The 57,671-nt window shown below is 37.5% G+C and carries 47 protein-coding genes and 1 pseudogene (1 of these 48 only partly in view); 31 read left to right on the top strand and 17 right to left on the bottom strand.

The genetic code is table 11. The features are described 5' to 3' along the window. Positions 1-221 precede the first annotated feature (221 nt). Entirely contained in the window at positions 222-893 is a 672-nt protein-coding gene (locus tag IPH66_00200) for a hypothetical protein (GenBank protein MBK7127772.1), read from the bottom strand. A gap of 170 nt (positions 894-1,063) precedes the next feature. Between IPH66_00200 and IPH66_00205 the strand changes: the two genes are divergently transcribed. Both IPH66_00205 and IPH66_00210 read left to right on the top strand, forming a co-directional pair. Next, positions 1,064-2,680 (top strand): hypothetical protein, encoded by a 1,617-nt coding sequence (locus IPH66_00205; protein ID MBK7127773.1) that lies wholly within the window; start codon positions 1,064-1,066, stop codon positions 2,678-2,680. Positions 2,681-2,769: 89 nt separating this feature from the next. Beyond that, the gene (locus tag IPH66_00210) at positions 2,770-4,395 is read left to right on the top strand and encodes a hypothetical protein (protein MBK7127774.1); all 1,626 of its coding nucleotides are present in this window, start codon (positions 2,770-2,772) and stop codon (positions 4,393-4,395) included. A 174-nt stretch (positions 4,396-4,569) separates the two neighbouring features. Here the strand turns inward: IPH66_00210 and IPH66_00215 are convergent, their stop codons facing one another. Continuing rightward, positions 4,570-5,148, bottom strand: coding sequence for a leucine-rich repeat domain-containing protein (locus tag IPH66_00215; GenBank protein MBK7127775.1), 579 nt, complete (start codon positions 5,146-5,148; stop codon positions 4,570-4,572). After that, positions 5,096-6,043 carry a bifunctional riboflavin kinase/FAD synthetase gene (locus tag IPH66_00220; GenBank protein MBK7127776.1) on the bottom strand — a complete coding sequence of 316 codons (948 nt, stop codon included), beginning with the start codon at positions 6,041-6,043 and terminating at the stop codon, positions 5,096-5,098. The genes IPH66_00215 and IPH66_00220 overlap by 53 nt, the downstream gene beginning before the upstream one ends. A 132-nt stretch (positions 6,044-6,175) precedes the next feature. Between IPH66_00220 and IPH66_00225 the strand changes: the two genes are divergently transcribed. The 6 genes from IPH66_00225 (at position 6,176) to IPH66_00250 (ending at position 13,433) form a co-directional block, all read left to right on the top strand. Then, positions 6,176-7,678, top strand: coding sequence for a F0F1 ATP synthase subunit beta (locus IPH66_00225; GenBank protein ID MBK7127777.1), 1,503 nt, complete (start codon positions 6,176-6,178; stop codon positions 7,676-7,678). Positions 7,679-7,688: 10 nt separating this feature from the next. Beyond that, complete coding sequence (locus IPH66_00230) at positions 7,689-7,982, top strand: hypothetical protein (protein ID MBK7127778.1); 294 nt, start codon at positions 7,689-7,691, stop codon at positions 7,980-7,982. A gap of 916 nt (positions 7,983-8,898) precedes the next feature. Beyond that, positions 8,899-9,639: an isoprenyl transferase gene (locus IPH66_00235; protein MBK7127779.1), complete on the top strand. Its 741-nt coding sequence runs from the start codon at positions 8,899-8,901 to the stop codon at positions 9,637-9,639. A 5-nt stretch (positions 9,640-9,644) separates the two neighbouring features. Beyond that, the gene (locus IPH66_00240) at positions 9,645-12,263 is read left to right on the top strand and encodes a BamA/TamA family outer membrane protein (GenBank protein MBK7127780.1); all 2,619 of its coding nucleotides are present in this window, start codon (positions 9,645-9,647) and stop codon (positions 12,261-12,263) included. A 32-nt stretch (positions 12,264-12,295) separates the two neighbouring features. Further along, positions 12,296-12,820, top strand: coding sequence for an OmpH family outer membrane protein (locus IPH66_00245; protein MBK7127781.1), 525 nt, complete (start codon positions 12,296-12,298; stop codon positions 12,818-12,820). A gap of 67 nt (positions 12,821-12,887) precedes the next feature. After that, complete coding sequence (locus IPH66_00250) at positions 12,888-13,433, top strand: OmpH family outer membrane protein (GenBank protein MBK7127782.1); 546 nt, start codon at positions 12,888-12,890, stop codon at positions 13,431-13,433. A 39-nt stretch (positions 13,434-13,472) separates the two neighbouring features. Here the strand turns inward: IPH66_00250 and IPH66_00255 are convergent, their stop codons facing one another. Then, complete coding sequence (locus tag IPH66_00255) at positions 13,473-15,644, bottom strand: S9 family peptidase (protein MBK7127783.1); 2,172 nt, start codon at positions 15,642-15,644, stop codon at positions 13,473-13,475. A gap of 211 nt (positions 15,645-15,855) precedes the next feature. On the opposite strand from IPH66_00255, the gene IPH66_00260 reads away from it, so the two are divergent. From IPH66_00260 to IPH66_00270, 3 genes are all read left to right on the top strand, one after another. After that, entirely contained in the window at positions 15,856-16,605 is a 750-nt protein-coding gene (locus tag IPH66_00260) for an NYN domain-containing protein (protein MBK7127784.1), read from the top strand. A gap of 170 nt (positions 16,606-16,775) precedes the next feature. Further along, the gene (locus tag IPH66_00265) at positions 16,776-17,240 is read left to right on the top strand and encodes a cold shock domain-containing protein (protein ID MBK7127785.1); all 465 of its coding nucleotides are present in this window, start codon (positions 16,776-16,778) and stop codon (positions 17,238-17,240) included. 89 nt (positions 17,241-17,329) lie between these two features. Continuing rightward, positions 17,330-17,716, top strand: a complete 387-nt coding sequence (locus IPH66_00270; GenBank protein ID MBK7127786.1) for an STAS/SEC14 domain-containing protein — start codon at positions 17,330-17,332, stop codon at positions 17,714-17,716. Positions 17,717-18,087: 371 nt separating this feature from the next. Here the strand turns inward: IPH66_00270 and IPH66_00275 are convergent, their stop codons facing one another. From IPH66_00275 to IPH66_00290, 4 genes are all read right to left on the bottom strand, one after another. Then, the gene (locus IPH66_00275; protein ID MBK7127787.1) at positions 18,088-21,078 is read right to left on the bottom strand and encodes a caspase family protein; all 2,991 of its coding nucleotides are present in this window, start codon (positions 21,076-21,078) and stop codon (positions 18,088-18,090) included. A 319-nt stretch (positions 21,079-21,397) separates the two neighbouring features. Next, positions 21,398-21,772: a hypothetical protein gene (locus IPH66_00280; GenBank protein ID MBK7127788.1), complete on the bottom strand. Its 375-nt coding sequence runs from the start codon at positions 21,770-21,772 to the stop codon at positions 21,398-21,400. A 10-nt stretch (positions 21,773-21,782) separates the two neighbouring features. Further along, positions 21,783-22,721 (bottom strand): hypothetical protein, encoded by a 939-nt coding sequence (locus IPH66_00285; GenBank protein MBK7127789.1) that lies wholly within the window; start codon positions 22,719-22,721, stop codon positions 21,783-21,785. 13 nt (positions 22,722-22,734) lie between these two features. Further along, complete coding sequence (locus IPH66_00290) at positions 22,735-23,775, bottom strand: PD40 domain-containing protein (GenBank protein MBK7127790.1); 1,041 nt, start codon at positions 23,773-23,775, stop codon at positions 22,735-22,737. Positions 23,776-24,012: 237 nt separating this feature from the next. Here IPH66_00290 and IPH66_00295 point away from each other — a divergent pair, with 237 nt between their 5' ends. Further along, a complete protein-coding gene (locus IPH66_00295; GenBank protein ID MBK7127791.1) occupies positions 24,013-24,279 on the top strand; it encodes an STAS/SEC14 domain-containing protein in 267 nt (88 codons plus the stop codon). Between the two features lie 309 nt (positions 24,280-24,588). On the opposite strand, the gene mfd is transcribed toward IPH66_00295, so the two are convergent. Continuing rightward, positions 24,589-27,933 (bottom strand): transcription-repair coupling factor, encoded by a 3,345-nt coding sequence (mfd, locus tag IPH66_00300; protein ID MBK7127792.1) that lies wholly within the window; start codon positions 27,931-27,933, stop codon positions 24,589-24,591. Between the two features lie 206 nt (positions 27,934-28,139). Between mfd and IPH66_00305 the strand changes: the two genes are divergently transcribed. The 14 genes and pseudogenes from IPH66_00305 to IPH66_00370 all read left to right on the top strand — a co-directional run bounded on the left by IPH66_00305 (position 28,140) and on the right by IPH66_00370 (position 42,831). After that, positions 28,140-30,593 carry a DEAD/DEAH box helicase family protein gene (locus IPH66_00305; GenBank protein MBK7127793.1) on the top strand — a complete coding sequence of 818 codons (2,454 nt, stop codon included), beginning with the start codon at positions 28,140-28,142 and terminating at the stop codon, positions 30,591-30,593. A 170-nt stretch (positions 30,594-30,763) separates the two neighbouring features. Then, positions 30,764-31,675, top strand: coding sequence for an Abi family protein (locus IPH66_00310; GenBank protein ID MBK7127794.1), 912 nt, complete (start codon positions 30,764-30,766; stop codon positions 31,673-31,675). Between the two features lie 166 nt (positions 31,676-31,841). Next, positions 31,842-33,278: an N-6 DNA methylase gene (locus tag IPH66_00315; GenBank protein ID MBK7127795.1), complete on the top strand. Its 1,437-nt coding sequence runs from the start codon at positions 31,842-31,844 to the stop codon at positions 33,276-33,278. Then, positions 33,275-34,360, top strand: coding sequence for a restriction endonuclease subunit S (locus IPH66_00320; protein MBK7127796.1), 1,086 nt, complete (start codon positions 33,275-33,277; stop codon positions 34,358-34,360). The genes IPH66_00315 and IPH66_00320 overlap by 4 nt, the downstream gene beginning before the upstream one ends. Beyond that, on the top strand, positions 34,320-34,703 hold the full coding sequence (locus tag IPH66_00325) for a restriction endonuclease subunit S (protein MBK7127797.1): 384 nt from the start codon (positions 34,320-34,322) through the stop codon (positions 34,701-34,703). Before IPH66_00320 ends, IPH66_00325 begins: the two co-directional genes overlap by 41 nt. After that, entirely contained in the window at positions 34,700-35,041 is a 342-nt protein-coding gene (locus tag IPH66_00330) for a hypothetical protein (protein MBK7127798.1), read from the top strand. The genes IPH66_00325 and IPH66_00330 overlap by 4 nt, the downstream gene beginning before the upstream one ends. Positions 35,042-35,224: 183 nt before the next feature. Next, entirely contained in the window at positions 35,225-36,067 is an 843-nt protein-coding gene (locus IPH66_00335) for a hypothetical protein (protein MBK7127799.1), read from the top strand. A gap of 143 nt (positions 36,068-36,210) precedes the next feature. Then, a pseudogene (locus tag IPH66_00340) lies at positions 36,211-37,014 on the top strand (KilA-N domain-containing protein). Between the two features lie 39 nt (positions 37,015-37,053). Further along, on the top strand, positions 37,054-37,581 hold the full coding sequence (locus IPH66_00345) for a virulence RhuM family protein (protein MBK7127800.1): 528 nt from the start codon (positions 37,054-37,056) through the stop codon (positions 37,579-37,581). Next, a complete protein-coding gene (locus tag IPH66_00350) occupies positions 37,554-37,853 on the top strand; it encodes a glycine zipper 2TM domain-containing protein (GenBank protein ID MBK7127801.1) in 300 nt (99 codons plus the stop codon). The genes IPH66_00345 and IPH66_00350 overlap by 28 nt, the downstream gene beginning before the upstream one ends. Positions 37,854-38,016: 163 nt before the next feature. Next, positions 38,017-38,604 (top strand): zeta toxin family protein, encoded by a 588-nt coding sequence (locus tag IPH66_00355; protein ID MBK7127802.1) that lies wholly within the window; start codon positions 38,017-38,019, stop codon positions 38,602-38,604. Between the two features lie 119 nt (positions 38,605-38,723). Further along, positions 38,724-39,974, top strand: coding sequence for a T9SS type A sorting domain-containing protein (locus IPH66_00360; GenBank protein MBK7127803.1), 1,251 nt, complete (start codon positions 38,724-38,726; stop codon positions 39,972-39,974). A 176-nt stretch (positions 39,975-40,150) separates the two neighbouring features. Next, positions 40,151-41,404, top strand: a complete 1,254-nt coding sequence (locus tag IPH66_00365) for a T9SS type A sorting domain-containing protein (protein ID MBK7127804.1) — start codon at positions 40,151-40,153, stop codon at positions 41,402-41,404. Positions 41,405-41,580: 176 nt separating this feature from the next. Continuing rightward, on the top strand, positions 41,581-42,831 hold the full coding sequence (locus IPH66_00370) for a T9SS type A sorting domain-containing protein (GenBank protein ID MBK7127805.1): 1,251 nt from the start codon (positions 41,581-41,583) through the stop codon (positions 42,829-42,831). Positions 42,832-42,975: 144 nt separating this feature from the next. On the opposite strand, the gene IPH66_00375 is transcribed toward IPH66_00370, so the two are convergent. Then, positions 42,976-44,118, bottom strand: a complete 1,143-nt coding sequence (locus IPH66_00375) for an ATP-binding protein (GenBank protein MBK7127806.1) — start codon at positions 44,116-44,118, stop codon at positions 42,976-42,978. Positions 44,119-44,395: 277 nt separating this feature from the next. Further along, on the bottom strand, positions 44,396-45,040 hold the full coding sequence (locus IPH66_00380) for an SET domain-containing protein (GenBank protein ID MBK7127807.1): 645 nt from the start codon (positions 45,038-45,040) through the stop codon (positions 44,396-44,398). A gap of 382 nt (positions 45,041-45,422) precedes the next feature. Between IPH66_00380 and IPH66_00385 the strand changes: the two genes are divergently transcribed. Together IPH66_00385 and IPH66_00390 are read left to right on the top strand one after the other, a co-directional pair. Further along, positions 45,423-45,812, top strand: a complete 390-nt coding sequence (locus tag IPH66_00385; protein ID MBK7127808.1) for a hypothetical protein — start codon at positions 45,423-45,425, stop codon at positions 45,810-45,812. A gap of 277 nt (positions 45,813-46,089) precedes the next feature. Continuing rightward, the gene (locus IPH66_00390; protein ID MBK7127809.1) at positions 46,090-47,493 is read left to right on the top strand and encodes a SpoIIE family protein phosphatase; all 1,404 of its coding nucleotides are present in this window, start codon (positions 46,090-46,092) and stop codon (positions 47,491-47,493) included. Positions 47,494-47,551: 58 nt separating this feature from the next. On the opposite strand, the gene IPH66_00395 is transcribed toward IPH66_00390, so the two are convergent. The 5 genes from IPH66_00395 to IPH66_00415 all read right to left on the bottom strand — a co-directional run bounded on the left by IPH66_00395 (position 47,552) and on the right by IPH66_00415 (position 54,711). Further along, positions 47,552-48,886, bottom strand: a complete 1,335-nt coding sequence (locus tag IPH66_00395) for a SulP family inorganic anion transporter (protein MBK7127810.1) — start codon at positions 48,884-48,886, stop codon at positions 47,552-47,554. Positions 48,887-48,899: 13 nt separating this feature from the next. Next, positions 48,900-50,768 (bottom strand): hypothetical protein, encoded by a 1,869-nt coding sequence (locus IPH66_00400; GenBank protein ID MBK7127811.1) that lies wholly within the window; start codon positions 50,766-50,768, stop codon positions 48,900-48,902. After that, positions 50,765-53,269 carry a DUF2309 domain-containing protein gene (locus IPH66_00405; GenBank protein MBK7127812.1) on the bottom strand — a complete coding sequence of 835 codons (2,505 nt, stop codon included), beginning with the start codon at positions 53,267-53,269 and terminating at the stop codon, positions 50,765-50,767. Before IPH66_00405 ends, IPH66_00400 begins: the two co-directional genes overlap by 4 nt. Before the next feature lie 130 nt (positions 53,270-53,399). Beyond that, positions 53,400-53,777, bottom strand: a complete 378-nt coding sequence (locus IPH66_00410) for a hypothetical protein (GenBank protein MBK7127813.1) — start codon at positions 53,775-53,777, stop codon at positions 53,400-53,402. 61 nt (positions 53,778-53,838) lie between these two features. Continuing rightward, complete coding sequence (locus IPH66_00415; GenBank protein ID MBK7127814.1) at positions 53,839-54,711, bottom strand: class I SAM-dependent methyltransferase; 873 nt, start codon at positions 54,709-54,711, stop codon at positions 53,839-53,841. Between the two features lie 292 nt (positions 54,712-55,003). On the opposite strand from IPH66_00415, the gene IPH66_00420 reads away from it, so the two are divergent. Next, positions 55,004-55,282 carry an SHOCT domain-containing protein gene (locus IPH66_00420; protein ID MBK7127815.1) on the top strand — a complete coding sequence of 93 codons (279 nt, stop codon included), beginning with the start codon at positions 55,004-55,006 and terminating at the stop codon, positions 55,280-55,282. 247 nt (positions 55,283-55,529) lie between these two features. After that, positions 55,530-56,159: a hypothetical protein gene (locus IPH66_00425; protein MBK7127816.1), complete on the top strand. Its 630-nt coding sequence runs from the start codon at positions 55,530-55,532 to the stop codon at positions 56,157-56,159. Between the two features lie 68 nt (positions 56,160-56,227). Here the strand turns inward: IPH66_00425 and IPH66_00430 are convergent, their stop codons facing one another. Further along, positions 56,228-56,638: a transcriptional repressor gene (locus IPH66_00430; protein ID MBK7127817.1), complete on the bottom strand. Its 411-nt coding sequence runs from the start codon at positions 56,636-56,638 to the stop codon at positions 56,228-56,230. Positions 56,639-56,677: 39 nt separating this feature from the next. Between IPH66_00430 and IPH66_00435 the strand changes: the two genes are divergently transcribed. After that, a protein-coding gene (locus IPH66_00435) for a TonB-dependent receptor (GenBank protein MBK7127818.1) crosses the window boundary here: on the top strand, positions 56,678-57,671 show its beginning. 1,271 nt of this gene lie beyond the right edge of the window; 994 of the gene's 2,265 nt are visible here — the first part of the coding sequence; it begins with the start codon at positions 56,678-56,680; its stop codon lies off the right edge, out of view.

Consider the following 57,671-nt stretch of genomic DNA (forward strand, 5'->3'; position numbering starts at 1 on the left):
TTGTAAGAAAAGATATTTGGGTGATTTTTTAAAATCGGCTTTAGTGATTGACAAAATAATCTTACCTGATAAGTTGAAGTACTTCTTAAAGCTATATAACCCCGGCCAAATCCAATATTAAACTCCTCATCCTTTTCCACCGACTGTGCGAATAAGTTGAAAGTCAATCCCACTCATATTAAACATAAAATGGTCTTTATGAATTGCCACTATCTCCCCTCTTAAAACGCTACTCCAATTTTTAACCCCATGTGAAAGCGCGGCGCTAATCTTGAATTTTCTTCTACAGTATATTCAAACTGACCGGTGACGCTGTTGTAATTTTCTTCCAATGATGCATCATTAATGCGTGAAATACCAAAACCGGCAGAATAATCAATAAAAATATTGTCATCAAAAAAATATACGTAACCAAAAGATACGCGTCCGGTAAATAAGGTGCGTGATTCTTCTACTTCCTGCTCTATACCACCAAAATCAGTGTACGTTTTAAGGTTGTGATAATAGCGATATTTGAATTCAGGGGCAAAATAAAATTCATCAGCCGCACGATATGGGTAGTATCTTCCACCGGCAAGAAAGCTAAAGCCCATCAAGGGTTGAACGGTTTCATCAGAGAAATCAAAATTATCAGACCACATCATAGAAAAATAATCAGACATGGTTACTCCTAATCCGCCTTCAACTGAAAAATTTTCATTCAAAATCCGCTCATAGTAGAAAGCAAAATCTCCTGAGAAAGCCTCAAAAACATTAAATTTTATCAGGTTGTGTTTTGACCAGTAATCAGGTTCTTTTGATGAAGAAGAATTGAATACTACCACGGTTGGGCCATCTTGCGCAATACCCATTACGCTGATGAAGATAAGACTGAGTAATATGATGCGGCTCATAAAATGATGTATTAATTTCTAATGCAAAGGTATGTGCTTTGTCTGTTCTAACGAATAAAATGACATAATAGTTTGAAAACAAAGTGATTTTGTTACATTTGGCAACGCAGCGCAAATTGAGCTTGCGCATGAGATAGAAGAACTTAGTTGAAAATTAAAAAGTAATGAAAATGAAAAAAAGAATTTTGAGTTTTCTGATTGCGGGGATGGCACTGACATCGCTCCCGGCTTTCAGTCAAACCATTGAAGTGCATAACGGAGCGCAATTTCAGGTAACCAGTCTTGAAAGTGTTGAAACAATCATTGATGTTTCTGAGCAAGGCACATCGTTTCTGACACGTGCAGGTTTTATTGCCAACAAATTTCGAGTACTCAATTTGGATGGACAATTGAATGAACTTTCAAAATTTGAAATTGAAGTGCCTGAAGTGAATGGAAAAAAACTTAAATATTTCTGGTCAGTTAAACTTGGAAACAGTGTGTATTTCATGTCACGTTATTTTGATCGTAAAGCTGATGAGTATACCCTTTATGCATCGCAGTTAGATCCAACAAACGGACAATTCAAACAACATTTTGAAGCCGTGAAAGTGGTAGACAAAAAATTTGGTTCGCTTTCCAATCCTTTTGCTGCCGTGCGCAGTGTAGATTCAACCAAAGTTTTATTCATTACAGAATATCCAACTTCAGGCAGTGAAAATGCAAGATATGGATTGAAAGTGGTGAAAGATGATATGTCAACCGTATGGGCTAAAGACATTGAATTCCCTCATCAAGACAAAGATTTTTCCGTGTTGGATTATGATGTTGACCGCAATGGAAATATTCACTTTACCGCTGCTATTCGCATGGATTGGGATGAAAAAAACGACAAAGATTCTCGTGGTAGATATTATATCACCATCTATTCTTATTTCCATGAAACAGGTGAATTGAAACAATATGAAATTGGATTCACGCAAGAAATCATTCGCTCAATTGACCTTGTGATCAACGAAAAAAATGAACTGGTTGGTACCGGTTTCTACAGCGAGAAAAAACTAGCTGATTCATATAAAGGATTTTTCTTTTTGAGAATTAATCCTGAAACAAAAGAAGTGGTTGCAAAAACGCTAACACCTTTCAGTCAGGAATTACTTGCTCAACTAATTGGTGAGCGCAAAGCAGAAAAAGGAAAAGAGTTGCCTGCGTATGAAATCAGACGTACCTTGCCTTTACCAAATGGAGGTATGGCAGTTGTTGCTGAGCACTACGTTTATCAAAGAACTGAATCAACAAATTCATCAGGTCAAACTACTACCTATGAAACTTGGTTGTTTGGTAATGTGGTTACCATGTTTATTGATGCAGATGGTAAAATGCAAACTGCCGGCGTATTAAAGAAAAAACAATTATGTACTGCTAAAAATGGTAATGCTACGCTGATGCAACAAATGGGTATAGGTATGTATCCGGGGGTTAACGAGCTTCCATATTATGGTATTGGTATTCTTGAGCACAATGGAAACATCATGATTCTGTACAATGAAAATCCAAAAAATGCTGAGCGTGTAGCTGCAGGAAAAAATCCTCTGTCAGTACGTCAAAAAACATCAGTAACCCAATTGGTAACTTTCACGCCGGATGGTAATGTATCATCTGATGTATTGTTTAAATCAAAAGATAAAGAAGCAGGTTACAGCATGCCATTAATGCCGCGTTCATCTATTCAATATGCATCTAACTCAATGGTGGTGTTTGGACGCAAAGGAAAAAACATGAGGGTATCACGTTTGACTGTGAATTAACATAATTAGTTTACTTAAAAAGAGCTGTTCCAATGATGGGGCGGCTCTTTTTTTATAGTTACTTTTGATAACATTCAACATTCACCGGTATGAATTATATCCAACGTCATGCTCTTTTTTTATTCTTGGCTCTTGCTACATTTTGTCGGGCACAAGATGTTGAAATATATAATGGGGCAGAATTTAAAATTGATTCCAAAACTCGCGTTGATGGCTTTGTTGAAAACAATGACAACATGCTGTCTTTTGTCACTTATTCGTATAAATTGTTTGATACTGATTTGAGTAGAACTGAGCTTTATGTGTTGGATGAACAATTGAATTATTACAATAGTTTTCCTATCATGCTGCCTGATTCAGATGAGGGCAAATTGTATTTCAGAGAAACAAAAAAATTTAAAAACAAATTGTATTTGGTCTCACGCATGAGTACGCGCACAGGGGGTGGTATGAAACTTTTTGCAAGTGAATTGGATGCCAGTACCGGAACATTGGGAATACACTTTGAACTTTTCGGAACTTCTAAAACAGAAGACAGGCTGGTTGAACGATATGATTTTGTCATGTCAGCTGATTCAAGTAAAATGGCATTGATGCTTGAATATGCAACAAAAAAAGATGAAAATGTGCGCACGGGTTTTAGGGTATTTAATGAAGATTTGAGCGTGTTATGGGAAAATGACATTGTCATACCGGGTGCTGATAAATACACTACCATTACTGATTATATGTTGGACAATAATGGCAATATGCACATTGTTGCTCGCATTGCACTTACCAAAACTGAGCGTGATGAGCAGGGCACCAATGTAAGATATCGTTACGCATTGTTCAGTTATTTTTATCAAGAGAATTTGATCAAAGAATATGATTTGTTTTTGAAAGACAATTACCTCAGCGGACTAACCTTATTGCAGGGTAAAAATAACACCATCATGGGTTCTGCATTTTATACAAATGACAATGCCTCTGCCGGCATTGTTGGCTTTTTAAATTTTAAACTAAATCTTGAAAATTATGCTATTGAAAATTCTCAAATGAATGATTTCAGTGATGAGTTTCTCAGCAATTTTTTAACTGAAAAACAAATTGATAAAGGCAAAGGTGTGCGCAATTTCAGAACAAGATATCTTTTTGCAACCAGTGATAACGGGTACGCATTTGTGGTAGAAGAATTTGACTACTCTATTCACACATCAACCTCATATAACCCGCAGACAAAAACGTATGAAACACGCACCAGTGAGCGATGGTTATTTGGAGATATTGTAATTTTTTATGTTGATGCTGAAGGCAAAACAAAAGAGATAAGCATTATCAATAAAAGACAATTGGCATCAGCAAGCAGTAGTGGTTATTCAAGTCATGGTCGTGATGGGTATGGAACTTATCACCCCGCACGTTATTGGGGAATTTCAGCTATGATGAAAAATGATATGATATATCTTGTGTATAATGAAAACAACAAGAATTTAACGCAGTCAGAAAAAGTGTATCCTGCAAACAATATAAAAAAATGTACTACCGTTCTTTGTACCGTTAGTCAAGGGCAATCATTCAGCAGAGCTGCACTCTTTGCATCGCGTGATAAATCTGCCAAATACAAATCAGCCATTATACCACGTTTCAATTATACATTCAGTGAATCAGAGCAAGTACTGGTTGGCGGGGCAGGACAATATGTGCGGTTTATGAAAATTAAAATCAAAGAATAATTGATTTGTCAGATGCGATTTCTGAATTAATACTATTCCTTTTCTTTCTTTTTAATTGATAATGTAGGCACAGGTCTCGATCTGAACCAACGAGAGAAATTTATTTTATAATCCAAAAAAACACCCGCGTGATTGTATTGCTTAATTTGAGTTAAATCAAATAATGAATGGTCTTTAGTTTGCGCAGTCACATGCAACATCAAATTCAATTTTAACCCAGGGTAAAAGAGTAGTCCATTTTTTTTGAAATTCTTTGTTGTAAGTAATTCCGCGTAAGTCAAGATATCGCAATTTTTTCATGGTGGTGAAGGCTTGTGGCAAATCAGCAATTGGATTAAACCAAATATCAAACTTTACCAATTCTTGCAAATTGCCAATGCATTCAGAAATATATTTCACTTCATTTCTTCCCATGTAGAGTTCACGTAATTGAGTGTTGAGACAAATTGCAGGGGGAAAAGTATCTAAATTATTTTTTTCAATTTTCAGAATTTCAAGATGAGGAAAAATAAAATTATCAGGCAAGGTGGTTAATTTGTTTTGAGATAAATCCAACTCACGCAAATTTTGAAATTGCATGAGCTCATCAGGCACCACTTCATATTTCATTTTGGTGAGAGATAATTTGAAAACAGAATCAACGGGAACTGTTATGGCTTCTTCAATAGAATAGAACACATGATTTTTCTGTGCAATCAACTCAGCGTTGAAAAACAGCAAACTGATCAAGAATATGGCGACAGTTGATTTCATCTTTTTCCAATTGGTTTTTTAAGGCGGCAAGAGATTCAAAATTTTTCTCTTCCCTCACGCTATCTATCAAATATACGACCAAATTCTGACCATAGAGTGAACGGTTAAAATCAAAAACATGTACCTCAACACGCTTTTCGCCGTCAGTGCTGACAGTGGGGCGTTGACCAATATTCATCATGCCTTTATACGCTGTGCCGTCAATTTCAATCTGCACCGCAAACACCCCGCTATCTGGCAATAATTGTAATGGATTGGTTTGGAGATTAGCAGTTGGAAAACCTATTTGTTGCCCCAATTGATCACCAGTTGTTACCGTACCGGTGAAATGGAAAATCTCACCCAACATGGCATTGGCATCCTTAACTTGTCCGGTTGAAATGGCTTCTCTGATTTTTGTTGAGCTCACCTGAATTTCATTTTCAAGATGTGCAGGAATTTCATCAACATGAAAACCAAAAGCGGGCGCAAGTTCACGCAGTAAATCAATATTGCCTTCGCGGTTACGTCCAAATTGATGATTATAACCAATCACCAGCGTATGTATATTTAATTTGCCTACCAGAATATTCCGCACAAAGTCTATAGCAGCAATGCGAGAAAATTCTTTGTCAAATGGACATAATATTAAGTGATCAATACCCAGTTGCTCCAGTTTTTTAATTCTATCCTCAATAGTTTGTATCAAGGCCAGTCCATGATCATGAGGATGAAGAGCAATACGCGGATGAGGATGAAAAGTGAACACCACGGATTCTCCACCAATCATTGCGGCTTTTTCTTTGAGTTTCTGTAATATAGACTGATGACCAAGATGCACGCCGTCAAAGGTTCCCGGGGTTAATACCGGTTTCCTGATTTTTGTCACTTCGTTCAGGGTGTGATATACTTTCAAAGCGCTGTTTTCAAGGGTTTACAACTGATTCCAAAAGTAATTAAAAATCTTTCACCAAAATAAACCAACCGATAAAAAAGCGTTACCTTTGCGCCGCGAAAAAAGATATACTAATTATAAATAGAATACAGCATGTCAGGAGTAAAAGGTAAAATATCACAGGTTATCGGGCCTGTTGTTGACGTAAGTTTTTCAAAAGGCTCATCTTTGCCAAACATCTTGGATGCGCTTGAAGTTGTAAAAGCTGATGGTACAAAAGTAATTCTTGAAGTACAACAACACATTGGAGATGATGCCGTGCGCAGCATTGCAATGGATACTTCAGATGGTTTTACCCGTGGAATGGAAGTGGTATCAACCGGTTTTCCTATTCGTATGCCTAAAGGTGAGGCAATCAAAGGACGCTTATTTAATGTAATTGGTGATGCAATTGACGGCATTGATAATGTGGATAAATCAAACGGATTGCCAATTCACCGCGAAGCTCCAAAATTTGAAGATCTTTCAACCTCAACTGAAGTTCTTTTCACCGGAATTAAAGTAATTGACCTGATTGAACCTTATGCAAAAGGTGGTAAAATTGGTTTGTTCGGTGGTGCAGGTGTTGGTAAAACTGTATTGATTCAGGAGTTGATTAATAATATCGCAAAAGCTTATTCTGGTCTATCTGTATTTGCCGGAGTGGGTGAGCGTACACGTGAAGGAAATGACTTGTTGCGTGAAATGCTTGAGTCAGGCATCATTACTTACGGTGATGATTTTATGCACGACATGGAGAAAGGCGGATGGGATCTTTCTAAAATTGATAAGTCAAAACTCAAAGAATCAAAAGCAACATTTGTTTTTGGTCAGATGAACGAGCCTCCGGGAGCACGTGCACGTGTGGCTTTATCAGGATTGACTTTGGCAGAATATTATCGTGATGGAGAAGGTGAAGGAAAAGGGAATGACATTCTTTTCTTCGTTGACAACATCTTCCGTTTTACACAAGCGGGTTCTGAGGTTTCGGCTCTTTTAGGTCGTATGCCTTCAGCGGTGGGTTACCAACCAACACTGGCAACAGAAATGGGTGCAATGCAAGAGCGCATCACCTCAACTAAAAACGGATCTATCACTTCAGTTCAGGCGGTATACGTACCTGCAGATGACTTGACTGACCCGGCGCCGGCTACAACATTCGCCCACTTGGATGCCACTACTGTATTGTCTCGTAAAATTGCTGAGTTGGGTATCTATCCTGCGGTTGACCCGTTAGATTCTACTTCTCGTATCTTAACTGCTGCAATCGTTGGACAAGAACATTATGATTGCGCTCAACGCGTAAAATTAACCTTGCAACGTTATAAAGAATTACAAGATATCATCGCCATTTTAGGGATGGATGAATTATCTGAGGAAGATAAACTAGTTGTGCACCGCGCACGTCGTGTTCAACGTTTCCTTTCACAACCTTTCCACGTAGCAGAACAGTTCACCGGTCTTAAAGGAGCGTTGGTTGACATTAAAGACACCATCAAAGGATTCAACATGATCATGGATGGTAAAGTAGATAAATATCCTGAGGCCGCCTTCAACTTGAAAGGTACTATTGAACAAGCTATGGAAGCAGGAGAAAAAATGCTTGCTGGAAATTAATTGACACACCATGTTACTTGAAGTAATCACACCAGACGAACTCCTCTATAAAGGAAATGTAAGTCATGTCGTTCTTCCCGGACTGGATGGACAATTTGGCGTACTGAATCTGCACGCACCCATGATTTCTGCCTTAGCTAAAGGATCTGTAAAGGTTGATCAAAAAGTGAGTGAAAACAATAACCCTGAACTTTACAATGGTAAACTAAATGCAAAACACAAAAGTGATGCAAGTTTTACCTTTGAAATCAACGGGGGTGTTATTGAAATCAAGGATAACAAAATCATGGTTTTGGCGGAGTGATTTGGGGTTTAGGGATTAGGACTTAGGGCAGAGGGGTTGCGCTCTCACACTGCGTCTGCGTAAGTGTGAATACTATTCGCCTCTACGGTTATAATCTCCGCTCTCACACTCAAACTCACACTGTGTCTGCGTAAGTGTGAATGCGATTAGCCCCTACGGTAATTATCTCCGCTCTCACACTCAAACTCACACTGTGTCTGCGTAAGTGTGAATACGATTCGCCCCTACGGTTATAATCTCCGCTCTCACACTCAAACTCACACTGCGTCTGCGTAAGTGAGAATACGATTCGCTCCTACGGTTATAATCTCCGCTCTCACACTCAAACTCACACTGCGTCTGCGTAAGTGCGAATGCGATTCGCCTCTACGGTTATAATCTCCGCTCTCACACTCACACTGCGTCTGCGTAAGTGTGAATACGATTCGCCCCTGCGGTAATAATCTCCGCTCTCACACTCAAACTCACACTGCGTTTGTGTAAGTGTGAATGCGATTAGCCCCTACGGTAATAATCTCCGCTCTCACACTGCGTCTGCGTAAATGTTAATACGATTCGCCCCTACGGTAATTATCTCCGCTCTCACACTCAAACTCACACTGCGTCTGCGTTAGTGCGAATGCGATTCGCCCCTGCGGTAATTATCTCCGCTCTCACACTCAAACTCACACTGCGTCTGTGTAAGTGTGAATACGATTAGCCCCTACGGTAATAATCTCCGCTCTCACACTCAAACTCACACTGCGTCTGCGTAAATGTTAATACGATTCGCCCCTACGGTAATTATCTCCGCTCTCACACTCAAACTCACACTGTCCTCTTCCTGTTAACCTTTGTTAAACCATCAATATCCGAAGATAAGTCTCGTTAGATTTACTGCAATGTCACAAAAAATGAGCAAATTTGCGGCTTCGCTATGAGCTATAAAGATCAGTTGGATATGAATCGCATTCCTCGCCATGTTGCAATCATCATGGATGGTAACGGGCGTTGGGCAAAAGAAAAGGGGCAGGCACGTTTGGTTGGTCATGCTACCGGCGTTGAGGCTGTGCGAGAATCTCTAACAGCTGCCAGCGAAATTAAAGTGGAGTTTCTCACGCTCTACGCTTTTTCAACTGAAAACTGGAATCGTCCCAAAGAGGAGGTTGAGGGGTTGATGGACTTGCTGGTACAAACCATTGCCAGTGAGCTTGAATCGCTTTGCAGTAATGATGTTCGCTTAGTATCTATCGGAAATATGGCAGAATTGCCAGAGCGGTGCCGCGAAGAATTGTTGTCTGCTATTGACAAAACAAAAAACAATAACGGAACTACTTTGGTGCTTGCGCTGAATTACAGTGCAAAAACTGAAATCATTGCCGCAATAAAAAATATCGCGCAGCGTTATAAGTCGGGTGAAATTGAATTGAATGATATTACAGCTGAATTAGTGAGCAATCATTTGTATACTGCCGGAATACCTGATCCGGAACTTATGATCAGAACAAGTGGAGAAATAAGAATCAGCAATTTTTTGTTGTGGCAGTTAGCGTATAGTGAGTTGCATTTCACACCTAAATTCTGGCCTGATTTTAAAAAGGAAGATTTTTTTCAGGCAATTTATGAATATCAGCACCGCGAAAGACGATTTGGAAAGGTTAGCGAACAAGTACAATAACTAGGATGAAACTACTCAGAATATTTTTTACAACAACAATTTTAGCACTTGTCTATCAAATGACTTGGGCACAATACGGCACTACCATTGGTGGTGATAATTCTTATCTCAATCCTGAAAAACATACCATTGCCGGTATTCGCGTTTCAGGGGTGCCTTATTATGATGAGTCGGCTATCATTTTAATTTCAGGACTTACCGTTGGAAAAGAAATCACCATTCCGGGAGAAGATATTACCAACGCAATTAAAAAATTGTGGGAGCAGGAATTATTCTCTGATGTTCAGATTTTACAAGATGGTCCGTTTATGCCAAATGGGGATGTTTTTCTGATTATTCAGGTTGAAGGTCGTCCTAAATTGGGATCATTCCGCTTTGCACAAAATGGTCAAGTTTCAAAATCAGAGTCTGATAAAATACGTGAAATCATAAACCTTTATTCAGGTAAAACAATTACTGAAACGCTTGTTAAAAATACGGAGAACATCATCCGTGGTTTCTACCAAGAAAAAGGATTTTTATATGCTAATGTGAAAATAACTCAAGAGAATGACACCACTAATTTTAATTCGCGGAATTTCATTATCACGGTAGAGAAGGGCGAGAAAATTAAAATTGGTCAAATCAATTTCTACGAAAATGAGTTGACGGTTTTTGAAGAAGAAGATTCAAAATTTGAACAATGGAAACAAAAAAATTCTGTCAGTGACAGAGGTTTGCGCGCCGGCATGAAAGACACCAAACAAACAGGTGTTATGCGCATTTTCAAGCGATCTAAGTTTAATAAAACGGCGTATGAACGAGACAAGGCATCCTTGATTGATCGGTACAACGCTATTGGTATGCGTGATGCAATTATTCTAAAAGATTCAGTGTACAAAATAGACGATAAACATATTGGAATTGACATCTATGTGAGTCAGGGTGAGAAATATTATTTTGGTGATATTGTATGGGTTGGTAATTCAAAATATCGCGGTGGTCAGCTAGATACTTTACTGGGAATTAAAAAAGGAGATGTCTATAATAAGCCATTGCTTGAGCAGCGCCTCTACATGAGTATGGACGGGCGTGATGTTACATCACTGTACATGGATCGCGGGTATCTTTTTTTCAATATCATGGCGGTTGAAATGAATATTGATTCAAACAACTACATCAATTATGAGTTGCGAATATCTGAAGGAAAAGAAGCGCGTGTAAAAAATATCATCATCAAAGGAAATACAAAAACAAATGATCACGTAATTCTGCGCGAAATACGCACCAAACCGGGTGATCTTTTTAGCCGAAATGACATCATCAGAACGCAGCGTGAGTTAGCAAATTTGGGTTATTTTGACCCTGAACAATTTCAGGTAAATCCTATACCTAACCCGGTAGATGGTACGGTTGATATTGAATACACCGTGGTAGAAAAATCATCAGATCAAGTTGAATTATCAGGTGGATACGGAGCCGGTAGATTGATTGGTACAGTAGGTTTATCGTTCACTAATTTTTCTACTAAAAACTTTTTCAAAAAAGATGCTTGGCAACCATTACCAACCGGTGACGGTCAGCGTTTGAGTATTCGTGGGCAAACGTATGGTAAAGGTTATCAGTCATACAATTTTTCTTTTTCTGAACCTTGGCTTGGCGGTAAAAAACCTATTTCATTTTCAATTTTCATGTCTCACTCGCTGTTGAGCAGCGGTGATAAAGAATCAACTACCTACAGTCAAACATCCATTACGTCTATTGGTTCGGGTATTGGCTCACGCTTAAAATGGCCTGATGATTATTTTCAGATTTATGCTGAGCTTGCTTATCAGTATTATGATTTGAGAAATTCGTCATACTTTGTTTTTTCTAATGGATATTCAAACAATATCTCAATGCAAACAGTAATTACACGTAATTCAGTTTCTGATCCTATTTATCCACGCAGTGGTTCAAAATTTACGCTGACCTTAAAATCTACCTTGCCATATTTTCTTTTTGAAGATTATTCGCCTGAAGAATATCTGGCGATGAATGATCAAGAACGCTATAAATATGTTGAGTACTATAAAATCAAATTCAGTGGAGAATGGTATGTGCCGTTGACGCAGAATAAAAAATTGGTACTGCGCCCTAAATTTGGATTTGGTGTAATGGGTGCTTATAACCCGTATAAAGGTGATTCGCCGTTTGAACGTTTTTACTTAGGAGGTAGTGGTATGAACGGAACCTGGCAGTTTGATGGTCGTGAAATTATAGCCTTGCGCGGGTATGACGGAACAAGTCCAATCTCACCAACAACTGGAGCAACAGTAATTACGAGATATTCATTAGAATTGCGTTATCCACTTTCACTAAATCCAAGCGCAACTATTTACGGTTTGGCATTTATTGAAGCAGGAAATACCTATACCAGCCTGCGTGATTTTAACCCGTTCAATGTGAAGCGTGCAGCAGGTGCCGGGGTGAGAATATTTTTACCTATGTTTGGTATGTTGGGGGTTGACTTTGCCTGGGGATTTGATCCGCTTGATCCCGGATCTAACGGCTTTAGCAGCCCATCTTCTAATCCGGGCTTGAATGAAAAAGGAATAGTGTTTGGTGTATTCCCAGTTATTGGTATGACTTTAGGAGATTTATAAACAGAATTTGAATTGAGATAAAAACAAAACGTATGAAAAAATCAGGATTGTTACTGGCTCTGTTTTTTGGTTTGATGTCTGTCACATACAGTCAGAAATATGGCTATGTAGATACGCAGTACATTTTAGAAAACGTACCTGAATACGCTGATGCACAAGCTGAGTTGAATAAACTTTCAGAGCAGTGGATGCAAGAAATTGAAGAAAAATTTATGCTGGTCGATAAAATGCAACGTGAGTTTGACTCCGAAGCTATTTTATTACCTGAAGAAATAAAAAAACAACGCCAGCAAGATATTGATAATGGGCGCACAGCTGCCATGGAATTACAAAAACGCAGATTTGGTGTTGGTGGTGATTTATTTATGAAGCGTGAAGAATTGATAAAACCCATTCAAGATCGTATCTTTACCGCCATTCAGGAAATTGCCATTGAAGGTAGCTACGCCTTTATTTTTGATAAAGCAAATCAGTCTAATCTGCTATACGCAGATCCTAAATTTGATTTGTCAGATAAGGTGCTCCGAAAAATGGGCATAACAATTGCAAAGAATTAAAAAAAATAATAACCCGGCTCAGAAAAAACCGTAAACAACCTGAGCCATCAAACGAAAACCTCGAATTATGAAATATCTTAAATCAACCGTGATTGCATTACTAAGCTTATTTGCTATTGGATTTTTTTCAAACTCAGCGCAATCACAAACACCAAAATTTGCTCATATTGATTATTTGAAAGTGGTAGACAGTATTCCATCTATGATGGCAGCAGACAAAGAAATACAAGGATTTTTGGATGCCGGTCAGAAAACTATTTTGGAAATGGAACAGGCACTGGATGATGAATACAATAAATACATGACAGAAAAACCAACCTTGTCACTTGTTATGCAAGAGTTGCGTGAAAAACAATTAATGGAGCAACAACAAATGCTTGAATACAAAAAACAATCCTTGCAACAAGATTTGGAAATTCTAAATCAACGTTTGTATGGCCCAATTGAAGAGAGCTTGAAAAAAGCCATTGAAATTGTTGCTGTGCGTTATAAAGTTACTTACGTGCTTGAAGTAACATCACTATTATACACTGACCCTGCAGGTGGTTTAGACCTTACTAAAGAAGTACGTGTAGAACTACTTCGTTTAGAGAAAGAGCGTACAGGTTTGTAGTTTAATAAGACTATAAGGACAGAAGGAGTTGGATTGAAATTATTCTGTGATGCCCTCAAGGTTTAGGAGAAAGGCGTATTCAAGTGCAACTTCACGATATTGTTCATAACGGCCTGAGGCGCCACCGTGTCCAACTTCCATATTGCAATGTAATAGCAACATGTTGTCATCTGTTTTTAAATCACGCAGTTTAGCAACCCATTTGGCAGGTTCCCAGTATTGAACCTGGCTATCCCAAAAACCGGTTGTTACCAGCATGTTTGGATATGCTTTTTCTTCCACATTATCATACGGAGAGTAACTGAGCATGTAGTCATAATACTCTTTTACTTTTGGGTTGCCCCATTCGTCAAATTCAAACGTGGTTAGTGGAATGGTTTCATCCCACATGGTAGAAATTACATCAACAAAAGGTACTCCGGCAATTACGCCGTTCCACAAATCAGGACGCATGTTTACAATAGCCCCCATCAGTAAACCGCCGGCACTTGCTCCATTGGCATAAAGGTGTGCAGGTGCTGTATATTTTTGCGCAACAAGATATTCAGCGCATGCAATAAAATCAGTAAACGTATTTTTCTTTTTCAGCAATTTTCCGTTTTCATACCAATCTCTGCCCATTTCTTGTCCGCCTCTCACGTGTGCGATTGCATAAACAAACCCGCGATCTAATAAACTAATTAATCCTCTGCTGAAATAAGGTTCTTCATTTGAGCCGTAAGAACCATAAGCGTATAACAGCAGCGGATTATTCCCATTTTTCTCCATTCCTTTTTTATATACTAATGATATGGGTATCAAGGTTCCGTCAGATGCCGTTGCATAAATTCGTTCAGCCGTATAGTTGCTTGTTTTGAAATTAGCATCCATGATTTTTTGTTGCCAAATGACGTTTTGCTTTTTTGTATTCATGTCATATTCATACGTGATTTGCGGGGTAGTTAATGAAGTATAAGAATAGCGCAAAACAGGTGTATTGTAATCATGGTTGTCATGATACGCTGCATAATAAGCTGGTTCAGTAAACTCAAGATAATAGTCAGCTTTATCAGCCCAGCGCCGAACTCGAATTTGTGTGAGTCCGTTTTTGCGTTCACCAAGCACTAAGTATTCCTGAAAAATTTCAAAAGATTCAAGCATCACATCATCTCGGTGTGGAATTACATCAACCCAATTTGATTTTGATGGATTGGTTATAGGAGTGCGCACTAACTTAAAATTTTTTGCATTCAAATTGGTGCGTATGTAAAAATCATTACCAAAATCCTCTACATGATATTCAAGACCACGTTCACGTGGCTGAACAACTTGCCATGCCCCGTCTGGTGTATTGGCGCTGAGATACCGGTGTTCAGTTGCCATGGTTTGGTATGAACCAATCATGATATATTGTTTAGATTTTGATTTATAGACCTCGCACGAAAACGTTTCATCTTTCTCTTCATATACCAATACATCTTGTTTTGCATCAGTACCCAGCACGTGTTTGTAGATATAACACTCACGCAAGGTTAGTTCATCACGTTTAGTATAAAAAATTGTTTTGTTGTCATTTGCCCACACTGCGTAACCTGTAGTATTGTCAATGCGATCAGCGAACGTGGTGCCTGTTGTGAGATCTTTAATATACAAGGTGTAATTGCGGCGTGAAACCGTATCAACACCATACACCATGAGTTGATTGTTGGGGCTCACTTCATAACTACCAATTTCAAAGTATGATTTATTTATTGCAAGTTCTGGTCCGTTCAAAATAATCTGCACAACAGAATCACCCGTTAATTTTCTGCAATAGGTTGGATAATCTTGTCCTTCATCATATTGTTCAAAGTACGAATAACCATTCTCAATAACCGGTGCTGACTGCTCATTGGGGTCTATGCGATCAATGATTTCCTGATAAATTTTGTCTTGCAAATTTTTTGTATGTGCCAGTTTTTTATCGGTGTATTCATTTTCTGCTTCCAGATAATCTAATACCGCTTTTGTTTGTTCATCAGGCACGTCTGCATTTTTTTGTTCATCTGTCAAACGCATCCAATAATAATTGTCAATGCGTTTATTGCCATGTTCATGGTGAATGTATTCTTCTTTTTTCACATCCGGCGCTGTGAGGGTATCAGCTGCGTTTGATTGGTTTGAATCACCTGAGCAAGATATTAAACCAATACAAAGAACATATACGGGCAGTGCAAAAATTTTTGAATACATAGATTAGGGTTTTAAGTCAGCAACGTGAACGAAGTTAATGTTTTTTTGAAAAGTTGTAATTGGTGGTGGGGGTAGGGAGTGGGTAAAAGAGCATTACTAAATTAATTTTGCGTATCTTAGTAAAATAATTCAGACCTATTTCTACATCTGAATTTCTATTGCCTGATTAAATAAGAATATCATCATGGCAATGACAAATCAAAAACAAATTATGGAAAAAGATAAAAACTTAGCCGTGCTGATTGACGGTGATAATATACCCTCAGGCAATGTGCGTGAGATGATGGAAGAGATTGCCAAATACGGTAATCCAACCATTAAAAGAATTTACGGAGATTGGACTAATCCACGTTTGTCAAAATGGAAAAGTATTCTGCTTGAAAACGCCATTGTACCTGTTCAGCAATATGGATATACTACCGGAAAAAATGCAACTGATTCGGCTATGATTATTGATGCCATGGATATTTTGTATTCAGATAAGGTTGATGGATTTTGTATTGTATCAAGTGACAGCGATTTTACCAAACTGGCAACGCGCTTGCGTGAAGCAGGTAAACACGTGATTGGTATTGGTGAGAAAAAAACACCGCAACCCTTCATTGTTGCTTGTGATAAATTCATCTATCTTGAAATTATTGGTGGAAAAACAGGCAAAGTAAAACCAGAAAAATCAGATCAGAAAAAGAAGACACAAAACGCCATTGAAGCACTTACGCCAAGGGTAATGGAATTACTTTTTGCCACGGTATCAGATGTTGCAGATGAAGATGGTTGGTCATTTTTGGGTGACGTTGGAAGTTTGATTTTAAAGAAACAACCCAATTTTGATTCGCGTAATTTCGGGTATGAAAAATTAAGTCAGTTGATGCGGGCAAGCGGAGTTTTTGATATGGAAGAGCGTGTAAACCAGAAATCCAGATTCAAATTAATCTTCGTACGACCGAAGACAAAAAAATAATCTCGGTTAAAATGCTTACCTTTGCAACAGATTGCTGATTTTTATTACCGGTGATCATGACAAACACCTGCATTTTTTATTGCACAATTCCTGGCGGAATTTTTTCAATAATCAGTAAAGGTCTGATCCTTGTCAACGGTTGATAAGGAAAATTAATTGAAAAAAAACGCATGAGCAAATCAAGAGAAACGTGGAATAAAAAAGAAATGGAAACCATCCGCAAGAAGAAGCGTGAGGAGAAAGAGAAGCGGAAATCAGAAAAAAAAGCAGATTCAAAATCATCAGGAAAGAGATCATTTGAAGAGATGATTGCTTATGTAGATGAGAACGGGCAGCTCACTACCATGGCTCCTGACAAAACAAAAAAGAAAGAAGAGATTGACGTTGATTCAATTCAAATCAGCATAAGTCGAAAAGAATTTTCAGACGAAGAAGATCCGGGATTCACCGGCGTTGTTGCCTTTTTCAATACCTCAAAAGGCTATGGTTTCATCAAAGATCCGGCAGCCAATAAAAGTTATTTTGTTCACATCAATGATTTACTAAGTCCTATCAAAGAAGGCGATAAAGTAACATTCAAAACTGCTGCCAGCCAGCGCGGATTGAAGGCAGTTGAGGTGAAGGTGATGGGTTAGTGCGGCTGCTTTTCCATATTTTTTATTCGGTAATCCAAATTTAATATTGGAGTAATTTCAGTTATGTACCTTGTTCTCAAACGAGGACTATGAAAGATTACATCAACCTAGAAAAAGTAAGCATCCAATTGCTTGACAAAGAAATTATCTGTACACATTACAAAAGTGGCTTTACCATTACGGTTGATGATGCGCGTGAAATTGACAACGCTCAGCATGTTATCTCAGGTGATCAAGAAGTGGCTATGCTGGTTGACATTTACAACGTTGACAATAAAATTCTAAAAGAGGCTAAGGAGTATTTTACCAAAAAAGGAAAGATGCTTGCACTCACACGCGCAGTGGCAATTGTTCAAAAATCAGGACAAGAAAATTTGCTCGGCGGATTTTTTTCAGGTCTGATCAAACCTATTTATCCGGTAAAAACTTTTGAGACAAGACAGGATGCTTTGTTGTGGTTGAAGGCTGTGAATTGAGCTTTCGGGAATTGGTTCAGTTGTGGTTGAAGATTATTAAATAATCCATTTGAAGTAGGCGCAGGTCGCGACCTGCGCCTACTTCAAATGAACGACCTGCACCTACTTGAAATGACCTGCGCCCAATTGAAACATACGGAGTTTCTAAACCACCAATGATTCAATCCTCCCCAAATTCTCCACCGCCTTAGATATGCTTTCACGTGACAAAAATAAGTGGTAATTATCCGTTGGGTTGGTTTTTTATCTAATATTTTGGCTAAATAGGCAGAACTTTAGGGCTTGGCACAAGAAACTGAGGTGCTGATATCATTTGTCGTTTTGATTTGTAAAAGGAGCTTCGCACATATCCTTATGCCGGATTAATCATGTTACCAAACTCTGAAATCCATGTTAAGGTTTTCAAATCTAGAGGTAGGTATTTGCATGCCATTTGATAATTCGTTCACCCTTTTTGTGAGATAATTCTTCAATTCTGAAAGCATAATATCTCCATCCTTGTTGATATCAGCACTTTTTGTTCTGATTCCGTCGAGAAGGCAGTATGTAAAGAGTCCGTTTTCCCAGTTATCGCCTTCCAGTGCATATTCAATTCCGCCCGCTGATGAAATGACTGTGGTTCCTGTTCCGGTAGAAATATCACTAAACATTTGTTTGAGTATCTCAATTGTTTTTTCAAGATTTTTTTTCTCTTGAAATATTACAGAGGAATCTATGTTTCTGAAATTCAGGGAATCATTGAATTTTGCTCCTTCATTGGTAAGCGCTTCAATTTCGTCTCTATAAATTTTACCACTGAGACACGTATCCATAATAAGTAATTTACGGATTGCCCTTATTCCATCGAATAGCGATTCGAGTTGTTCGTATGAAATTCCATTTTTATCGGGAAGGAGAAAGTCCATATCGTAGGTACAAAAAAAGTAGTCGAGGTTGTTGTCTCTGACCCCATGCCCCGCAATGAAAAACAGAACAACGTCATTTCGTTGGGCTTTCGCCAAAAATTCTTTGAGTTCTGATAATTTCTCTCTGGTCACCATGTCATTGGTGAGCAGTTTATTATACACATTGGTGTAAAAGTCAACACCAGAAAAAAGAGTATTAACATCTTCGGCGTCTTTGGCGGCGTATTCAAGATTATACGTTGAGTCTTCGTATTCAGAAACTCCAATACTTACTAAATAAAGATTGCTTTCGGTTTGGTGCTCATTATACAATACAACCTTTTCTTTGAGTGATTCAGCACCTACGGAATTCGTAACAGAAACCTCTATGTTATTTATGCCGGATATCAGCTCTAATTCAACTGTTCGTTCAAAATAATTCAAGCCCAAGTGCTCAATTGGAAGTCCATTTAGACCATAAATTGGTACTTCATTCAAGTAGATATTAACTGCTTTAATCGTAAAAAGGCTATCTGATGCCTCAATGGTAATTGTACCGGAATTTTGATTGGTACCGTAAGCTACAATATCAATGACCGGAACATTGATTACGTCGCTCAAAGCTGCCTCATCAAGTTGCATTCTTTTTAGTCGTTTCAAATAGGCAGCATGATAAAGTTCTACAATGGATTTATCAATGAAGTTTAAGTTTGCCAATACAATATCAGGTCGGTTATATTTGTAATCAAACTGTTCGAATGAATAGAACTTTGCTTCTCTGTTTCTGCCTTGATTTATATGAAAACCAACATAGGAAGCCCCTTTTTTAGAACTTGTATAGTAGCCTTCTTCAGTCCAAATTACCCATTCTTCATTTTGCGCAATGAAAAGTGAAACAACTGGGTAGATTGTTTCGTGCTTTCCAATGTCTTTGAGTTTCCATAATCGAATTGTTTGATCCCGTCCACTGGAAATAAGAAATTGTTTATCATCGGAAACTGATAGTCCGATTACATCACCCGTATGGCCAGTCATAGAGGTGAGTTTATTTCCCATTAAGTCGAAGGCATCAAGCCTGCCAAAACCGCCACCGGAAACCAAAAATTTTTCCAAAGCAAAAGTTACAGAAAAATGTGAAAAGCCGCTGTAAATATCTCTTTTGATAGATGAAATTATCTTATTACCTTTTTTTATGTACAGCGTAGAATTATTGTTCGAGATTTCCAATGAATAGTCGTTGAACTCATGAATCGGCTTTGGGAATGATTCTGTGCTATCATAACTTTGAACATTTCTCTCGTAGAAATCAAAAACAAAGTTGTACGGACTTAAGCCAAAGTTTTGGATGTTCGATTTTGTTCCGAGGGCTATTTTGTTATGCTTCATTCCAACGGAATACGGGATATTACCATAACCGATTAACTCATGAACGATTGGACCGTATTTCTTATGATCTTTGGCTCGCCAGACTACTATTTCATTTTGCAGACCTCCTGCAGTAACACAAACTGAATCATTAACAAATGCTGCACAAAGAACCGCATCCTTATGTTTCTTGTAGCTGGATATGACAGCCCAATCCCCGGTAATTTTTTCATAAACCTTCATGATTTGATTTTCAATAAAACCTGAACAGGCTGCTACTAAAAGTCTTTTGCCATCATTTGAGAAACTCAGTTTTGTAATTTTATGTTCAGGTTTACCATTGACGTATGCATTAATTTCTTTTAAATATTGATCGAGAATAATAACGAGATGTCCGCATGAAACGGCAATGTGCTCACCGGTTGGAGAAATGGCCAACTTGTTGGCAGGTACTTTATTCCGGTATAATCTTTTGTAGGAGTATATTGGTTTCATTGGTTGTTTTAAATTCCATTGGTTAACCATACCATTCCGGTGAGAGGTAACAATGCAGTCAGAAAATATTTTGAGATCATTGACGTCATTCCCGAATTGTTCCATTTCCTGATGGGTATTCTCTTTCAGGTCCCAGAAAAGTACTGATCCGAATTGATCAACTGAGTACATGCAATCGGAAGAAGGACTAAAAGCAATTTCTAGGGCAATATCGTAATGGCCTTTTAGTAATCGTATTAGTTTACCTGTTTTATATTCATATAGCCTGATGTCGGTCACATCTTTTATGTCGTAACCTTCATATCCGGGGTCATCGCCAAACCAGCCGCTTACCGCCAGATATTTATTATCAGGAGAGATGGCAAGACTGTAGATTATCCCTTCACATCCATCTCCAATCTGTCCGAGAATTTCTCTTTCAAGATAGCCTTGCTCGCTATTCCATACTTTTATTGTTTTGTCCAAACCAGCTGTGATTATTTTGCCTTCATTGTCAATGACCATTGCTCTGATCATTCCTGTATGACCTTCAGGTTTAATGGCGAGAAACTTATTCTGAGTTTGAGCTGCTGAAAAAGCTGTGACCGCTAAAGAAATATAAAGGAGAATAATACGCATCTACGAGACGGGAGGCTATCTTTCATGGATTACCTGCAATGTCAGAAGAAAATTGTTCTTTGCAAAGAAAAGCGTGAAAGATTTTCAATTAAAACGCTTGAATAGAATTCGCAGAAAGGTTGTACTATGTCAGTAAATTAATATAACTAAGAAGCTCTTTGTTGAATGCATTGTATCAACTATAAGTTGCATGTAATCCTACCTATTTCTCGATTGCTTTTGATATACTTGCGTGACCAAATACCAATCGCAGTTTTTTTACGAGCTATCTGTGTGTTTTGTAGTGTATTACAAATTAGCAATGCACAGCAACGAATTATTAGTATTTATCAATAGTATAATACCCATTATCAGTACAAGGACAAAAACTCAAGTCGCCCTCATCATAAGAACCATCATAAAATGCAACACTTGCACATCCTGCGTAGGTAAGTGAATAATATGCCGTTCCATAAGAAGGCACGTACGTTGTTCCGCCTCCAGGCCAGTAAAGAGTATAGTTGTATTGGTCGTTATTATAGATGGTGTAGTATAATGTACATGGTGTAGGGGTAGCATCATAATAATCATAGTAGTCAAAGTCACCAGTGCCATAAGCAGGGTTCCCCTGATTTTTTGGATTTACCGGAGTATATTTCTCGCATCCGCCAAGCAGAATTGAAAATAAAAACAAGAAAAAAATAGAATATTTCATATATCAAAGTTTAAAAAGCGAAGCCTAAATCAATGCTGATATTTGCAAGTTTCATATTGGTCGTAAAATCACGATACCATGTTCCTGAGAAATAACTGCCGTCATCATAACTGAAGTAAAGATTGTGGTAGGTTGAGCAGTCCTGATAAACCCAACCTCCCGTATTCATTGATGCTCCGAGGTAAAACATATTGTAATTAACACCAAACTTGAAAGTTGTGAATGAGGTAAAACCAGAATTCCCTTCTTCAAAGTACTCTGGGGTAACACTCATGCTGTACTCAAGGGAATTTGCTGGATCGTCGATTGCAATGGATTCTATGTCTGAACTTAAATCAGAAAAGAAAAATGAGGGAGTGGTGCTTACAGAAATTCTTACGTCCATCCCGTCAACCGGTGTGTGATACAACAAACCAAGACCAATATATCCGCCAAGAATTCCAATATAGCCTTTTGATTTTGTGAGTACATCTGTAAATAAATCCTTATCTAGATCATTATAAGTAGTGGGTATAGATGAACTCAAATCACTCCAGTTATATGGAATGATTGATAAAAAGAAACCACTTTCCAAACCAACTTCGATATCGGTGATGAGATTTTTATTGATGAAATTGATGCCAGAAAAATTACCATACGTGATATTGAATCCAGTTTTTGCTCCAATTTCACCAGTCTCTAGTGGACGAGACCAATTACCATTGCTTTCCCATGTTGTCCAAAAATCTGCGGGTAAACTTTTGCTTAATGAGTTTGGTAGCACTGGCCCAACTGTAAAATAGCCTAAGTTATAGCGTTCTATAGGTACCGGCACTTCTTCGTAAATTGTATCACGAATAACATGATACAACTCGTAATTCTTTTTTGATCCACCTTTAGTTCTCTGAGCATTCAGGGTGAATGACATGCTCAAAAGTATTAAAGCAAAAATGAGGTTTAATTTTTTCATCGCTGATATTTCATTATAAATTGTAATCAATCATCCAAACATTATATCCGCCATCCTCTGTTCCTCGTTGTGAAAGGAAATATATCTTGGATCCGTCCGGACTCCATTCTGGAGATACATCATGCCCGGGATGAAAGGTTAATTGTGTAAGTTGGGTTCCATCAATATTGACGATATACAAATCTAAATTCTCCATTCGCTCACGGGTTGCAAGTGTTGAACCTACGCAAAGGACTTTTTTTCCGTCAGGTGAAAGTCGAGGGGTAGAAAATCCCATCTCCTGATGACTTAATATGAGTGTTTCCTGACCGGTTGTTACATTGATTGTCCATATTTCTCCAAGTCCGGTTTCTTTATTATTTCTGTTAATTACAAGAAGGGAATTATCTTTTGAAATATCCGGACTGAAGCCTTCTGTATATTGTGTAGAAAGAGAAGATTTAATATTATAACTCCAAATATAATAACGGGTTGTTTGTTGCTCATACGAATATTCCCCCTTGCAATAGAATAATTCTGTGAAATCTGAATTGTAGACCGGTGCAGATTCAGCAGAAGTAGAACTGGTTATCTGCTGTATAGCTGCTCCTTGCTCTGATTTAATTTGGTAAATATTCAAATCACTATCCATGCTTTCAGTGAAGGCAATATATTCGCCATCTCGTGAAAAACAAAGTCCAATCACGTTATTGCGAAATGTTCTTTGAACAGTACTTTTCCCACCTTCAGTACTTTTGATATAGATATTAGTCTGGTCGTTTTTTGAACCTATGTAGGCCACTTTTTTACCGTCTGGGCTAATACTTAAAAATGGGGCTGCGTACCAATCAATAACACCCTCACTACTTTTGATATTAGGACCAATTACTACGTCTGTTTCATCAGTGAATTTTGTGAATTTTGTACCGCCCTCTTCTGGTACGGATAGATCACGGTAATTCACAACCCGTTCTTTGACAACAACCTTTGGAACTGTTTTAGTCGATGTACTTCGCTGGTAGCATGATTGAAAAACCAGTGCTGTCAGTAAAAATGGAATAATCTTTTTTCTCATTTATTATCAAATATTACTTTACCTCAAAGAAGCGAAATAGCCACAATATCTGATGAAAAAACATCATCGAATATTTTTTGCCTAATTCTTGCTCTAATGAAAAAAATTCTGTGCGAATGTACTGATTAGTTTTAAAATATACAATACCCACAAATGGGTAACACATTTAGTTAGATTTCTGATTGATGTAGAGTAACTGAACACATCGTTCAATTATCTGATTTAGATGTTTAACGTATGCAGCATGTTATCTCAGGTGATCAAGAAGTGGCTATGCTCGTTGACATTTACAACGTTGACAATAAAATTCTAAAAGAGGCTAAGGAGTATTTTACCAAAAAAGGGAAAATGCTTGCTCTGACCCGCGCCGTGGCAATTGTTCAAAAATCAGGACAAGAAAATTTGCTCGGCGGATTTTTTTCAGGTTTGATCAAACCTATTTATCCGGTAAAAACTTTTGAGACAAGACAGGATGCTTTGTTGTGGTTGAAGGCTGTGAATTGAGCTTTTGGGAATTGGTTGAGTTCCTTGTGTTTAAAAGTCGTCCCAGTGGGACGACTCCACACACTTTTGAGACAAGACAAGATGCTTTGTTGTGGTTGAAGATTGTGAATTGAGCTTTTGGGAATTGGTTCAGTTGTGGTTGAAGATTATTAAATAATCCATTTGAAGTAGGCGCAGGTCGCGACCTGCGCCTACTTCAAATGAACGACCTGCGCCTACTTCAAATGAACGACCTGCGCCTACTTCAAATGAACGACCTGCGCCTACTTGAAATGATCAACCTGCGCTCAATTGAAACATACGGAGCTTCTAAACCACCAATGATCCAATCCTCCCCAAATTCTCCACCGCTTTGGAAATGCTTTTCACATGATCAAAAACTAATCGCAGTTTTTCATTGCGCTCATTCATCACACAATCATTTGGGTTTGTTTGAATGAAGTTTAGTACACTGGTAAATGTGTTGGATTGGTAGTAAGGCGAATCTTGTTTTGAGATGAAATAGCCAATCATTTTTCCGCCTTTGATTACCAGTTTTTCAAAGCCAAGTTCTTTTGCCATGCGCCGCAATTGCATGGAGTAAATGAGCTCTTCAACTTGCAATGGGAGCGGGCCAAAGCGGTCAATCAAACCGGTTTTAAATTGGGATAGTTCTTCATCGTTTTTTGCGCTGTCTAAATCTTGATACAAAACTAAACGCTCTGTCACCTGATTGACATAATTATCCGGAATCAGCAATTCCAAATCGGTTTCAAAAATGCAATCTTGAACAAAGTCTTTTCCATCAACATCAGGATCGGCATCAAACAAATCTTTAAATTCATTTTCACGCAATTCTTGAATAGCTTCTGCCAGAATTTTCTGATACATTTCAAAACCGATATCATTGATGAAGCCTGACTGTTCTCCACCTAATAAATTTCCTGCTCCGCGAATATCTAAATCTCGCATGGCAATATTAAAGCCCGATCCCAGATCTGAAAAATGCGCAACGGCCTCTAATCTTTTTCTTGAATCAGCCGGCAAATGATGCATGGGCGGCGTGATTAAATAACAAAATGCTTTTTTATTAGAACGCCCTACACGTCCGCGCATTTGATGTAAATCACTCATGCCAAATGTCTGCGCGTTGTTGATGATGATCGTGTTTGCGTTTGGAACATCAATACCTGATTCAATGATGGTAGTTGCAACCAAGACATCGTATTCGTATTCCATAAAACCGGTCATGATGTCTTCTAATTTTTCACCATCCATCTGACCATGTCCAACAGCCAACCGAATGCCGGGGCAAAGTCGTTGAATCATGCCTGCAATTTCATGAATATTTTGAATGCGGTTATGTACAAAAAATACCTGACCGCCGCGTTGAACTTCGTATGTTATGGCATCACGAATCACCTCTTCATTCATGCCGATAATTTCAGTTTCAACCGGCTGACGATTTGGTGGCGGTGTATTGATTACTGACAAGTCTCTTGCACCCATCAGTGAAAATTGTAAGGTGCGTGGAATGGGCGTAGCAGTAAGCGTTAAGGTATCAACTGAAGTGCGCATGGTTTTCAATTTATCTTTTACACCCACACCAAATTTTTGCTCTTCATCAATAATGATTAAACCAAGATCTTTGAACTTTACATTCTTTCCAACTATAGCATGCGTTCCAATGATGATATCAATTTCGCCTTTTTCTAAAGCTTTTAAAGTTTCTGTAATTTTTTTCTGTGATTTGAAGCGGTTGATATACTCAACCCTCACCGGAAATTCTTTCAAGCGCGCGCTAAAAGTTTTGTAATGTTGTATAGATAAAATGGTAGTTGGTACCAACACGGCAACTTGTTTTCCATCTGTTGCGGCTTTGAATGCAGCGCGTATGGCAACTTCAGTTTTTCCAAATCCCACATCACCGCAAATTAGCCTGTCCATAGGCGCTTCTGACTCCATATCTTCTTTCACTGCCAGGGTTGCTTTTAACTGGTCAGGCGTATCTTCATAAATGAACGATGCTTCTAATTCATTCTGTAAATACGTATCAGGCGCAAAGGCAAAACCTTTTTCTTTTTTTCTTTCAGCATACAATTTAATTAAATCATACGCTAATTCTTTTACGCGAGATTTGGTTTTCTTTTTAGCATTACTCCATTGTTGTGATCCAATTTTATTCATCGTTGGCTCGGTGCCGTCTTTGCCTGAATATTTTGAAATACGATGCAGTGAGTGAATTGAAACATACAATACATCATTGTCTTTATACACTAAGCGAATAGCCTCTTGCGGCTTGCCATTCACATCAATAATTTCTAAACCTGAAAAACGACCAATGCCATGATCAATATGTGTTACAAAATCTCCTTTTTGAAGATTGTAAATTTCTTTCAGCGTTAATGCTTGTTGATTTTTACGGTATCCTTCTTTTAATCTGAAGCGGTGATAACGTTCAAAAATTTGGTGATCAGTATAACAAACAAAACGCATTTCGTTGTCAATAAAACCCTCATGCAAAGCAATGGTGAGCATGCTGAATTCTACATCTGCTTTTAAATCTTTGAAGATAGAGTAAAGGCGTTCAATTTGTTTGGGCTGACTTGAAATGATGAAGTTGATAAACTTTGCTTTTTTTCTGTTTGTAAGATCTTCAATCAGCAAATCAAAATTTTTATTGAAGCTTGGTTGCATGCCGCAGTTGAAGTGTACAGCCGTTTCACTCAATACCGGACGATCACTGTATTCAACTAAAGCATATTTTTTCAATTGATCAAGCAAGTGATGCTGATCTAAAAAAAGATCAACCGGCGGAGAATGTTTCACCGGTGATTCTGCCAATTGATTGTATGCCTCAGTTGCTTTCAAATATGCTTTTTCCATTAAGCCGCAGATGAGGTCAACATCTTTAATCCAAATGGTGGTTTGTGGCTGAATAAAATGCAGAAAACTTTCACGCACCTCTTCCGTTTTTTGATGCTGAATATTTGGAACAACCGTAAAGCGATTAACCGTTTTCACAGACAATTGATTCACCGGATCAAACGTGCGAATGGTATCTACATCATCTCCAAAAAACTCAACTCTGAAGGGCTCATCATTTGAAAAAGAAAACACATCAACAATACCACCGCGCACGGCAAATTGTCCGGGTGCGTAGACAAAATCTACTTTCTCAAAATCATACTCAATGAGCAGTTCGTTGATAAAATCAATCGAATAATTTCCGCCTTGTTTTATTTCAAGAATACTTTTGGCAAATTGTTTTTTGGTGATTACTTTTTCAGATAATGCTTCAGGATATGTCACAATAATTGCAGCTGCGTTTCGGTTGATACGCTCCAACACTTCAGCGCGTGAAACCACGTTGGCATTATCAGTCTCTTCTATTTGATAAGGTCTTTTATAACTATGCGGAAAAAATAAAATACCCTGATTCAAATGATCCAAATTCTGCAAATCATTATAAAAAAAAGCAGCTTCTTCTTTATCCGGCAGAATGAAAAGATGATTCCCGCCAAGCTCTTGAATCACCGCATCAGCAATCACCGTTTTAGCTGAACCCGCCAAACCCTGCAAACTAATTTTTGGACAATGCGCCGCCAAGTGAGAACAGATCATTCTCACTTTTTCACTTTTTGCGTAAGCTGAACGAAACTCAGAAACGTTCATGGGATGCAAAGATAGGGGATGTTTTCTATTTATATGGTGTAAGTTTTGAGAATACTAGTTATGGCATTTTGAAAACTGTTAGTTATGAAATCCATTTGAATAGTTTACCCAGTGTTTGTGTATATCATTGTTGATGGTATATTTTGAGTGAATAAATAGTTGGATTTTACACATTATGCTTATTTTAGATGAAATAAATTCAATTTGTGGATAAAAAAAGTCTTTCAGAAAGAGATATATGCACCAAGTTTATCACCCCGGCCTTAATCAAGGCAGGTTGGGATAATCAGCTTCAAATACTGGAAGAGGTTTCGTTTACTGACGGTAGGATTTATGTGAAAGGAAAATTAACCGCCCGGGGCAAACGGAAAAGAGCCGATTACATTCTTTATTATAGACCCAATATTGCAATTGCGATTATTGAGGCAAAAGACAACAAACATTCTGTTAGGGCTGGAATACAACAAGGCTTGGATTATGCACAGATTTTAGATATTCCTTGTGTGTTCAGCAGCAACGGGGATGGATTTTTATTTCATGACAGAACTGAGACTTCTGAAAATCTTGAACGTGAAATTTCATTAGATGAATTTCCAAGTCCGCAAGTTTTATGGGAACGCTATAAAAAATACAAAGGCATCACCACCGCTGAAACTGAAAAAATTGTCTCGCAAGATTATTATTCAGATGGTTCTGGACGGTCACCGCGCTACTACCAACAAATTGCTGTAAATAGGACTGTTGAAGCAATTGCAAAGGGCCAAAACCGTGTACTGCTGGTAATGGCTACTGGTACAGGTAAAACTTATACGGCTTTTCAAATCATTCACAGACTTTGGAAAAGTGGAGCAAAAAAGCGAATCTTGTTTCTGGCAGACAGAACTGCTTTAATTGATCAAACAAGAAAAGGAGACTTTAAGTATTTCAGAGATAAGATGACCATTATCAAAAAGAAAGTCGTTGGGTCTAAAGATGGAAAAGATGAACTGGTTTCAAATAGAAAAAAAGGGATTGATAGTTCTGACAAGGCGTATGAAATATTTTTGGGATTATACCAAGGTTTAACAAATAACGAACCCGGTATTGAAGATGCCTACAAAGATTTTTCTCCAGACTTTTTTGATTTGATAATTATCGATGAGTGTCACCGTGGCAGTTCAAAAGAAGATAGCAGTTGGCGAGAAATTTTAACTTATTTCCAAAGTGCAACACATATTGGTTTAACAGCTACTCCTCGTGAAACTTATGAAGCAAGCAACAGTGAATATTTTGGAGATCCGGTTTATACCTATAGTTTAAAGCAAGGAATTTCTGATGGATTTTTAGCGCCATATCGTGTGGTTAGAATTCAACTGAATGTAGACGCTGAAGGTTGGCGGCCAGATAAAAATAAATTTGATAAACATGGTCAGACAATTGAAGACAGAATATATAACCGCAAAGATTTCGATAAGCATTTGGTCATTGAAGAACGGACAGATGTAGTTGCCAGAAAGGTCACTGAGTTCCTCAAAGGTTATGACAGATTTGCTAAAACCATCATTTTCTGTGTCGATATCGATCACGCCGAACGCATGCGTTCGGCCATTGCTCGCCATAATGCAGATTTGGTGTCGGAGAATTACAAGTACGTGATGCAGATCACAGGAGATAACGATGAAGGAAAGAGGGAATTGGATAATTTTATTAATCCCGAAGAAAAATATCCGGTGATTGCTACAACATCGGAATTGATGACAACAGGGGTTGATGCACAAACATGTAAAGTTATCGTGCTGGATGCAAACATTAATTCAATGACCAAGTTCAAACAAATTGTTGGACGCGGAACCAGGATTAATGAAGAGTATGGTAAAATGTATTTCACCCTGCTGGATTTTAGAAATGCAACCGACCTTTTTGCAGATCCTCATTTTGATGGAGAGCCGCTTAGAGTAAAACCAGTCAATGAAGAAACACCGCTGAATGAAATTGTAAGCGAAGAAGAAAATCAGACAATACCCGTGCTAGATGAAGAAACTGGTGAGGAGCTTCAGATTTTAGCGCCCCAAATACGTTATCCGACAAATACTGCTCGACCGGTAATGACGGATAACCGACAAAAAGTATACGTGAATGGGGTAGATGTGTCGGTCTTGGTAAGTCGCGAATTGTATTTTGACCAAAATGGTAAGCCCATAACAACCAGTTTGAAAGAGCATACCAGAGATCTTGTTCAAAAGCAATACAAGTCTCTTGATGATTTTCTTTTAAAGTGGAATTCAGAAGATAAAAAAGAGGCAATTATAGCTGAGCTAATGGAGCAGGGTGTAATGGTGGATGCACTTTATGAAGCAGTCAATAAGGAGGTTGATTTGTTTGACCTGATTTGCCATGTTGCATATGATCAACCACCGCTGAGCAGAAAGGAACGCGCCACTAAGGTCAAAAAACGAAATTACTTTACAAAGTACGGTGATCAAGCCCGCAAAGTATTAGAAGCATTGCTAGATAAATACGCTGATGAAGGTATTACCAATATCGAGAGCATTGAAGTTTTGCGTGTAAATCCATTTGATGAATTTGGAACACCGGTGGAAATAATTAGTCAGTTTGGAAGTAAAGAAAAATATTTGGAAGCAGTAAAAGAGTTGGAAAATGAACTTTACAAAATTGCTTAAAACAAGAAGTCTATTAAGGCTTTAAACAGCTTTATTCACTAAGGTTGGTTTAAAATAATATGAAAAAAATGACAGCGTGAAAAAAAATGCTTTATATTTGTCTCAACAGTACCCGTCACGCTTCTCGTAAGATCAGCGCACCAGGACGGGTCTTTTCATTTTATACAATCATGGAATTTGAAAAATCAGCCTTTACTTTAGATGACCAAATTGACCTTCTCAAAGAGCGAGGCATGATAATATCCAACGACGCTAAAGCAAAGGAATATCTTTCGAATATTAGCTATTATAGATTAAGCGCATATTGGTACACGCTTCTGGAAAATCCGAAGACAGATCATTTATTTATTGAAGGAACAACGTTTGAAACCGCTATTGATACATACATTTTTGACAGAAAACTTAGATTAATAATTTTTGACGAATTGGAACGCATTGAAATAGCGATGCGCACAACTCTGATTTATAATTATTGTCTTGATTACGGTAATAATTGGTATGAAGATAAAGCACTTTACCGCGGCAAGGACACCTATTTTTATAAGTTTCAAACTATTCTTATTGATGAAATGGACAAGACTAGCGAGGTCTTCATTAAACATTATCGCTCTAAATACACTAAACCCGCAAACCCGCCGGCATGGATGGCATTAGAGTTAATTTCCTTTGGGCAACTTTCCATGTTGTTCAAAAATTTAAAAAACTGTAATGCCCGTAAAAATGTAGCAACCCACTTTGGATTGGATGAACATGTTTTTGAATCTTGGCTTGATTCACTTTCTTATGTAAGAAATACCTGCGCACATCACATGCGTTTATGGAATCGTAAAATTCCCAGAACACCAATTCTGCCTAAAAACTCAAAACAACCATGGTTGAGAGAACTACCACCACCTGATAGAAACAACAGGATTTATATTTCGCTTTGTATGATCGCTTATCTCTTAAAATCAGTGAGCCCAGGAAACAGTTTTGCATTAAAGGTGTCTAACTTGTTAGATAAATATCCAAAAGTACCCAAGCAATACATGGGCTTTACTAACAACTGGAAAAGTGAATTGTTATGGAAAATAAATCCCTGAAAAATTTATAATCTTATGTGACTGTCATGTGACTAACGCAGTTAAACAATTCGTAAGTCATTGATAATCAATGTTCATTTATGTGACGGTCATGTGATTAATGAACAAAAAATAAACGTCCCTGATTACCGGCGACCTAAAATTTAAGCAATACAAAAGACATAAAATGAGCAACATATCAGGCATAATAAAATCAATTCAAAACATCATGTGGCAAGACACCGGCCTTAACGGTGACGCGCAACGCATTGAACAATTAGGCTGGATGCTTTTTCTGAAAATTTTCTCAGATAAAGACAAAGAGTTGGAGTTGTTAGATGACAAATACAAATCACCCATCCCGGATAAATTTCATTGGGTAAAAGAAAAAGGCAATTGGGCAGGTGATGATGAAGGTATGACCGGTGATGAATTGCTGGAGTTTGTTGACCGTCAATTATTCCCTGCTTTGCGCAACATTGATTTAAGTTCAGGTAATCAGCGCGCGGTGATTGTGCGTGAAGTTTTTGACGGCAATAACAATTACATGAAAAGCGGAATCAATATCCGCAAGGTGTTGAACAAACTGAATGAAATTGATTTTAACATTGCCAAAGACCGCCATGCTTTTGGTGAATTGTATGAAACCATTTTAAAAGAATTGCAGAGCGCCGGTAAAAGTGGTGAGTTTTATACGCCTCGCGCCATCACACAATTTATTACTGAAATTTTAGACCCGCAGTTGGGTGAAAAAATATTAGACCCTGCTTGTGGAACCGGTGGTTATTTAACTTGCGCCATTGAGCATTTAAAAAAGCAAGTAAAAAATGTAAAAGACCGAAAAAGCATTGAACAAAATATTGCCGGTTGGGAATACAAACCATTGCCGTATTTGTTAGCCACTACCAATTTAATTTTGCATGATATTGAAGTACCTAATATCAGATTTGGTGACGCATTAGATCAACCCCTTGGTAATTTTACTGAAAAAAACAGAGTAGATCTTATTTTGGCAAACCCACCTTTTGGTGGCATTGTAGCCAATAACAACGAAACCAATTTTCCACAAACTTTCCGCACTAAAGAAAGTGCTGATTTGTTTTTGATATTGATGATTCACCTCTTAAAAAAGGGCGGCCGTGCTGGAATTGTTTTACCAGATGGCTCTTTAACTGGTGATGGTGTTAAACAACGCGTGCGTCAAAAATTATTGGAAGATTGTAATTTGCACACCATTATCCGTTTGCCCAATTCTGTTTTTCAACCTTATGCAACAGTAGCGACCAATCTTCTATTTTTTGAGAAAGGAAAACCAACCAAAGACATCTGGTATTATGAACACCGCATGCCTGAAGGGTATAAAGCCTACAATAAAACAAGACCTATTCGTGTTGAAGAATTTGAACCCATCAAAAAATGGTGGAACAAACGCAAAGAAAGTGACATCGCTTGGAAAGTAAATATCAAAACCATTATTGAACGTGGGTATGATTTGGATATTAAAAATCCAACCAAGCCCGAAGAAGAAAAAGAATACAACAGTTCAGATCTAATTGGAATGCTTAATGCCTCTTTTGAGAAAAGTCACAAACTATTGAATCAACTTAAGCAAGCAATAAAATGAGTTGGCAAAAAGTAAAACTGGGTGATTTACTAACTGAGAGTAAAGTCATTTCAGAAAACCCAAATCCGGATCGCAGAATTAAAGTTAAGTTGAAGGTACTTGGTGTTGAAAAAAGAGGATTGGAAAATGAAGTTGAAGGTGCCACAAAACAATATTTGAGAAAAGCTGGACAATTCATTTATGGTAAACAAAATTTCCATAAAGGTGCATTTGGTATTGTACCAAAAGAGCTAGATGGGTTTGAAAGTAGTTCAGATTTACCGGCTTTTGATGTTGACAAATCCTGTTTGCCAGAATTTCTTTTCTACTTTTTTAAACAAGGAAATTTTTATTTAGAATTGGCTAAAATTGCTTCAGGCGTTGCAACACAACGTATTAATACTGCTGAACTATTTGAATTGGAAATTTTGTTGCCTGACATCAAAACTCAAAGAAAATTAATTTCAAATATTCAATTATTGGAAAAAAATGGAGGAGAGATTTCCACCGAACTCACCCACCAACAAGCCCTCGTAAAAAAACTCCGCCAGCAATTATTGCAAGATGCTGTTCAAGGCAAATTGGTTCCACAAAACAAATCCCAAAAGCTATCGGGAGAACCCACCAGTGAGCTGCTCAAAAAAATAAAAGCTGAAAAGGCAAAGTTGATTGCTGAGAAGAAACTAAAAAAGGAAAAAGAATTGCCGCCTATTAAACCCGAAGAAATTCCATTTGAAATTCCGGAGAATTGGGTTTGGTGTCGGTTGGGGGATTTATGCACAGAACTTTTGGGCGGTTTTGCTTTTGACAGCACCCGTTATTCAAAAACAGAAACTCCAAATCAAGTTATTAGGTTAGGAAATGTAAAACCCAATCAACTTGTATTGGAAACGACCCCAGTATATATTGATGATAATTATGCTTTTGAGGCCATTCGAGCAAAACTAATAGAAGGAGATATCTTAATCACAATGACTGGTACGAGAGCTAAAAGGGATTATTTATTCACTTTATGTTTAAGTCAATCTGATTTAGAAACAAAAACTCTCTTTCTAAACCAACGTGTTGGTTTGCTTTCGCTTTGGTTCTTTCATTGCAAATAAGTACATCAATATAACTCTAAAGGATGTTAGATTACTTCAAGTTGTATTCGATTCATCAACTGGTGCTGCAAATCAAGCAAATATTGGTATCGCAGCATTAAAAGATATTTTAATTCCGCTTCCACCTTTAGCGGAACAAACCCGCATCGTTCAAAAATTAGATGAGTTGATGAAATGCTGTGATGCTTTGGAAACAAGTATTAAAGAAAGTCAGTCAACCAATGAAAAATTATTGCAGCAGGTTTTGAGGGAGGCGTTGAGGGGTGATTCGGATAAAAATGAGTTGTCAGAAATTGGAATTGATGCAGAACCAAAGTCATTGAAGAAAAGAAAAAACAAATGAAACGGGTTAATGCTGTTGCCTATTCTAAAGATTTCAAAACAGAGGGTCATAAGCCAGTTTTGATACTTGCGGATGACCGCAAAAAATATGTCATTAAACCACAACGTCCAGATCGATTTGATTATTCCATTTACAATGAAATTTTGGCTCATCACTTTTTAAAGTTATGGGGATTTCATTCACCTGAAATTGCTTTGGTAAAAGTTGATAAAGAAATTTTGAAGAACTCTTACAATGCAAAAACTTACAGTGTCATTAACGCCTTTAATGATAGTATTATATTCGCAAATAGCTCGTCAAATCATAAAAATGGCGAAGCCCACCAACAAATGGATTGATTTGCAACCTGAATTGTTTTACATTTGTATAAAGAAATGTCAGGGAAAATTTGATGAAATAATTGAAACCATTCAACCTCATATTCCGTTGAGTAAAGACGAAAGGTTGAATTTGCAAACATTCCTTTTTCACAAGGAAAGAAACGAACAAGTGTTTAACGATTTTCTTTCAAGAATCAAAAAATGAAATTTTACTACAGCATATTAAAAATTAGCCCGAACACATCATCGGGAGATTCATTTTCAATTGGCTTGTTAGCCTTTGATAAAAATGAGGCAGTGATTCATTTTTCTGAGAACAGAAAATTGCTTGCAAAAAAACTAGTTGAACCATCGCTGATTGATTTCTTCTGCAAACAACTTGTTCAAAAGGTAAATGAACTAAACAAAATTCATCAACGAGATTTGAAAACACTCTTCAAAAAAGAATACGTTTTTGATGAGTCTTATTTGGATTACCTCAGTAATTATTCAAGCGGATTATTACAGTTGAGTAAGTCCAATGTCTTTAAAGGTTTAATGAATGAAGACAATCTGACCTTCCTTTTCGAATCATTAATTGAAAAAACGAAGATTAAAAAACAAACGCACAAAAAGAAATCTGCAATTATGGAAATTGTAGAAGAAAAGCTGATTGAGCGTGTCAAAGATAAAGTTCATACACATGTAAAATTAGATTCAAGTGTATTGAATACGTTGCATTATTCATTTGACATGGATTGTATCGGAAAGAATGGAGTTTTTGTTGGTGCCAGAACACTTGATTTCACAAATTCACACCTTACGTTAGACAACACAATCAGTCATTATATAAATCTGATCACACTGCTAACGCTAGAACACAATAAGAAAATTTCAGAAAATAAATTCTACGTAATTGGTGAAGAACCGATGGAAATTGATTCAAAGGAACATGAGATTTGGGATTCAATCCAAGGAAATCCATTATTTTCCGTCATTCATCCTGAGCAATCTGAATTGGTAGCAGTGCAGATTGAAAAAAGCAAAGCAAAGAAATTTATTTAATAGAATATAGTCAAAATTTTATTTAATTTTATTTCATCAAAACGCAATAGCAATTCCCATTTCTGAATTGCAAACTTCAACCGAAGAGAAAACGCAATCACAAAACATTGTTTTCAAGTAATTGGAAAAGTAAGAGTAAAAAATTGTACGCGCTTGGGTTAGATATTGGGTTTCAGTTGATAAGTCAAAAGGAATATATTTCGCTAACAGATATAGCGAAATATAAAAATCCAAATCATAGTGATGACGTCATAAAAAACTGGTTACGAAACCGAAATACAATAGAATTGTTAGGTTTTTGGGAGCAACTATATAACCCGGATTTTAAACCCGTCGAATTCGACGGGTTTAGAAAAGAGTCAGGGTTAAACAGTTTTGTAATGACACCAAAAAAAGTGGATTGAGACAACCAACGCACGGGGCATTAGTTCAAAATCCGGAAGATACGGCGGTACGTTTGCGCATATTGATATTGCCTTTGAATTTGCAAGTTGGGTATCAATAGAATTCAAATTATACCTCATTAAAGAATTCCAACGATTAAAAGAAGAAGAACAAAAACAATTAGGTTGGTCAGCAAAACGTGAATTAGCCAAAGTAAATTATCACATTCACACAGATGCCATTAAGGAACATTTGATTCCGAATGAAATTACTGCGCAGCAGGCTTCAGTGATATTTATGCCAGTGAATCAGATGTATTGAACATGGCACTTTTTGGAAAAACCGCTAAGCAATGGCGTGATGAAAACAAATCACTGAAAGGAAACATAAGAGATTATGCACACATCAATGAACTAATTTGTCTATCAAATTTAGAAAATATCAACGCGCTTTTGATCAATGAAAAACTTTCTCAAAAAGATAGATTAATTAAACTAAATCAAATTGCCATTAAACAAATGACCTTGTTGCAATCTGTTGAAAACCGCAAGTTTTTAAAATAAAAATGACCAGCGCTACTATATCAAAACCAACAAGGAGACATCAAATTGGATGTGACTTTGGTTGATGAAACTGTTTGGTTGACACAGGCGCAACTTTGTGAATTGTTTCAAAAATCCAAAGCAACAATTAGTGAACACATCAAAAATATTTTTGAAGAGGGAGAATTGAATGAAGAAGTGATTGTTCGGAATTTCCGAACAATCACTCAACATGGTGCCATTGCTGATAAAACGCAACAGAAGGAGGTTAAACATTATAATCTGGATGTAATCATCTCTGTTGGTTATCGTGTGAAATCAGCTCAAGGCAAACAATTTAGTATTTGGGCAACGCAGCGATTAAAAGAATACATCATCAAAGGTTTTACGCTGAATGATGAGCGTTTCAAAAGCGGTAACACCATGAATTATTTTACGGAGTTGCAAGAGCGTTTTGTCGAGAATCTCAATTCATTTAGGTTTTTCTATCAGAAAACATGGGACATGAACCATACAAGATTTAGTATTGAAGACTCTTTCATTTTTTGTACCTTTGGGTTATGCCGCATCAAAATAGAGATGAAATAATTAAAGATGCAATTGCCGGAGGATTAATAGGCGCCGCACTTGGAGCCATGTTGACCGGAAAAAGTGATCGTTCTATTCTTGCTGCAATTGTTGGTGCAGCTATAAACGCTTCGCTCAAAGCGCAACAGGAAGTTAAAGCATTGGACACCTCAGTTGTGTATGAAATTGATGGAATCATTTACAGGGTACACCCGGATGGTTCGAAAGAATTCGTAAAAAGACTTCCACGATCTAAAAGACGTATTTATAAACGAGAATTTCGTCTTGAGTAAATCACAACATAAGCGACTCAGAATTTATGCCGGACCGAACGGCTCTGGGTAGTCTCTTCTTTCAAAGGAGCTTAAAAATCCAACTGACAAACGAATAAAAATTGGAGTTTTTGTTAACGCAGATGAAATTGAAAAGTCTTTAGTAGAAAAGGGGTTTTTAAATTTGAAAGATTATAAAATTTCTGCCAACACAGAAGAACTGCAATTTTTTGTTTCTGAATCAGGAATGTCTCCAACTAAAATGAAATCTCCGAATATTTATAAGCAATTTAAAATTCGTTTCAATAGAATACAATTTTCTGGACAAGTCAATTCTTATCTAGCTGCTGACGTTGCTGCATTCATTAGGAATAAATTATTGAAAGCCGGAGTAAGTTTTGCTTTTGAAACAGTATTTTCGCGTCCATCTAAATTAGAGATAATGCGTGTAGCCAAGGAGAACGGATATCGAGTTTATCTCTATTTCATTACCACGGAAGATCCAAAAATTAACATCGACAGGGTGAAATTGCGAGTGCAAAAAGGTGGACATAGTGTTCCTGAAAATCTTGTTTCTAAGAGATACTATAAAACCATGAGACTTTTAATTTCTGCAATCAAGGCAAGCTATAGATCATACCTTTTTGATAACTCGGGAGAACATTATGAATTAGTTGCGTTTGTTGATCCTGGAAATATTGTTAGAATAACTGATTTCGATAGAAAAATTCCAAATTGGTTTATTGAATATGTATATCAAGGTAAAGCATAGTTAGCGTTTCGTATTATTCTTTCACCCCCCCATTCATAAACAATAACAGTCTATTAATGAACTTATGGGTGATCGTTCCTGTTCCTTGATTACCTTTGCAAAAAAATAAACGACTACTTATGAAAAAAATGCTACTCTCTATGAGCGCCTTTGTTGCGCTTTCAGTTTCTGCTCAACAAGCGGTGACAGATGTTTCCGGTGTTGTGAATAACCCGGTTACTGAATCTGATGTTCAGACAAAAACCTACAACGCTTGCAGTTATGTGCAGGAAGGAAATTCCTACCAACAAGGTTATGGTTGCAGTACCCTTTTTGCTACCGTGATTTCTGAAGATTTTACTGTGCCTGATGGTGAATGTTGGTATATTGATGAAGTGATGGCTTCATTCTTTACAAACAATCTAGCTGACATGACTGCCATTGATGTTGCAATTTATGATGATGCTGCCGGAGCACCGGGAACATTAATTGCTTTACAAACAATACCTGTTGCCGATATCAATTCGGTATATGATGGAACTGCGTATGGGCTCAACATTGATCACCATTTTATTAGTTTATCTTCCCCTTATACACTTTGTGGTGGTGTTGGCGGAACTAAATATTGGATTTCATTTCAAGTAGTTTGTTCGTCGGCAAGTTTTTACTGGGAGTGTACTTATTTGACTACCTACGCCAACAATTGTTATTCTGCACCGGATGAAGCCGGGCCATGGTCTCTTTTTGGTTATGACATGGTGATGGAAATTTTTCACAAAGATTACAATTACATCAACCAAACAGAATGTGCAGGTTATTCAATCACTGTTGGTGCTAACACCTACGACTCAACCGGAAATTATATTGATACACTAACATCAGTGGCCGGTTGTGATTCAATTGTTGAAGTAGATTTAACTATCATCACTGTTGATGCAGGTGTAACACAAACCGGTGTTATCCTTACGGCAGACTTGGCTGCAGCAAGCTACCAATGGTTAGATTGTAATAATGCTTACGCAGTTATTGCATCAGGTACAAATCAATCATTCACTTCACCAAGCAATGGAAATTTTGCTGTTGAGGTTACTGATGCAGGTTGTGTTGATACATCTGCTTGTTTCTTGATTGATTATACCGGTGTTGAAGAATCAGAAAATGGTGTGGTTACTTTATATCCAAATCCATCAAACAATATAGTTCAATTGCAAGGCATCACACAACTGCAAGGAGTAAGTTTGATTACTATTACCACCATCACAGGTGAAGTAGTGGTAGTGTATTCAAAAGCAGTTTCTGAAATAGATTTATCGGCACTTTCTGCCGGTGTTTATTTCGTAAACATTCAACATGAAAATGGATTGTCATCACTTAAATTGGTGAAAGAATAAATTCATTAAATATATTTTGAAGAATACCGAATCAGCATGTGTTGGTTCGGTATTTTTTTTGTGAAAAATCAATTGAATTGTAAAATGGTTGATTTATATCACGTATTCATCGTCAAAAGTCACGGTTTCATCTAATGCACTCCGTAACTTTGTCTTTAAATAATTTAAACGATCTTATGAAAAAAATTCTACTCACACTCTCTGCTATTGGTGTACTCTCGCTTTATGCGCAACAGAGTACAAGTTTGTCAGAAACTAGTGCACAGCCTTCTGAGGCTATTGTTGTTTCACAGCAAAAAACCTATGCAAGTTGTTCGTATTTGCAAGAGAACAACGCATTCGAAAACGGACGTGTCAGCAATGTGCTGTTCCCACTTGTTTCAGCAGATGATTTTGCTATTCCTGCTGGAGAGAATTGGTTGATTAATGAAGTGCAAGCCAATTTTTTTACCTATGACCCGGCAAATGCAACGGCCATAATTCTGAATTTCTATGCAGATAATACGGGATTACCGGGTTCAATACTTGGTGCTGACACTATTTTACCGGTAGACTTTACTATGACTTTTTTGGGAACCAATTTTGGTTTGAGTATTTATAAATATGTAATGACGCTTGATAATGACATCGTTCTTTCAGGTGGCAGTACCTACTGGTTTTCAGCTCAGGTTGTGAATACTACCAGTTCAACTGATTTTTATTGGGAAACGGTAAATACCGGATCACCTTATGGAAACAATGGTGTGAATGCTCCAACACCTGCCGGACCATGGACAATGGAAGTTGCTGATAACTTTGTTTTTGAATTAGGTTATGCACTCAAAACAACCATCATTGAATCAGAGTGCGAAGGATTTTCTGTTACTGTGGGAACCAATGTGTATAACTCAACAGGTTTTTATGTAGATACTTTGACATCAATAGATGGTTGTGATTCTATCGTTGAAGTAGATTTAACTATATTCAATGTTGATGCCGGCGTAACGCAATCTGGTTTTACACTCAATGCTGATTTGGGCGGAGCATCTTATCAGTGGTTAGATTGTAATAATGCCTATGCAGTTATTCCTTCTGAAACTAATCAATCATTCACCTCAGCAGTGAATGGTAGCTTTGCGGTAGAAGTAACGGATGGTGGATGCGTTGATACTTCAGCGTGTTATTTGTTAGACGATAGTGGTTTGGGTAATGAACAAAAAAGTGTAGTTACCCTATATCCAAATCCATCAAACAATATAGTTCAATTGCAAGGCATCACACAACTGCAAGGAGTAAGTTTAATCACTATTACCACCATCACAGGTGAAGTAGTGGTAGTGTATTCAAAAGCAGTTTCTGAAATAGATTTATCGGCACTTTCTGCCGGTGTTTATTTCGTAAACATTCAACATGAAAATGGATTGTCATCACTTAAATTGGTGAAAGAATAATTTGAGTAAAATACTTTTTGATGAATACCGAATCAGCGTATGTTGGTTCGGTATTTTTTTTGTGAAGAAACAAACAAACATCAACAGGATTGACTTATATCCAATGCTGTTCATCATTATTCACCGCTTTATCGAAGGCGTTTCTTACCTTCGTGCTGAAATAATTGAAAAAATTTATGAAAAAAATTCTACTCTCTATGAGCGCCTTTGTTGCGCTTTCAGTTTCTGCTCAACAAGCGGTGACAGATGTTTCCGGTGTTGTGAATAACCCGGTTACTGAATCTGATGTTCAGACAAAAACCTATAACGCTTGCAGTTATGTGCAAGAAGGGAATGCTTTTGAAAATGGGTATCTAAGCAGTACATCTACCAACTATGTTATTGCAGAAAATTTTATTGTTCCTGATGGAGAATGTTGGTATATCAATCAAGTTTTGACGTATTTTTTTACTGATAACGTGGCTGATTTGTCAGCAATGGAAATCACCGTTTTTAATGATAACGCCGGCGCGCCCGGAACAATCGTATCATCATACACTGCCTCACTTTCAGAAATAGCTACAAATTATGTCGGCACTAATTATGGATTTAATATCAATGCGCATTTATGTACTATTGGAACACCATTCAATTTATGTGGTGGACCCGGCGGAACCATCTATTGGATTTCATTTCAGGCAGTAAATACATCAGCCTATTTCTTTTGGGAGTCAACCACACTCGGAACCTATGGTAATAATGCGAAGTATGCTGCAACTGAAGCCGGACCATGGACTGACTACGGTATTGATATGGTTTATGAAATTTTCCACATTGATTACAATTACATCAACCAAACAGAATGTGAAGGTTATTCAATTACTGTTGGTGCTAACACCTACGATTCAACCGGAAATTATATTGACACATTAACATCAGTGGCTGGTTGTGATTCAATTGTTGAAGTAGATTTAACTATCATCACAGTTGATGCAGGTGTAACACAAACCGGTGTTATCCTTACGGCAGACTTGGCTGCAGCAAGCTACCAATGGTTAGATTGTAATAATGCATACGCAGTTATTGCATCAGGTACAAATCAATCATTCACTTCACCAAGCAATGGAAATTTTGCTGTTGAGGTTACAGATGCAGGTTGTGTTGATACATCTGCTTGTTTCTTGATTGATTATACCGGTGTTGAAGAATCAGAAAATGGTGTGGTTACTTTATATCCAAATCCATCAAACAATATAGTTCAATTGCAAGGCATCACACAACTGCAAGGAGTAAGTTTAATCACTATTACCACCATCACAGGTGAAGTAGTAGTAGTGTATTCAAAAGCAGTTTCTGAAATTGATTTATCTGCACTTTCTGCCGGTGTTTATTTCGTAAACATTCAACATGAAAATGGATTGTCATCACTTAAATTGGTGAAAGAATAAATTCATTAAATATATTTTGAAGTATACCGAATCAGCGTATGTTGGTTCGGTATTTTTTTTTGAAAAAACTTGACATGAGGTTTGTGGTATTATGCTTTAACCATTTTTCCAAATCGGAGGAGTGATTTTTATTTCCACGTAGAATTAATGAATAAGATCTCCAGCCCAAAGTTTTTGAATAAATTGTCGCCACGGAAGAACTAGTACATTTCCAATTTTGCGGGGTACAGTTTCATTGCAAACAATAATGGAGTGCTTGACTTTGTATTCTTCACTGAAGGCATTTAACCCTTTTGCATGACGTTCACTTATTTTGTCAGTAGATTTTATTTCCAATGCAATTTCATGATTACCCAATACAAAATCAATCTCAAGTTGTGATGCTGTGCGCCAATATGCAATTGGATAATCTATGCCTGAATAACTGCTGTGCGCATTTATTTCGTGGAATATGAATTGCTCAAAGGCATTACCGAAAATTTCAGAACCTGGTTGAATTTTAGAGCGTCTCAGCAAATGATTGACAATTCCAATATCGTAGAAATAAAATTTGGGAGCTGTGATTACGCGTCGTTTCGGTTTCTTCTGGTATGCAGGAACAAATCTCCCTATCAAAGTATCTTGTAAAATTTGAAAATATTCTTTCACGGTTGGAGATGAAACCCCACAGTCAGTGGCAATATTGTTGTAATTCACAAGTTCGCCATTACTGAAAGCGGCCGCTTCAAGAAATTGTGAAAATTGAGCAACATTTCTGATTTTAGCTTCATTAACAATTTCGTCTTTCAGGTAGTTGCCAATGTAGGCAGCAATGAGTTTTTTAGGTTGTGCACTCAAATAGTGACGAGGTAACAGACCGTGGTTAATAGCTCGGATCAAATCAAAATCAGGTATCTCTTCACTGATTAATGGAAATAATTCATAACGCAATGCCCGACCGCCTAAAAGGTTTGAACCTGAACGAATAATTTTTCTTGGACTTGAACCGCTGAGTATGAATTGTATTTTTTTATGTTCAATAAGCCAGTGTATTTCATTCAGTAGTTCAGGTATTCGTTGAATTTCATCTATAATAATTTGCTTGATTGAGTCATCAGCAGCAACCATTTCACGAATCAATTTTGGATTTCTCTGCAACTTTTCATAAACATCCGAAAGCAACAAATCAAAAATCAGGACATTTGGATAAAGTTGTCCCAGCAATGTACTTTTTCCGGTTTGTCGTGCTCCCCAAAGAAAGAGTGACTCACGGCCGGCATCCTCAAAATTCAATTTTCTTTGAAACATAGATATGTATTGATTTACCGACGATTTTATCAAGCCGTAACTTAAGTAAAAAACACATGATAAAGTAAAGTGATACTTTATTTTATCATGATAAACTAAAGTGGTACTTTAAATTGTCATCATCACAAATCTATAAAAAAGAGATGAAAAACACAAATATTGGAAACAAAGAATGGTATAAATTGAGAACATCGAACGTCAAAATTCAAGTGCTTCTGAAAGAAAACATGATAGAATCAGTAATGTTTTATTGCTACAAGATGGAGATATTGTTGTGTTATTTCTTCTGCAACTGTCCATTGGTGTTTACTCTTTCACCAACTCGTTTTAATTTTTTTGAAGGATCAAAATAACATGTTGCAATTGAATCCATTTCTACTTCTCCTTTGATAATGCGGTCAACTTTTTTCAGAATGGTATCCTGAACAAATTTTTTGAGCGGTTGATGCACCTCGTTGAATTGAGCAAGTCCGGCAATTAATTTTTTGTCCCATACATCTGCATAGCGAAGCAAATCGTCAGGATAAACCACTTTGCGTTTTGTGCCTTCATCAATACCTCTGAATGGTTCTGAGATATTGAGATATCCATAATCATCGGTTAGTTGCTCACCTGGTTGAATATCACGAATGGCAATTTCAAATTCATACGCAGTAGTTAGACAATTGGAATTGAAACTATGATTGACAAAACGGGCATTGTCCCAACAAAGAATAAAATTGCCTTTGTTATTACGGTAACAATAGGTGTCAAGAATTTCAAGATAGGCAGGTCCCATTTTAACCGCTTCATCGGGGGTGATTTCTCGGTCTAGTTTATCCATAGCCCATGTGATGGTGCCTTTAGGAATAAATTTTTTAGCCACAACGCCATAACCAACTTCAGGACTTATAAAGCGCAATTCGGTATCCGGATGTATCATGCAAAGATGAGTGAAATATGCCGCTAAAGGTAATTGAATTTATTATCAGACATTCTTTTTCATAAGCCAAGGAACACAAAACTTATTAACGTGTAAATAACACAAAAACAGATTGATAGAGCTTAATTGCGAATAATTGTATCGCCATAATCGGTTACCATTTAATCAAAATGACATCCATATTAAACAAGATTGGTCTACGTTGATTTGAAAATGCCGGGGGTTAAATCGGTAGAAGGTACGGTTGAATCAATAGCGCCAATAAAAGCGAAAATTGGGCGTTAATTTGGTAGAAGTAAATGTTAAAGAAGTCTTAAAAGATCAAAACAAACCAACTACGCACAAATTACAAACGTCTAAACAAACAGAAAGGGACAACAATATGGATTACCTGAAAAAAGAACTCAACAAATTACTTCCGCTGGCACTGCTATTTGGTGCTTTTGGTGGTGTCCTGCTTATAATACTTGGAAATGTATTTAATGCTGATCAGTTTTCATATCTCACCATGTACTCTTTGGTTACTGCATGCAGTGTATATCTTCTAAACCGTATCCGCTATAAAAGAGAAATCAAAAGTTCTATACTCTATGGATATTGTGTCTTTGGTGTAATGACAACTATTGCTTTTTTAGATATGATTTTTAATGCTGATCCTCAATTCAGCTCGCCAATTTTTGAGCAGGCAGGATTTTTTGTAACACTCATCATCATGGTGTTTATAATTGCTGCGCTGATTCCGGCACTTTTCAAAAGACGGGTTATTGCTTGATATTTTATTGAACTCAACTACAAAATTCACTGATTGTTTATCGTGTGAATAAATCTGATTTGAAATTTTCATCATCACATTAATCGTTATCTGTTATTATGCAATGGCATCTTGTATTTAACGGGGGTGCAAATTGAATTCCATTGCGTTGGGGCAGGTCGCGACCTGCCCCAACTATTTAATTAGACTTGATTTCAAAACTCTTTTCTGTATATTTATTCAACAAAAAGGACGATGTTTGTTTTAAAATATCAAACAAGGAGATTCCATCTGCTGAATGAAACAAAAATTTTTATCACTGGTGAGTTATGGGATAAAACCTGAAACCCCTCCGGCTGTGGCTGAGCAGATACGTTTGCTCAATGGAATAAGTATTCTGGGAATACCTGTGGTAGCGCCGTATGCTTTGTTTTTTTTCATCATGGGATACCATTTGTTGGCGCTTGTTTTTGCGGTGGGTATCCTAATTTTTACGGCTCCAATTTTTATCAACAAGTGGTTTGGAATCAATATCGGTCGTGTGTTTACGTTTTTATTGGTTGCACTTTTTTTTGGACTCATTTCAGTTTTAACCGGACATGAGGCAGGTTTTTATCTTGGCTTTGTTGTAATATCTGTTCCACCGGTCTTGCTTTATCCTTCTATAAGAAAGGGATTCATTTTTGTTGGATTCATGGTAATCTGTCTTCTGTGTTCAATGTATCTGAGCATGAATACCGATGTATCAACTGCCTTGCCATTTCCAATGTCTATGGTGATTTATATGATTAATCTTTTTTCAGTGTTGTTTGTTACACTTGGGGTTGTCTACATATTCAAAAATGAACTCAGCGAGAGCCGCACAATTTTAGCAGAAAAAAACAAGGAAATTGTAGACAGTATAAACTATGCGCAGAAAATACAGTTCACCTTACTGGCGCATGAAGAACTTTTGCAAAAACATTTGCAAGATCATTTTGTATTATTCAAACCAAAAAGTATTGTAAGTGGAGATTTTTATTGGGCAATAGCGGTAGGAAATAGCGCAGCGCGACAAACAAAAAAATTAGATGAATCATTATTTGCTGAAGAAAACCAACATCAATCGCAAAACACTGATCTATTTTATTTGGCTGTTTGTGATAGCACAGGCCATGGTGTGCCTGGCGCCTTTATGAGTTTACTGAACATCTCGTTTATCAATGAAGCGATCACTGAAAAAAATATTTTGGAACCACATGAAATTTTTAATCATGCCCGTTTGCGTTTGACTGAAAATCTGGGAAAAGACGGACAAAAAGATGGATTTGACGGAATATTGGTTTGCTTTAATTCTGCAGAAAAAACCATCACCTATTCGGCAGCTAACAATGCTCCGCTTCTGTTTACCAATAACGGAATCATGGAATTGAAAAAAGATAAAATGCCTGTTGGTGTGAGTGAGAAAAAAGAAGGATTTACAACCTATTCTCTTCAGTATAATCCCGGAGATATTTTATACCTCTATACCGATGGTTACGCTGATCAGTTTGGCGGCCCCAAAGGAAAAAAATTCAGGTATAAAGCACTCAATGAATTAATCCAAACAATTGCGCCGTTATCTATGCGTGAACAAAAAGAAATCTTAAACAACACGCTGGAAAATTGGATGGGTAGCCTAGAGCAAATTGATGATGTATGTGTGATAGGCATCAGGCTATAAAAAAATCTTTTACGCCTTATATATGTAGCGTGATAAAAACTCACGCACCGGCCGATCTTTATTTTTCTGCACCGTCACCAAGCCCTTCTTCACTGATGATATCATGTGATTGCCCATCTGCAAAACTATCTTCAATGTCTTTTATTTTGAATAGGGCCCTGCAGATATAAAACAATGCGGTGGCACTAATAACGGCAACATTCAAATCATAAAAAGCCGTGAGCAACATAGTGTACATGATAAAAATAAATTGAATGTTCCGTTCACGATTTTTAAACCACTTGTTTTTGAAATAGGCAACCAGAAAATCTCGTTCAAAAACATCCAGCGCTGCTTTAATCAATACACCAATAAAAACTGAAGAGGCAACCAGAACCAATAAATCTTTAAAAACAAGAAAACCTAAAATAGTGAATGCACCTGCTAAGATTGGTGCCAATCTTGTTCGTCCTCCCTCTTGATAAATTAGTACTGAACGTATCGTTGCCTGCGCGCCGGGTATTCCGCCTAACACTGCAGCGGCTCCATTTGCTATGCCCTGACCAATTAATTCTTGATTTAATTTTGATTTTTCTTTGGTGAGGTGGTCAACAATCAATGCGGTAAGCAATGAATCAAGATATCCCAGTACCACTAATTGCAACGCATAAGGCAAGGCCATCCAAAGATATTCTGAGGTAAAAATATCTGAAGAAGGAAAATAAGAAATCACCAGATTTTTAAATTCACCAAACGAACCTACCGAGGCACCCAAAGAAATATTTTCAACACCAAAATTCATACTCACGGTAATCACAGTCATGATGATAATTCCGGTTAAAGTAGCAGGAACAAAACGTGCAATATTTTTAGGAACTTTCAACCACTTTAAAATTTTAGGCAAAAGAATGATGAGTAAAAAAGTACCAAATGCAAGCACATAATTTATTATCGGATTACCACCCGGCTGCACTTTGCCACCAAGGCCGAATAAAATTTTAAATTGATCAACCCAAATAACCATGGCAATACCACTCATGAAACCAAGTATTACACTTTTGGGTACCAGTTCAATTAATTTACCCAATCGCACAACCCCGGCAATAATTAATCCAACTGCCGTCATTAGAAAAACTAACGTGATGAATTGTTCTGCCAATAATTTATCACCGGTAAAATTATCATAAGCAAAAGCCACAACAACCGCACTTACTGCAGTCATTGGACCTGTTGGGCCAGATACACTCAAGCGAGTACCACCAAATAAACCGGTCATAATGGGAATGATACCTGCCGCAATCATACCGGCAAATGCACCACGACCGGACATGACACCAAACGCCGCACCTAATGCCAGCGCAGCAAAACTTACAGACAATCCTGAAAGTAAATCTCCTAAAAATGTTTTTTTCATAATTACTATTTGTTTATGCTGATCGTCCCGGAACGGGATGATTCAATTTTACATGTTGCCCCATAAATACGCGAGAAAAAATGCGTATTAATGCAAGGCCGTTAATAACAAAACTCAATGCAACCAAGGCCAACAAAACAACCTGATGCGTTTCAATATGACTAAATATTAAATCTTCCCCCACGAAAGAAGGTGTTATTGGAAAACCTGCCATGCCTAAACAAGCAAGCAGAAAAATGAAAGCAGCTTTTTTATATTCGTAGGCGTGTCCCTGAAATCTGTTGAGACATAATCCTGATTCACGTTTGCCTAACCAGGCTAACACAAGGTATCCAATTATACCTGAAATTAGAACGCCACTTAGGTATACTACCGTGTCCCAATAACTGAAATGTTCATTGAAAGTAATCCCCAAGGCAATCCAAAAATGATTCTGAAATAAAAGCAACCAACTAAAGCGTGCATCATTTCTTTTGATGAATGCTTTCAAGCTGAGTAGTAAACCAATTCCACTAAAAAGTGCAGAGAAAAAATGTCTTGTTGATTCAGAAAATTCATTTTGATAATACAACAAAACGCAGCCTGCAAAAAAGAGTGGTACTAATACAGCAAGCGCCGTTTTTGGATTGATGAAACGTAAGGCATTTCCAACTCGCTTCATAGGTGCCCACAAATAATAGAATGATAATGAATCTAAACTCCATTCTTTCAAACTCATCAGATAAATGGTATTCATGATACGCTTTGAAAAGAATTTGTTCTTCACTTCATCACGCGGTTGAAAATTGTAGAATTGATCTCTAATTAAATAGGTCACTACAGATGGTGAAACCAACAATTGATAGGTTCTTAAAAATGCATTTCCGGCAAAATGAATCAATGCAAGAATTTCAAATCCAAACGCAATTTCAATGAAAATTATTCCAATTTGCGCAATGGATGAATACGCTACCTGCGCTTTCACAGATGATTGCACCCGGGCTGCAAAAGTTGACAGAACAGCTGTGATCAAACCAACCATAAAAACCAGAATGCGTGCCACGGGCAAATGCTCCCAAAAAGGAAACGTGCGCAACAACATAAATACACCAATATGCACGGAAAGTGAACTGTAAAAAATTGCACTTGACGGAGTTGGGCCTTCCATGGCGCGTGGCAACCAAAATGAAAACGGAAACTGCGCAGATTTCACAATGGCAGCAAGCAACACAAACAAGGTGATGAACAGCGCAACCCATGTGTGTTCATGCAAATGCAAACCAACCTCAGCATGATTATTCAATTCAAGAAAGGTTATGTTGTGATGCCATAAATGATGACTTAACCACATGGCCAGAATCAATCCAATATCACCTACACGATAAATTGAAAAAACTTTGAAGGCATTTTTTACCGGCAAATAACGATCACGGTAAAATGCAATCAGGAGAAACGATGAGACTCCTAAAATTTCCCATCCTATAAAAAGTGTTTCAAAGTTGCCTGAAAAAATGGTGATGTTGTAACCAAGGTAGAAAAACAATAACGTGTTGAAGAATCTTTTATACCCCTCTTCACGATGCATGTAATACTTGCTGTAAATGGTAATCATAAAAGCAAGCAGACAACCAACCAGCAAATAAACTACCGTGATTTTATCAAAATAGAGATCAATAAAAAAACTATAATCTTCATTTGAATACACTGAAAATTCTTTGATATTAATTGGATGATGTCCGTTCAATAACCAAAAAAATGTGAAACCTATTGCCAGCAATAAGTGAATGCCAATTGAACTAAAAGAAATCAAGGCAAGCCATTTTTCATTTGTTTTTGGAACAACCAGACTCACTGCAAATCCGCACAGAGGAATCAAAATGAGTAATGCAATCATGCTATTCATAGCGCTCCCTGTTTTAACGTGAATACCGGTAAATTTTCTGATGTACTCTCTACTAGTTTTTCCAGATTATCTACTGCTAAAACCTCTTTGGTCAAACATGAATAAGGCAAAAATTGACCATTGGTAAATACATAGAATTCTTCTGAAACAGGATCAACCACTACTAAATGAATCCATTCATTGATAAACCATTCGTATGTAGCAGGATTTATTTTAATGGTGTTTAAAACAACGTCAGGTTGATGTTCTACTACCAACAACAATCGCAACGGATCATGAATTTCAATCATTTGCTGAGGTAATCCCGGCCGCAAATCTCCTTCAATGCCGTTGGCTACACCAATTAACCCCATCACGTTGTGCGGTAATTTTGAACCTGCCCCCAGTTTGTGATTATCAATGCGTGAGAAATAATATTCCAGGTTTATACCACCGCAAACCGGAGCAGCTGCATTTAATATTCCGAGCAACCATTTTCCATCAGGATCAATTTCATAATCATACGAATTTAAAAATGCACGACGATCCAAATGCAAGTTTTGAGTCAATGATCTTTTGCCCACAATGCAAAGCGTATTGGTCGCATGGTTATATTCTGGTCTCGGTTCAAATAGCGAAACGGCGCGCAATTTAACACGTTGATGCACATCTTCTGCTTTTCGTTTGGTGTTCACTAAATCAAATCTTCGTGATCGTTCTTTTGAATTTAAATCCAGCGCATGTCTGAATGTGTTTAAATTTTGATGATGATATCGCTGATTGGTTTCTGTCAGTTTATGTGCATCGTAGAAATGAAATTCATCTGTTGTGGTATCATGCAAACCACCTAAAAATTGCGTGGTATCCGGAATATTTATTCCACGCGTTGCTAAATTTTTTCTCACCAGTGGATGATTCCCCATTGCACTGAAAACACGTGCATTAACAGATCCCGGGCGACCGGAACAAGCACCGCAATCATACGCTGAAAAATGTGTATTGTTTGTACTTGAAGCACCATGACCAATCACATAAATCAGCGGCGCAAATTGATGAACCAAACCAATACTTTTAAGCACGGATTCCACTCTGTCTGTCATTTCAATTATAGAGTATCCAATTTGTAAATCATCTATTTTGTTTGATGGGTTTTGGTTTTCTAACTCTAATTCTGATTGAGAATCCATGTGCCTGAAAGAAGATGCTGAGGCGGGTGATACAGTTGGTCTGAAAATATTCATGAAAAGTTTCAGAGCGCTCCAGAAGCCTACGGTTTGAACAATCAACCAACCTGCAAATAATCCATGAGTGCGCTTGTTATAATGCAAATCTTTTTTCTGTTTTGATTGATCAGCTTTTTCACAAACGATATGTTTGGGATTTACCGGCAACGGACAAATCTTGGTATAGAATTTTCCTCCTTGGGGTTTGAAATAAGTATCTATTCCAAAATGACCTGCCGTTGAAAATGTCTCACAGTTTGGTTCAATATTTTCAATGTACTCACGCAGCGTCATCTCTCTGTCATCAATACAAAACATGGCTTGAAAGCGCAAATCACGCTCATGCAAATCAGGTGTTAATCTATCTGTTTGCAAACCGGCAATCACGGCATCATAATATGACCACTCATAGGCATCTTGCCAAATGCGATAATACAATTCTGTTTCGCTCAATTGGATTGGGTCAAAAATACCTTGCGGTTTTTCTGTTAATGTTTCTGACAACGATTTCCACTTGTTACCAAAACGGTGATCAAGGGTATCAATCTCTAACATGAGCTCAAGCAATACTAAATCTTTCAGCGTAATTTTTCGCTGGTCAAGTAAGGTTTGAGGCTGAGTTTCAATTGTTGCTACAAGACCTGACCAGCCGGGATGTTCAAACTGCTGATCAAAAACATAGTGTTCAAATAATGCAGAATCTCCAACTAAAATTTGTAAAAGTTTTTCAATCGTGACGGATGAGTCATGCAATAAATTTTTGCCTCGTTCAGTTCTAAAAAAACCTGAAAAACTTTCTTTTTCTAATTGACGAACAGCTTCTAATAATCCGGTATTGGTTAATGGAAATTTCCAAAGCGCCACTCCTTGATCAAGGTAACTATTCAACAACCTGAACACGTTTACATGAACTCTGCCATTGAGATCAAAATGATATTGATTTTTCCAATGGGCGCGCAATTTACCAACCTTTTGACTTAGGTATTCTCCTTCAGTACATGCTAGAAGTTTTGTTTCAAGTTCAGTTGCATTTTTATCTCCTTTAAATTTTTGAATTGAGCGTTGGAGTATCTCTTTTTTAATCTCATTTTTTCTAAGCAAAACATGATACTCATGAAGTGAAAGATACACGCGATATCCAAACATGCGCGAAGCCTGCACCACGCCGTCATGAAAATTCAAGTGCTGAAATTCATGCAGGGTATTGTGATGCACAAAATCTTTCAACGGCGCCTGAGCCGGCAAATAGTGCCGTAGTTCATGAAGTAGATGTTCTTCATTAAAACATGACGATTGCATGATATTTTTTATTCAATTGAATAGAACTCATCCAAAAAAAAGATGAGCAACCGGGAAATGAAAAAGAATAAGCGCAGAATAACTGAAACCCGTGGTCAGTTATACAGAAAAATAAACGCGCTTGAAAATGCTAAATGAGTAGTGTCCGGTTCAGAAGATAAACCGGAATAACATGAAACGCATGTCGGTATTCAATTAATTTATCCGCATGCTGCGCTTGCTTTTTAGAATCGTGAACAAGTCCGGTGAACACATGACACAAGCCAAATGAACGAACATCATCATCATCTGTACGCTCATCTTCAATGGATGTTATTTCTTCATCCTTATGTGTTTTGAAAGGCTGATCAAAAGGATTGGTTGATTGATAATGCAGCACTAAATAGAATTCATTATGCTGCTTGACAGTGTGATTGGTATGTGTTGATTCTACATGTCCTCCAAGGAAGAACATGGCAACCGTGATTAGCGGAAGAATAAAAAATCGCAAATTCGATTTTGTAGACATAATCCCTTATTGCAAAACAAAGGTAGATTGAAAATATGATTCAAATTCTGCTGACACCTGATTAAATTTTTTTCAACCTTGTCAACTCGCCGTAATCAAGCACTTTAGACGATGTAGTGTTTGCTGCCAGTTTGGTGATTTCAAGTTTAAAATTTCCGGGCAAGGCATTACAAACCGATCTAATTTCTACATCAGTAAGCCGCGGCGAATACGTGTTGACGATAATATCTCCACCGCGTTCAATCAACTGGGAGGCCAGATTCAATAGATCCGCAAATTTATCTTCAATTTTCCATCGCTCTTTGTTGGCACCAATACCAAAAGCAGGTGGATCCATAATAATGCATTGATATTTATTGGCTCTTTTCACTTCTCGTTGAGCAAACTTCACCGCATCTTCTAACACCCAATGAATGCCATCCAAATTTGAATCACGCATATTATCTTGCCCCCATTGAATTACTTGCTTAACAGAATCACAATGAAACACCTCAGCACCGCAGGCTTTGGCAACTAAAGAAACCGTTCCGGTATAACCAAATAAATTCAAAAACCGGTCTCCGCTTTTTACCACATTTGCAACAAAGTCCCAGTTGGCTTGCTGTTCAGGGAATAGACCCGTATGCTTGAATTTTGTGAGTTTTAAATTCAAAATCAACTCATGCGAAATATGCTGAGATGAGAACGGATATTTTATTTTCCACTGATCAATCACGTCCGGTTTTAACATTTTCCATTCGCCGGCAGAAGAATTTTTTTCTATGAATTCAACCTGCGCCAATTTTTTCCACTCATCAAAAGACCAAGCCGGTTTAAAAAATGCATTCCGATCAGGACGAATGGTGATGACATTTCCCCACCGTTCTAATTTTTTTGAATTACCCGCGTCAAGCAATTCGTAATCGCTCCATGATTTTGCAAAAGTGCGCTGCATGCCGCAAAGGTAGAAAAATGGTTTGTATTGAGATTTTGGATTGAGAGATGCATGCGCGTTGGTGTAGGCGCAGGTCTCAAAAATATTCACGTTGGTGTCGGCGCAGGTCGCGAAAATATCAACGTCTGTGTTTGCGCAGGTCTCAAAAATATTCACGTTCGTGTAGGTGCAGGTCGCGACCTGCGCCTACGGAAGAATGCTTACACTGCAATCTAATAAAAGGATATATATTTGACATTAACCCATCGCAGAGATCAACTAATGATGGAATGAATTCAAAAAAAATTGACAAATGAGTATGGTTTTGTTGGGTGTTCTTGGTCCTGTTCAGGGTTTATTGTCATTGCTCATACTGGCCGCTCCTGTTATCATCATGGTGATCATAATAAACAATTCCAGAACGAAAACAAAAAATAAGCCTAAATCAAATACGCTTGATTCAATACCCGAAGACGAATCACTTGCGTCAGATGACACGTATAGTAAAATTCAACGCCTTTACAAATTGTATAGGGAAGGTGAATTATCAAAAGAAGAGTTTGAAGCAGAAAAAAGGAAGTTGATTCAATAGTCAATATGGGTTGACGCAGGTCTCAAAAATATTCAACGTCAGCGCAGGCGCAGGTCTCAAAAATATTCACGTTGGTGTAGGCGCAGGTCGCGACCTGCGCCTACGTAATGAACGTAATGAACGAGAAGACAATTTTCCATTGATCGTATTTAATTTTTATTAATTTTACTGCGTCAAACGAAAAAACGTATTTGCAGTTCTTGCAGATGCACAATATCAAAACGATTCATCTTAAATTAATTTAATTATGCGAAGAACGTGTACCACTCCGCGCTTGAAAGATTTTGATTATACATATAATAATTGCTTTTTTGTAACGTCTGTTGTAAAACATCGAATGCCTTCATTTGGACAAGTATTAGACGGAAAAATGATTTTAAACAACTATGGGAAAATTGCTTCAACACAGTGGTTCTGGTTACACCAAAATTTTCCATATATTTTATTACATGAATTTATTGTTATGCCTGATCATATTCATGGTATAATTGAAATAAATGATTCGATCGTTGTAGGCGCAGATCGCAAAACAAAAAACGTCAATGTAGGCGCAGGTCGCGAAAATATTCACGTTGGTGTAGGCGCAGGTCGCGACCTGCGCCTACCGGATGAACGTGATGAACAGAATAAAAACATCAATCATCAACAAAAAATAAAATCCTTATCAGAAATCATGGGCGCATATAAAACAACCGTGTCAAAACAAATTCACCAGGCGGGATTATTTTCATTCAATTGGCAACGCTCGTTTTATGATCATATTATCAGAGATGATAACGAATTTTTTTGGATGTCAGAATATATCAGAAAAAATCCTGAAAATTATAATTCAACGTCAGCGCAGGCGCAGGTCTCAAAAATATTCACGTTGGTGTAGGCGCAGGTCGCGACCTGCGCCTACGGGAAGAACGTGATGATTGCGACCTGCGCCTACGGAAAAAAATCTCACCTACACCCCTCACACAAGCCGCTGCCCAATATTTCAAGATGATGAATTTTGAATTTTGGATATTTTACTACGGGGAATTCTTTGAGTTCTAAACAAAAAACCTGGTTGCAGTTTTCACATTTGAAGTGGAGGTGTTGATGTTCGTGTCCGTTTTCATGTACGTGACAATCGTCTTTGCAGAGGGCTAATTTTCTGGTGTCGCCGGGCATCACAATTTCGTGGATAATGCCTGTTTCAATGAATGTTTTTAGCGTGCGGTATAAGGTGATGCGATCAAATTCTTCTAATGAATTTTCAAGCAGTTCGGTGTCAATGGCATTTTCATGACGCTTGAATACTTCAAGAACCTGCAAGCGGAAGTCTGTAACGCGCAATCCTTTTTCTGATAAAATATTTTTTGTTTCCAAATGCAACAATATTGCAAAAAGAGATTTATATTTGCAACAATGTTTCAAAAATACAAAATATTCTGGTTGGTTATTTTGTTGGTTGTTGAATTTGGTGTGCAAGCCCAAACTTTCAAGGGTCGTGTATTAGATGTAGAAACTCAGCTGCCTGTGCCCTTTGCTACGGTTTTTATCAATGAACTTTCTAACGGAACATTTACGGACAGCGCAGGATATTTTGAATTTCAAAATTTTCCATCGTCTGAGGTCAGCTTGAAAATTTCAGCCGTGGGGTATGGTTCGTCTACTTTTCCCGCATCAATGAATATGACTCAACCCGTGGTGTTTTTTTTAACGTCAGCGCATATTCACTTGGATGAAATTATTGTATCAACTCCGTTTGGAAAATTACAACAAGAGAATGTAACAAATGTTGAATGGCGTCGCATCAATGAATTGAACAGAATTCCAAACATGACACTTTCTGATGCCATTGTAAATATTCCGGGTGTATATATTAGTAGTTTGGGTGCGGGAATTGGAAAACCCGTCATTCGCGGCTTAAGTGGCACACGCGTTCTAACTTATTTGAACGGGCTCAGAATTGAAAATCAGCAATGGGGAGATGATCATGGTATGGGATTAACTGATTTGGGTGTAGATGCCGTTGAAATAATAAAAGGCCCCGCATCTTTATTATACGGAAGTGATGCTTTGGGAGGTGTACTTTATTTTGTGAATGAACCGTATGCACATCTCAATTCGTTTGAAGGATATGTTCAAAGTCAATCTGAATCTAACAGTTTAGGTTCATCTAATAAAATTGGATTGAAATGGAATAAAAACGGAGTGAAGCTAAATTTTTTCGGGGGACATTCTTTTCAGGGTGATTATATAATGCCCAATGGATACCGAATTTTTGATTCGCGGTTTTCATCATCTGCCGCAAAAATTTCTCTGGGTTATAATAAAAAATTCTGGGTAGGTAATTTGCATTATGGTCTTGTATCTAGCTTTGTTGGACTCCCGGGTCATACGCATGATGATAGCCTGT

The sequence above is a fragment of the Crocinitomicaceae bacterium genome (assembly GCA_016708105.1).
Classification (GTDB): Bacteria; Bacteroidota; Bacteroidia; order Flavobacteriales_D; family Crocinitomicaceae; genus JADJGJ01.

Bases quoted from the DNA above. Each gene is read 5' to 3' on its own strand.
- IPH66_00400 (MBK7127811.1), bottom strand. From the start codon at position 50,768: ATGAATAGCATGATTGCATTACTCATTTTGATTCCTCTGTGCGGATTT.
- IPH66_00335 (MBK7127799.1), top strand. From the start codon at position 35,225: ATGAAATTTTACTACAGCATATTAAAAATTAGCCCGAACACATCATCG.
- IPH66_00275 (MBK7127787.1), bottom strand. From the start codon at position 21,078: ATGCGTATTATTCTCCTTTATATTTCTTTAGCGGTCACAGCTTTTTCA.
- IPH66_00380 (MBK7127807.1), bottom strand. From the start codon at position 45,040: ATGATACATCCGGATACCGAATTGCGCTTTATAAGTCCTGAAGTTGGT.
- IPH66_00225 (MBK7127777.1), top strand. From the start codon at position 6,176: ATGTCAGGAGTAAAAGGTAAAATATCACAGGTTATCGGGCCTGTTGTT.
- IPH66_00415 (MBK7127814.1), bottom strand. From the start codon at position 54,711: ATGCAGCGCACTTTTGCAAAATCATGGAGCGATTACGAATTGCTTGAC.
- IPH66_00405 (MBK7127812.1), bottom strand. From the start codon at position 53,269: ATGCAATCGTCATGTTTTAATGAAGAACATCTACTTCATGAACTACGG.
- IPH66_00235 (MBK7127779.1), top strand. From the start codon at position 8,899: ATGAGCTATAAAGATCAGTTGGATATGAATCGCATTCCTCGCCATGTT.
- IPH66_00425 (MBK7127816.1), top strand. From the start codon at position 55,530: ATGCGAAGAACGTGTACCACTCCGCGCTTGAAAGATTTTGATTATACA.
- IPH66_00245 (MBK7127781.1), top strand. From the start codon at position 12,296: ATGAAAAAATCAGGATTGTTACTGGCTCTGTTTTTTGGTTTGATGTCT.
- IPH66_00350 (MBK7127801.1), top strand. From the start codon at position 37,554: ATGCCGCATCAAAATAGAGATGAAATAATTAAAGATGCAATTGCCGGA.
- IPH66_00255 (MBK7127783.1), bottom strand. From the start codon at position 15,644: ATGTATTCAAAAATTTTTGCACTGCCCGTATATGTTCTTTGTATTGGT.
- IPH66_00385 (MBK7127808.1), top strand. From the start codon at position 45,423: ATGGATTACCTGAAAAAAGAACTCAACAAATTACTTCCGCTGGCACTG.
- IPH66_00240 (MBK7127780.1), top strand. From the start codon at position 9,645: ATGAAACTACTCAGAATATTTTTTACAACAACAATTTTAGCACTTGTC.
- IPH66_00250 (MBK7127782.1), top strand. From the start codon at position 12,888: ATGAAATATCTTAAATCAACCGTGATTGCATTACTAAGCTTATTTGCT.
- IPH66_00265 (MBK7127785.1), top strand. From the start codon at position 16,776: ATGAGCAAATCAAGAGAAACGTGGAATAAAAAAGAAATGGAAACCATC.
- IPH66_00320 (MBK7127796.1), top strand. From the start codon at position 33,275: ATGAGTTGGCAAAAAGTAAAACTGGGTGATTTACTAACTGAGAGTAAA.
- IPH66_00200 (MBK7127772.1), bottom strand. From the start codon at position 893: ATGAGCCGCATCATATTACTCAGTCTTATCTTCATCAGCGTAATGGGT.
- IPH66_00370 (MBK7127805.1), top strand. From the start codon at position 41,581: ATGAAAAAAATTCTACTCTCTATGAGCGCCTTTGTTGCGCTTTCAGTT.
- IPH66_00285 (MBK7127789.1), bottom strand. From the start codon at position 22,721: ATGAAAAAATTAAACCTCATTTTTGCTTTAATACTTTTGAGCATGTCA.
- IPH66_00270 (MBK7127786.1), top strand. From the start codon at position 17,330: ATGAAAGATTACATCAACCTAGAAAAAGTAAGCATCCAATTGCTTGAC.
- IPH66_00280 (MBK7127788.1), bottom strand. From the start codon at position 21,772: ATGAAATATTCTATTTTTTTCTTGTTTTTATTTTCAATTCTGCTTGGC.
- IPH66_00230 (MBK7127778.1), top strand. From the start codon at position 7,689: ATGTTACTTGAAGTAATCACACCAGACGAACTCCTCTATAAAGGAAAT.
- IPH66_00390 (MBK7127809.1), top strand. From the start codon at position 46,090: ATGAAACAAAAATTTTTATCACTGGTGAGTTATGGGATAAAACCTGAA.
- mfd (MBK7127792.1), bottom strand. From the start codon at position 27,933: ATGAACGTTTCTGAGTTTCGTTCAGCTTACGCAAAAAGTGAAAAAGTG.
- IPH66_00205 (MBK7127773.1), top strand. From the start codon at position 1,064: ATGAAAAAAAGAATTTTGAGTTTTCTGATTGCGGGGATGGCACTGACA.
- IPH66_00365 (MBK7127804.1), top strand. From the start codon at position 40,151: ATGAAAAAAATTCTACTCACACTCTCTGCTATTGGTGTACTCTCGCTT.
- IPH66_00375 (MBK7127806.1), bottom strand. From the start codon at position 44,118: ATGTTTCAAAGAAAATTGAATTTTGAGGATGCCGGCCGTGAGTCACTC.
- IPH66_00290 (MBK7127790.1), bottom strand. From the start codon at position 23,775: ATGAGAAAAAAGATTATTCCATTTTTACTGACAGCACTGGTTTTTCAA.
- IPH66_00395 (MBK7127810.1), bottom strand. From the start codon at position 48,886: ATGAAAAAAACATTTTTAGGAGATTTACTTTCAGGATTGTCTGTAAGT.
- IPH66_00310 (MBK7127794.1), top strand. From the start codon at position 30,764: ATGGAATTTGAAAAATCAGCCTTTACTTTAGATGACCAAATTGACCTT.
- IPH66_00360 (MBK7127803.1), top strand. From the start codon at position 38,724: ATGAAAAAAATGCTACTCTCTATGAGCGCCTTTGTTGCGCTTTCAGTT.
- IPH66_00215 (MBK7127775.1), bottom strand. From the start codon at position 5,148: ATGAAATCAACTGTCGCCATATTCTTGATCAGTTTGCTGTTTTTCAAC.
- IPH66_00260 (MBK7127784.1), top strand. From the start codon at position 15,856: ATGGAAAAAGATAAAAACTTAGCCGTGCTGATTGACGGTGATAATATA.
- IPH66_00315 (MBK7127795.1), top strand. From the start codon at position 31,842: ATGAGCAACATATCAGGCATAATAAAATCAATTCAAAACATCATGTGG.
- IPH66_00330 (MBK7127798.1), top strand. From the start codon at position 34,700: ATGAAACGGGTTAATGCTGTTGCCTATTCTAAAGATTTCAAAACAGAG.
- IPH66_00420 (MBK7127815.1), top strand. From the start codon at position 55,004: ATGAGTATGGTTTTGTTGGGTGTTCTTGGTCCTGTTCAGGGTTTATTG.
- IPH66_00295 (MBK7127791.1), top strand. From the start codon at position 24,013: ATGCAGCATGTTATCTCAGGTGATCAAGAAGTGGCTATGCTCGTTGAC.
- IPH66_00410 (MBK7127813.1), bottom strand. From the start codon at position 53,777: ATGTCTACAAAATCGAATTTGCGATTTTTTATTCTTCCGCTAATCACG.
- IPH66_00210 (MBK7127774.1), top strand. From the start codon at position 2,770: ATGAATTATATCCAACGTCATGCTCTTTTTTTATTCTTGGCTCTTGCT.